Raw genomic sequence first — 57,671 nt, 5'->3', positions numbered from 1 at the left:
TCAAGTTCTTCTAATGTGGAAGATTTATCAGAATCTAGCGTCACGGAGTCTAGTTCAGTAATGGCAGAGTCAACTTCAGTTGATCAAGCCTCATCTCAAGTTTTGGCTGATGCAGGAACAGTGGCAGTAGAAGAAACAGTTCCAGCTGAATATGTAGATTATTCAACGGCTTATTATACTGGAGAACAAGTGGCCTATGAGGCGACTGCACCAGCTTATAATAATACTAACAGTAGTTATGCTGCTTTAGCTAATGGTAATACGGCAGGTGCTGTCGGTAGTGAAGCTGCCGCTCAAATGGCTGCGGCGACAGGTGTTTCTCAAGCAACTTGGGAATATATCATCGCGCGTGAGTCAAATGGTGACCCTAATGCCTATAATCCGTCAGGAGCGTCAGGTCTTTTCCAAACAATTCCAGGTTGGGGTTCGACAGCAACTGTCCAAGATCAGATTAACGCAGCAATCAATGCCTATAATGCTCAAGGCTTAGCAGCTTGGGGTATGCAATAAAATAAGAACCTAGCAATTAAGCTAGGTTTTTTGTTGATTTTTAATTGGATAGCTGATTTCCTCCCCTGTAAAAAGGATGTAAAGGATAAGGTTTGACGCAAGCTTGTCTTCAAACTTGATTTTTAAGATAAAGGGCATAAGATTTTTAATGTCTTGAAAATGCAGATAATCAAATCTAGGATGATAATGTTTTATAACTGTCGAAATTGCTGTTCCATGTGAGCCGATAACAATTGTTTTAGCATTGGAATGATGTAAAGTTTCTGTCAAGCCAGCTAGAATACGTTTTTGTACTTGTGCGAGTGATTCGCCGTCAGAATAACGATAGGAAAAATCTTGCCATTGTTTTTGAGAAAAGTCATCAAAATCTTCAATCCAATGATCTGTAATTTTACGTTCACGAAAACGTTCATTACAAATAATCTCTAGACGTTTTTGTTTAGCAAGGCTAAGAATGGTATCGTAAGCACGTTTATAAGGACTGGATAGGATGAGATCAATTTTATGGTGGTAGAAAAACTTATCAATTAGTTGACAATCTTGTAAACCTTTTTGACTTAAAGAGCGACTGTCATCTTTATTGGTAAAATCAGGTTGTGCATGTCTAACTAGATAGATTGTTTGGTTCATTAGATAACCTCCTTGATTTATTTTAGCACATTTAAGTCAAAATAAGTCCAGTATGCTATAATAAAAACTATGTTTACACAAGAGAAATTGCAAAAATATCTACCTCTTGCTCTGATTGGTTTAGTCAGTTTGGGATTGATTTTACCCCAGTGGCTTGGGCAAGATGTGATTTTAGGTTCAGATTCTATTTTTCATTATAATCGTTTTTATGATGCGGCAATGCAGATTAAAAATGGTAATATTAGTTATTTTATTTCCATTTATGGCTTTCAGCAATCAGGACGGATTGTCAATGCCCTTTACGGCCCTTTCTTTGCTTATTTTCAAGGTCTATTGGTTCTAATCAGTAAAAATTGGTTTGGCTATCAGCTACTATCTCGTTTTGTGCTTCATCTTTTTGCTGGCTTATCCATGTTTTCCCTATTACGAGCAGCAAAAATTCGCTTGCCAATCTCCCTAAGTTTAGCTATTTTTTACCTAACAACCTTTTCTGTTCAATACTGGTCTATTCGTCAAGGATTTTCAAGTTGGGGAGCGGCATTGATGCCCTATTGTTTAATTCCTATCATCCAGTTGATTTTTGAACAGAAAGTCAATAGTGTGCGTATGGCTCTTGCCGTAGCCCTGATGCTACAAGTTCATGTTCTCAGTGCCTTGTTTTTAGTTTTAATCTATATTCCCTTTTACCTTTACTCCTTTGTCAAGTCGTCAGACAAACTAGGTTTGATTTGGCAGACGTTTTTGGCAGTTGTTTTAGCTATTTTTTTAACGCTCAATATCTGGGCAGCCTTGATTTTTTTAAGACAAGATAATAAACTGTTGGACCCGTTTATCAATCCTTTAATGCAACAAAATACGATTGATGGAACAGCGACTTACTGGCTAAATCGTCCTATTTTTTTACTAGTTTTATTCATCATTCATATTTTCTTAACCCTCCTTTATTGGCGAAAAACTACTGGTTGGGAAAAGGTGGCTTTTGTAACCTATCTTGGTTTCTTATTACTGTCAACTAGCTTTTTCCCTTGGCAATATTTACTTGACAGGGGTGTCAAGTTTGCTGAATTGATTCAATTTCCATTCCGCTTTTTTATCCCAGCAACAGTGTTATTATTACTTTTGATTGGTCGATTGTTAAACAACTTGACAAAGTCAACGAAGTTGTTGACACTGGCTTTGTCAATAGGACTTGTTTTTTCGATGCTTCAAGTGAGCCAGTTTGCCTTAAAGAAAGTTGCCAGTGCTGATAAAGGGCAGTATATTCTCAAAAATAGCAAACATGTTTACCTGTTTGAAGATTACCAAGCTACACGTTCTAGCTTGTTTGATTCTGATAAATCAAAACTATTGCAAGCTGTTCAAAAGGCGACGCCTGACTATTTACCAATTTATGATGATTTGACAGGAAAAAACACCTATGTTTTATACGCTCATCAACTGATTTTGCCAAATGTTAGTATTGAGAAAACCTTGGTGAATAATCAGTTGACATTAACTTGGTCATCTCGTCAAGATCAGTTAGAAGCTTTACCAGTGGTTAAATATGAAAGAACTAAGTTATTTCTCAATGGTAAAGAGTTGAGTAAAGGAGATTATCAACTATCTGAATTGGGGGCAGTGACGGTACAGGCGAAAAAAGGTCTAAATCAACTGATGGTTACTTATCAAGAACCAAAGCTATTTACTATTAGTTTATGGCTGACGATTGGGATTTGGCTAATGACTTTAGTTTTCCTTTATTTTCCGTTCATAAAATTGACTTCTAAGGGGTAACTGATATAATAAGAAATGGAGTAAACCAGCTCGTTATCATGAACGACAGTGTTTGCTCCTCTTACTATATGAAAGACGACCTTCAAATCGTTTTTTCAACGAAAAGATGGGAGAAAAAGATGAGTGATAACTCAAAAATTCGTGTTGTTGTTGGCATGAGTGGTGGGGTTGATTCCTCGGTCACAGCCTTGCTTTTAAAAGAACAAGGCTATGATGTCATTGGTGTCTTTATGAAAAATTGGGATGACACAGATGAGTTTGGAGTCTGTACTGCCACAGAGGACTACAAGGATGTCGCTGCTGTTGCCGACCAGATTGGCATTCCCTATTATTCTGTCAATTTTGAAAAGGAATACTGGGATCGTGTTTTTGAATACTTTTTAGCAGAATATCGAGCTGGCCGCACGCCAAATCCTGATGTCATGTGTAATAAGGAAATCAAATTCAAAGCCTTTTTAGACTATGCTCTTTCTTTAGGAGCTGATTATGTAGCGACTGGGCATTATGCTCAAGTTGTTCGAGATGAAGACGGTCTTGTTCGTATGCTACGAGGGGCTGATAATGGTAAGGATCAAACCTACTTTTTAAGTCAATTATCACAAGAACAGCTACAAAAGACCATGTTTCCACTAGGGCATTTACAAAAGTCAGAAGTGCGTGCCTTGGCTGAAAAAGCAGAATTAGCAACAGCCAAGAAAAAAGATTCGACAGGCATTTGCTTTATCGGTGAGAAAAATTTCAAGGAGTTTTTAAGTAACTACCTACCTGCTCAAAAAGGTCGTATGATGACAGTTGATGGTCGTGATATGGGCGAACATGCTGGTCTGATGTATTATACTATCGGTCAACGTGGTGGTCTTGGTATCGGTGGTCAACATGGTGGCGACAATCAACCTTGGTTTGTTGTTGGTAAAGATTTATCACAAAATATTCTCTATGTTGGACAAGGTTTCTATCATGAATCACTCATGTCAACTATCTTGACAGCTAGTCAAATTCACTTTACACGAGATATGCCTGAAGAATTCACGCTTGAATGCACAGCCAAATTCCGCTATCGTCAACCAGATAGTCAAGTGACTGTCAAGGTTACAGGAGATAAGGCAGAAGTGATTTTTGCGGAACCACAACGTGCAATTACACCAGGTCAGGCTGTTGTGTTCTATGACGGTCAGGAATGTCTAGGTGGTGGCATTATTGATCTGGCTTTCAAAGATGGCAAGGTGTGTCAATATATTTAGTTGACAAGCTTGTCAATTTTGATTTCATAGAAAATGTGATTAGCTAGTCTTGACCATTGTCTAATAGGATAAAATCTGCTAAACTAAATTTAACAATAACGATGATGGTCAAAGCTCATGGGAATTGGACGTTTTTGATGTACAGTTTTCAAGGGATTTGGCCATTTTTTGCAATAAAAGGAGAGTAGATGGATTTTCGTACAGTAGTGGACAAGCAGTCATTTGGTGTGCGTGCGACAGGGTTGTTAGTCAAAGATGAAAAGCTCTTACTTGTCAAGTCACCTGAGGGCAAGTATTGTACCTTAGGAGGTGCTATTCAAGTTGGTGAAACAACAGAGGCTGCTATTCGACGAGAAATTCGAGAAGAAATTGGAATTGAAGTAGAAGTTGGTCCATTGGCTTTTGTTGTAGAAAATCAATTTGAGCTAGGCAGTCAAGCTTATCATCAAATTGAATTTCATTATTTGCTTACCCCCTTGTCTGAACCAAGTCTTTATATGAAAGAAGGGCAATCCATTCGCCAGTGTGAATGGGTAGATTTCTCAGACTTGGAGAAACTTGATCTTAGTCCTAAATTTTTGAAAAAAGAATTAGTAAATTGGCAAGGACAAGTTAAACAGATTATTGATAATGAGTCTCAATAAAGCTGTTTATTAAGGAAGATGTTATCATTTTTTCAAGCTGTTTTAGACATTGCAGCGCGCAGTAATTGTAGTAGTTACAAGAAATTTTAGAAAAGAGAAGACATGACTCAATTTATTGAAAACTATGATGTGATTGTGATTGGTGCAGGTCATGCTGGGGTAGAAGCCAGCTTGGCAGCGGCTCGTATGGGCTGTCAAACCTTACTTGCGACCATTAACCTAGATATGTTGGCTTTTATGCCGTGTAATCCGTCTATCGGTGGATCAGCCAAGGGAATTGTGGTACGTGAGATTGATGCTCTTGGTGGAGAAATGGGTAAGAATATTGACAAGACTTATATTCAAATGAAGATGCTAAATACAGGTAAAGGTCCTGCCGTTCGTGCACTTCGTGCTCAAGCAGATAAAGTACTTTATGCCAATGAGATGAAAAAAACGGTTGAAAATCAAGAAAACCTAACCCTACGTCAGACCATGATTGATGATATTTTAGTAGAAGATGGTCAGGTTGTGGGTGTGGTTACGGCAACTGGTCAATCTTATGGTGCTAAGACGGTTGTTGTGACAACTGGTACGGCTTTGCGTGGCGAGATTATCATTGGAGATTTGAAATATTCGTCAGGGCCAAATAATAGTCTAGCTTCTGTGACCTTGGCAGATAATTTGAAAAATTTAGGTTTGGAAATTGGACGTTTTAAGACAGGAACTCCTCCACGTGTTAAGGCGTCGTCAATCAATTATGAGGTGACTGAGATTCAACCTGGAGATGAAAAACCTAATCACTTCTCATTTTTGTCTAAAGACCAAGACTATTTACAAGATCAAATCCCTTGTTGGTTGACCTATACCAATGCTGATAGCCATGCCATTATCAATGCTAACCTGCATCGTGCTCCGATGTTTTCAGGGATTGTTCAAGGTGTTGGGCCACGTTATTGTCCGTCAATTGAAGATAAGATTGTCCGTTTTGCAGATAAAGAGCGTCATCAACTCTTTTTGGAGCCAGAAGGTCGTAATACAGAAGAAGTTTATGTTCAAGGCTTGTCAACCAGTTTGCCAGAAGATGTTCAACGTGACTTGCTCCATTCTATTAAAGGATTAGAGAATGCCGAGATGATGCGAACTGGTTATGCGATTGAGTATGATATTGTCTTGCCTCATCAATTGCGAGCGACCTTAGAAACCAAACTGATTTCAGGTTTATTTACAGCTGGTCAGACTAATGGGACATCAGGTTATGAAGAAGCAGCAGGTCAAGGCTTGATTGCCGGTATCAATGCAGCTCTGAAAGTCCAAGGTAAGCCAGAGTTGATTTTGAAACGTAGTGATGCTTACATCGGGGTGATGATTGATGATTTGGTGACCAAGGGAACCTTGGAACCCTATCGTTTGTTGACCAGTCGAGCAGAGTATCGTTTGATTTTACGTCATGATAATGCCGACATGCGTCTAACTGAAATTGGACGTCAAGTTGGTTTGGTCGATGACGAACGTTACCAAGTCTTTGAGATTAAAAAAGCGCAATTTGAGAATGAACTTAAACGCTTGGATAGTATCAAATTAAAGCCTGTTAAAGAAACCAATGAACGAGTGACTGCTCTAGGATTTAAACCTTTAACCGATGCGATGACAGCAAAAGAATTTATGCGCCGACCAGAAATTAGCTATGAAACAGTGGTTGATTTTGTTGGTCCTGCAGCAGAAGATTTGGATAGTAAAGTGATTGAGCTTTTAGAAACTGAAATCAAGTATGAAGGCTATATCAACAAAGCATTGGATCAAGTGGCGAAGATGAAGCGAATGGAAGAAAAACGCATTCCAGCGACGATTGATTGGGATGATATTGATTCGATTGCGACAGAAGCTAGACAGAAGTTTAAGAAAATCAATCCTGAAACGATTGGTCAAGCTAGTCGGATTTCAGGGGTTAATCCAGCAGACATTTCAATTCTTATGGTCTATTTGGAAGGAAATAAAAAAGCCAGTTGTAAGGGCTAGATTTTCAAGGCTTTTTTTCTCCTATCTTTTATGGTATAATAACCATTTAAGAGGTTTATAAATGAGAATATTTCGTTTAACAAAATTTCAACTTCTGATGATTGGTTGTATCCTATTTGGCTTATTGGCCATTTGTGTTCGCCTAACCCAATCAGAAATTGTTTTACTGACAGCTATCTTTTTAGCTATTGGTTTCTTGATTGGTCTGTTATTTTATCAAAAACAATCCTATCGTCTAACTGATTTGGAACAAATCTCCCTTTTGAATGAGCAAACAGAAGAAAGTCTTAAACGACTTTTGGACCAGATGCCAGTAGGGGTGATTCGTTTTGATGAAATAAGTAAGGAAATTTCATGGTTTAATCCTTATACGGAATTGGTCTTCACCGCTGATTCTGGTCAGGTAGATACTTTGGCTATGGAAACCTTTGTCATCAATAGCTTGAATCATCCTAGCAATTCAACCTTTAGTCTGTCAGGGAAAGATTATACGGTTTACTGGGACAAAGAAATTCTCTATTTTTTCAATGTCACCGTATCAGAACAAGCTCGTCAGCGCTTGGATTTTCAATCAGTTATTGGGTTGATTTCTGTGGATAATTATGATGAAGTAACGGATGATTTGTCAGATGCTCAGGTTTCTCAAATCAATAGTTTTGTGGCTGATTTTATTGCCAAATTTGTTCAAGAACGGCAGATGTTTTATCGTCGTTTGGCGAGTGATCGTTTTCTCTTTTTTACCGATTATCAAATGTTACAAGAGTTGATAGCGAATAAGTTTGATATTTTGGAAGAGTTTCGTAAGGCCGCTAAAGAAAAAGAGCTATCTCTGACATTGAGTATTGGTGCTTCCTACGGTAGAGGGGACTATGATCAAATTGGTAGTCTAGCTAATCAGAACTTAAATATGGCTCTGATGCGTGGGGGCGACCAGGCAGTTGTTAAAGAAAATGCTGAACATCAAAAAGTCATGTATTTTGGTGGTGGAACAGCGTCAACGATTAAGCGTTCACGAACACGTACCAGAGCAATGATGACGGCGATTTCTGATAAGATTCGCATGGCAGATCAGGTCTTTGTGGTTGGTCATAAGAAACTAGATTTAGATGCTTTGGGTGCTTCAGTTGGGATGCAGCATTTTGCTGCTAGTCTGTTAGATAAAGCCTATGTCGTTTATGATCCTAATTACCTTAGTGAGGACATTAAACGTTCGCTCTCTCAATTAGAAAATGAAGACTATCAAGCCATGTTGACGATTGAAGAAGCCATGGATCTAGTTACAGATCAGTCCTTGTTAATCATGGTTGATCATTCAAAACTTTCTTTGACTTTGTCAAGGGAGCTTTACGATCAGTTTACAGAAGTGATTGTGATTGACCATCATCGTCGTGATCAGGATTTCCCCAAAAATGCGATTTTGACTTTTGTTGAGAGTGGTGCAAGCAGTGCTTGTGAATTAGTCACTGAATTGATTCAATTTCAAGGGGCTAAAAAACGTTTGAGTAAGGTAAAAGCTAGTTTGATAATGGCAGGTATCATGCTTGATACTAAGAATTTCTCTAATCGTGTGACCAGTCGAACCTTTGATGTCGCTAGTTATTTGAGAAATATCGGAAGTGATAATAGTGTCATTCAAGCGATTTCGGCTACTGATTTTGATGAGTATCGTCTGGTCAATAAGTTGATTCTAAGAGGCGAGCGGCTCTACGATAATATCATTGTGGCAAATGGTACAGACTATACCACTTATACCAATGTCATTGCTAGTAAGGCAGCAGATACGCTGTTGACCATGTCAGGGATTGATGCCAGCTTTACAGTTGTGAAAACAGTTGACAACCAAGTGGCAATTTCTGCTCGTAGTCGCAATCAAGTCAATGTTCAACGTATTATGGAAGATATGGGTGGCGGTGGCCATTTCAATCTGGCAGCCTGTCAGTTACAAGATATGACTGTCACGCAAGCCTATAATTTATTGATTACTACTATTAGAAAACATTGTTATACAAAGGAGAATTAAGATGAAAGTTTTATTTTTACAAGATGTTAAGGGTAAAGGAAAAAAAGGTGAAGTTAAAGAAGTACCTACAGGGTACGCTCAAAACTTCTTGATTAAGAAAAATTTGGCTAAAGAAGCAACAAGCCAAGCCCTGGGTGAATTACGTGGTAAGCAAAAATCTGAGGCAAAAGCTCAGGCAGAACAGTTGGCTGAAGCTAAAGCTATTAAGGAGCAATTAGCTCAGGAAAATCTTGTTGTGAAATTTGTCGAAAAAGTTGGTCCAGATGGTCGCACATTTGGCTCAATTACAGCGAAGAAAATTGCTGAAGAATTAGACAAGCAACATGGCATTAAGGTTGACAAGCGTCACATCCAATTGGAGCAACCATTGCGTGCCTTGGGCTTAATTGAAGTCCCAGTTAAGCTACATAAAGAAGTGGACGGTTTAATTCAACTAAGTGTCAAGCAAGCGTAAATAAGTTGACAACCTTGTCAAGATAGGAGGTAAAGATGTCTGATGTACAAGAATTACGGCTTCAACCACAAGATTTAGTTGCAGAACAGTCTGTCTTAGGAGCGATTTTTATCTCACCAGACAAGCTGGTAACTGTCCGTGAATATCTTGACCCAGATGATTTTTACAAGTATGCCAATCGAGTTGTGTTTCAAGCCATGGTTACTCTCAATGACCGTAATGAGGCAATTGATGCAACAACGATTCGAAATATCTTGGATCGACAAGGAGATTTGGCTAATGTGGGTGGTGTTTCTTATCTAGCCGAGTTGGTCAATAGTGTACCAACCAGTGCTAATGCGGAATATTATGCACGTTTAGTTGCTGAAAAAGCACAGCTTCGTCAGTTGATTAGTAGATTGACAGAAACGGTCAATTTGGCCTATGAGGGAACTCAAGATTCAGATGAGTTAATCGCTAAGGCAGAAAAGCAGTTACTGGAAATCAATGAGCGTTCGCATGCCAATGGCTTTCAAAAGATTTCTGATGTGCTTAAACTCAACTATGAAAACTTAGAAATCCGTTCACGTCAAACGTCAGATGTGACAGGTTTGCCGACAGGATTTCGTGACTTGGATCGCATGACAACAGGTTTACATCCTGATCAGTTGGTTATTTTGGCAGCTCGACCAGCAGTCGGAAAGACAGCATTTGTGCTTAATATTGCTCAAAATGTTGGGACAAAACAAGGGCGTGCAGTGGCGATCTTCTCTCTGGAAATGGGAGCAGAAAGTCTAGTGGATCGGATGTTGGCAGCTGAGGGTCTGGTAGATTCTCACCATTTACGGACAGGTAAACTAACCGATCAAGAGTGGCAGAGTTTGACGATTGCTCAGGGTACTTTGGCAGAGGCACCGATTTTTATCGATGACACACCAGGGATTAAAATTACAGAGATTAGAGCTAGAAGTCGTAAGCTAGATAAAGAAGTTGAAGGTGGTTTGGGCCTTATCGTCATTGATTATTTGCAGTTAATCACAGGAACAAGACCAGAAAATCGTCAACAAGAGGTGTCAGAGATTTCTCGCCAACTCAAAATCTTGGCCAAAGAGTTGCGAGTGCCAGTTATTGCGCTCAGTCAGCTTTCTCGTGGGGTTGAACAACGTCAAGACAAGCGTCCAATTCTATCTGATATTCGTGAATCAGGGTCTATCGAGCAAGATGCAGATATCGTTGCCTTTCTTTACCGTGAAGATTACTATGATCGTGGCGATAAAGAAGATGAACAGGCCTTGACTGACAATACCATTGAAGTTATTTTAGAAAAAAATCGTAGTGGGGCACGTGGAACGGTCAAATTGATGTTCCAAAAAGAGTACAATAAATTCTCAACCATTGCCCATTTTGAAGAAAGTTAGGAGAAATAGATGAGTAGTGATGCTTTTGCTGATGTGGCAAAGATGAAAAAAATCAAAGAAGATATTAAAAACCATGAAGGGCAATTAGTTGAAATGACCTTAGAGCATGGTCGTAAACGTGAAAAAACAAAAGTTGGACGTTTGACAGAAGTCTATCAATCTCTCTTTATTGTTGAATACACAGACGCAGCTTCGATGCCAGGAACTCCAGCAAATACTTATGTTGAATCTTACACTTACTCGGATATTTTGACTGAGAAAACTTTGATTCGTTATTTAGATAAAGAGTAACTAGGGCTTTACAAGTCCTAGTTTTTTTGTTATACTGAATCTTATGTGAAATAGCAGCAATAAGAATATGGAGCTCGTCAACAGTTAGTTGTTAAATTAGTAACCTTTGCTGTTTGGGCGAAGATTAACTGCACGAATCAGGATTCTTTTAAGACTATTTCCATAATAAATTTTTTATGGAGGACATTTCAATGTCACGTTATACAGGACCATCATGGAAACAAGCTCGTCGCTTGGGTCTTTCACTTACAGGTACAGGTAAAGAATTGGCACGTCGTAACTATGTGCCAGGTCAACATGGACCAAACAACCGTTCTAAACTTTCTGAGTACGGTTTGCAATTAGCTGAGAAACAAAAACTTCGTTTCTCTTACGGAATGAACGAAAAACAATTCCGTAACTTGTTCGTTCAAGCTTCAAAAGTTAAAGGTGGAACACTTGGTTTCAACTTCATGCTTCTTCTTGAGCGTCGTCTTGACAACGTTGTTTACCGTCTAGGTCTTGCAACAACTCGTCGTCAAGCACGTCAATTCGTTAACCATGGTCATATTTTGGTTGATGGTAAACGTGTAGATATCCCATCATATCGTGTTGAAGTTGGTCAAGTGATTTCAGTTCGTGAAAAATCAATTAAAGTACCAGCGATTCTTGAAGCGGTTGAAGCAACACTTGGTCGTCCAGCTTTCGTATCATTTGATGCTGAAAAATTAGAAGGTTCATTGACTCGCTTGCCAGAGCGTGATGAGATCAACCCAGAAATCAACGAAGCTCTTGTCGTTGAATTCTACAACAAAATGCTTTAATTTTAAGTATTATATTCAAAAAGTCCATGTCTTATGGACTTTTTATTTTGTTGAAAACCATACTTTCTTCTGGTTCAATTGACTGGTAAGATGGAGTAAATTGATAGTGCTGATAGTATTTTTGAACAGTTTAGGCTTTCTTTTATTTTTTCTTTATGTAAAAGTCGTCTATTTTGTGAAAAAATATACTTGAAAATAAATGAGCGTACCCATTGACAAAACTCTTACTTTCTTGATATATTATTATATGAAAACGCTATCAAAATAAGGAGGTTGTTATGACAACTAAAGATATCAGCCCTAAAAAGGGTATTCTCATGTTTTATACCTTGCTGATTGCTTATATCACATTTGCAGCCAGCTGGGTCGGCGGATCTAGTTTAGGTCCCCAAGTAGTCGCAACGTTTTTTGGAGATAAAGGGGTTGACCCAACTATCTCTGAGATGGTTAATTACACGATTACTATTGCTCGTGTTATTGCCAATTTCTTAGCAGCGGCTGTTTTGGTTAAATTAGGTATTAAAAAAGCGGCACAAGTAGCCATTGCTCTTCTCTGTTTTGCCATGGTGGCAGCTTGGATGCCTAATTATTGGTTCTATATTGTGGCTCGTATGATTATGGCACTTGGTGGTTCAATGATCATGGTTTATATGAACCCAGTCGTTGTTCGCTTTGTTTCTCAAGATAAAAAACTGTTCTATTCATCTTTTATCACTGCTAGTTACAATATTGGAGCTTTCTTAATCGCAGTAGCTTTTGCTCTATGGGCAGATGCTTTGCGTATGGATTGGCGTATTACCCTTAGTGGTGTTGCATTAGTTGCGATTGTAACTTTTGTTGTTTGGTTGGTTTGTGCTGAAGATTTTGAAACAGGAGGTCAAAGTACCGATCAAGTGGCAACTTACTCATACGGTATGGCTCTTAAAGATTCGTTTGTATGGCGTTTTGCTGTCGGATTTGCAGCCTTTCTTATCCTTTATGTAATGTCACTAAACACTGTTCCAAATCAATTGGCAAAAGAATTCCCAGAAATTTTCCAAGCTAGTTACATGGTTCTTGCCGTATCTGGTGGTGGTATCATGGGAACCTTGGTTCGTTTGAAGAGCCCTGTAAACCGCGAACGTAAACCATACTTGGTAATGCTAGGTATTCTTGCAATTGCGTCAATGGCACTCGGTATTATTTCAGTAGCTGTCCTTAAATTATCGCTATTAGCTTATCTATTGTTCTTTGTGAGTGGTTTCTTGATTTTCTACCAATATGCAGTTTATCTCAATATTCCACATGAGTTGCCAAATATGAACCCACAAAAAGCAACCTTGATGTTTGGTATTATCTGGGGTGTAACTTATGGTCTTTACACTATCTTGAATTTTATTTGGAGCTGGATTTATGCTAACATGGGTTACTGGGCATCTAACATCTTCTACTTCCTAGTACCAGTTGTCTATCTTTTGATGATCATGACACTCCCAGAAACTTATAAGAAAAAATAACAGATAAAAAACAGTCTAAGTGACTGTTTTTTTGTTGTTTCAAAAAATATATAAAAAATTTATATATTAGGCTTGACAGGACAATTAATTTGCTATATACTCTATATATAAAATATTTATATATATAAATTATATACAATAAAAAAGGAGGGAAAAGATGTACTTTCCAACGTCATCTGTTTTGATTGAATTTTTAATCTTGGCGATTGTTGATCGTGACGATTCCTATGGTTATGAAATTAGTCAAACAGTTAAGTTTTTAGCAAGTATCAAGGAGTCAACCCTTTATCCAATCTTGAAAAAATTACAAAAGGCAGGTTATTTGGAAACCTATAGTAAGGAATATCAGAGGCGACAGCGAAAGTATTATACGATTACAGAACAAGGGCGTCAGCAGTTAGAATTTTTGAAGCTGGCTTGGCAGGCTTATCGTATGACGGTGGATAACATTATTGAAGGGAGATTGAACGATGACTAAGACCGAGTATTTGGGAAAGTTAAGTAAGTATTTGAAGAAGTTGCCTTAAGAAGATTATCAAGAGGCTATGGATTATTTTGAAGAATATTTTGCTGAGGCAGGGCCTGATAAAGAAGCTGAAATTATGGTAGAGTTAGGTAGTCCTAGGCAGGCAGCTCAAGATATTATTGAAAATATTTTAGATAAACATTTGCTAGATGAGAATAAACAATCATCCAATAAAAAACTTATCTTAATTCTGATTTCAGCAATTCTAATTAGTCCCTTTGCGATTCCAATCTTTCTTCTGCTAATTGGTGTTGTGGTGGCTATAACTGTGTTTGGATTCGCTGTTATGATGACACTTGTTTTTGGCTTTGGAGTTAGTTTGTGGGAAGCGTATATGTTGTTTCAAACATCTTTAGCAGCAGCGAGTATGTCAGTAGGATTAGCCTTGGTATGTTTAGCAATTTTTCTGTTTGGTGTTTGGTTTATCTTGATATTAGGAAAAATGCTGCTTTGGGTAGTTCTTGTGATGATGAAATGGATTAGAAAAGAGGGAAAAAAGCATGAAAAAATGGCAAAAAGACTGTTTCTAACAGGCAGTATTAGTGCAATGTTGGGTCTAGGATTTTTAGGACTTGGCTATCTTAATGGAGGTCTTGATGATATTAAAACGTATTCAGGAGATTTTGTTTAGCAAACAGAGACTTACGATCAAGTGACTGATGTGGATTTGACCTTGTTTACACGTCGTATGAAAATTGAAGAATCAAGTGATGACAAGGTTCACCTGTCTTACTATGATAATAAGAATTATCTAGGTCAGCTAAACGTTAGAAATAATCAGGGTAAATTAACTCTTAGTGAAGAAAGTAATCAATCGAGAGTTACAGGTTTCTTGACTGCTGTTGGATATTTTTTGAATGATAAACAATCAGAGAAGCAGACGGTAGTGCTATCTATTCCAAAGGGGAAACGTTTAACTAGTTTGGTTGGTGATGTTGTCCTAAGCGAAATTCAAATCAATAATCAAGTCATTGATCAAGTTGATTTAGTAGGCAATGTTAATGTTCAATCAAGCCAAATTTCTGGTGGTCGTATCACAAGTGGAGATGGTGAAAGTATGCAGCTGTCTTTCCAAAACAGTCAATTGGATAATTTAAGACTAGATGTAGTAGAAAGTACCGTTCTATTTACTAATACCAATCTTGCTCAATCTAACATCATCTTGAGTGGAGGGGATTTGACTGCTAATAATCTAACCTTGGATAAGGTTACTCTTACTGGTTCTTCTACGGAGGTTGACATTAGTGGCCTTTCTCTAAAAGAAGATGTTAAATTGACTAATGAGGACAATAGTATCAATCTTCAGTTAGCCTCAGATAGTAGAAACAAATTAGGACTTGATGTGTCAGTGATGGGTGGCACCTTAAAAGTTGCTCCCGATCTTATGAATGGTGCCAACACTCAACAAGGAGAAGATGATTTCCAACAAGTCACCAAGACCTTGGATGACCAAACAGCAATGCTTACGCTTAATGTCACAGAAGGCGATTTAACACTCGAATAAAATAACTCCACCTATATAAATAGGTGGAGTTTTAATCATATAAAAATTGACCAAATTTTGACCAAAAAAAATAAAAAAGCCTATCAAATCAGGCTTTTTTAGAGGTTCTTCATGCCCCCTGCAGGGATCGAACCTGCGACCCACGGATTAAGAGTCCGCTGCTCTGCCAGCTGAGCTAAGGAGGCGACATGCTGTATTGGTGCCGTTATCCACGATTTGTATTGAACCCGTACAAAGTAAACAGGTGGGCGACTCGCTTTGACTTAGTTGTTTCCGTGTGCAACGGCCTACATACTGCCAAAAGACTTTTGTCTCCCGAAAATACAAAAAATAGTCGGTCAACACTTAGTGTGGATTCGTACACCACAGCAATTTTTATATCTTTATCATATCACATTTATTAAAAAATTCAAGTCCTAGCAGTCATTTTTTGAGAGGGCTTTCATGATTTTTTAAGAGTTGGTCGATTCGTTCTTTGGTCATGGCTAAGGTTCGTTCATACTTTCCTGTTTGATTGGGTTGAAAATAATTTGCCCTAGTCAATTGCTTAGGTAGGTAATCTTGTTTAACCCATTTGTCAGGATAGTTGTGGGGATAAAGATAGTTTTGGGCATTGCCTAATTCTTGGATACCAGCATAATGCCCATCTCTTAAGTGTCTAGGAATAGGAAGATTGCCATACGTTTTCAAATCAGCTAGAGCTTGATCCATAGCCAGATAGGCTGAGTTGGATTTTGGAGATAGGGCTAAATCAATCACCACATTTGCAATCAATATCCTTGCTTCAGGAAAACCGATCTTTTGAGCGGCCTCAAGGGCAGTTACGGTATGAATTTGGGCTTCTGGGTTAGCGAGTCCAATATCTTCATAAGCAATCACAGTTAATCGTCTAGCCAAACTAGGTAAATCTCCTGCTGCAATCAAGCGAGCAGCGTAGTGAAGGCTGGCATTGACATCTGAACCACGAATTGATTTTTGTAGGGCTGATAAGGTATCGTAATGCCCATCACCATTTTTATCCATGGTGATGTAAGACCTTTGCAGGCTATTTTGGATAATATCTAGTGTGATATGACGACTACTGTCTTTTTCTTCTGGGGTAGATAAAACGGCTAAATCAAGTGAATTGTAGGCTGAACGCAAATCACCATTGGTGGAAATGGCGATGAAGTCCAAGGCGTCCTCATTAAGTCTTACTGGGAAAGGAAAACCTCTTTCCTTATCAGTTAATGCTAGCTGGATAGCCTGTTTGACTTGTTCAGTGGTCAAGGGTTCTAGCTCAAAAATCTGTACTCGGCTACGAATGGCAGGGGTGACAGAGAAGAAAGGATTTTCTGTTGTTGCTCCAATCATAATCATTATTCCTTGCTCTAGGAGCGGTAGCAGAAAATCTTGCTTGGTTTTATCTAAACGGTGGATTTCATCAAGTAGAAGCACTAAACCACCTGAAAATTTGGCTTCTTCGGCAATTTCCTGTAGTCGTTTTTTGCTATCAATCGTAGCATTAAAAGTACGAAAGGCATACTTGGTTGTGCCAGCGATAGCACTGGCAATCGACGTCTTACCAATGCCAGGTGGCCCATACAAAATCATAGAGGTTAAACGGTTGGCTTCCACCATTCGACGGATAATTTTACCTGTGCCAACCAAATGCTCTTGGCCGATAATCTGATCAATGGTTTGGGGTCGCATGCGAAGAGCGAGATTGTCTATCATAAGTATCCTTTCCAATGCTTTATGGTATAATTATTATACTATATTTAGATAGTGGGGAAAAGAAGATGACTCAAGTGACGGTTGCGATTTTAGAAGATTATTTGCGTCATCGCTATGGAGTAGGAATGCCTGAGCAAGCTCTTTTTATGAAATTGGTGGAAGAAATTGGCGAAGTGGCAGAACTACTCAATCAGCGTGCAGGTCGCAAAGATATAGTAGCTGAAACAGACTTATCTGAACGTTTGGCAGAAGAGTTGGCAGATATTTTACATTATACCTTGGCTTTGGCTGCGGTTAATCAATTAGACCTGACCAAGACAATCTTAGAAAAAGACAGGCAAGCATCGGTCAAATACGGTCATCAAACTAATCTAGAAACATTTATGGAACAAAGGAGATAACAATGGCAAAGTATGGTTTTTTATCAGTATTGGAAGAAGAAATGGATAAGCATTTTCACTATGATTATGCGATTGATTGGCAGAAGCAAAATCATGCAGTGGAGTTGAGTTTTATTTTGGAAGTAGGGTTGGCAGATGTGGAAGAACCGGTAGCCTTAGAAGAATTTGTTCTTTTTTACAATCCAGAAAAGACCAAATTTGACGCAGAAGACTACCTAGTGGCTCTGCCATTTGAGGCGAAAAAAGGCTTCTCACGAGAGTTTCTAGCCTATTTTGCTCAATACCTTAACCAAGTGGCAGATGAGGGCTTAGATGGTATCATGGACTTTCTCATGGACGATGAGCAGGAAGATTTTGTCATGACTTGGGACAAGGAAACTTTTGAAAAAGGTAAGGCAGAACTGACTGAAACAGCCTATTATGCTTATCCGAGGTATTGAGAAAACTAGAAGAAATGGAGCAACGATATGGACAAATGGCAGGAAATTGAACTCACGGTGAAGCGTGAGCAGGAAGAATTGGTTAGTAATCTCTTAATTGAAACAGGTAGTCAGGGGGTTGCCATTAGTGATTCGGCTGATTATCTTGGACAGGAAGATCGTTTTGGTGAGCTTTATCCTGATGTAGAGCAGTCAGATATGATTAAGGTGACGGGATACTATCCAGATACGATGGAGTTGATACAAGTGCGTCAGCAAATCGAGCAGGGCTTGGCCATCTTACAGATGAATGATGTGAACATTCGTGTGCAAGATTTGGCTGAGGAAGATTGGGCTGATAATTGGAAGAAGTACTATGAACCGGCTCGGATTACCCATGATTTGACCATTGTGCCGTCTTGGACAGAGTATCAGGTAAGTGCTAATGAAAAAGTTATCCGCCTAGATCCAGGCATGGCATTTGGGACGGGAACACACCCGACCACTAAGATGAGTTTATATGCTTTGTCGCAGGTTTTGCGTGGTGGTGAAACCGTGCTTGATGTTGGGACAGGAAGCGGTGTTTTGTCTATTGCCAGTTCTTTACTGGGTGCTAAGGAGATATATGCCTATGATTTGGACGATGTGGCCGTGCGCGTGGCACAAGAAAACATTGCCCTTAATCAGACCGTGGCTAATATCAAGGTGGCAACAGGCGATTTGTTGCGTGGTGTGGAGCAAGAAGCTGATGTCATTGTTGCCAATATCCTAGCCGATATTTTGGTAAATTTGACAGACGACGCTTATCGCTTGCTCAAGCCAGAAGGTTACTTGATTATGTCAGGGATTATTTCAGACAAGTGGGACTTGGTTAAGACCAAGGCTGAAGAAGCGGGTTTCTTCTTAGAAACCCATATGATTCAGGGTGAGTGGAATGCCTGCATTTTCAAAAAAACAGAGAACGTTTCAGGAGTGATTGGTGGCTAATGCAAGAATATTTTGTAAAGGGAGTACCGACTGGGAAAAACGTGATAATAACAGATAAGGATACCATCAAACACATGTTCACGGTCATGCGTTTGCAAACGGATGATCAAGTCATTTTGGTATTTGAAGATGGGATCAAACGCTTGGCAAAGGTAGTGGATCCAGCTAGTCAGACTTTTTTGATTGTAGAAGAATTGTCTGATCATGTTGAGCTACCAGTTGAGGTCACGATTGCCGTAGGATTTCCCAAGGGAGATAAGTTAGACTTTATCACGCAAAAGGCGACAGAATTAGGGGCTAGTCAGATTTGGGCCTTTCCGGCAGACTGGTCGGTTGTGCGTTGGGACAAGAAAAAATTAAACAAAAAAGTTGAGAAATTAACTAAGATTGCTCAAGGAGCAGCCCAGCAAAGCAAGCGAAATCGCATACCTCATGTTGAACTTTTTGCAGACAAGCAGGAATTTTTAGCTCAATTATCCCAGTTTGATCAAATTTTCTTGGCTTATGAAGAGAGTGCCAAGGCGGGTGAAAAATCGAATTTGGTCAAGGGGCTAGAACAAGTCGCATCTGGCCAGAAATTGCTCTTTATTTTTGGGCCAGAAGGGGGCATATCGCCAGCAGAGGTTGAGCTACTTACAGATTCTGGCGCTCAAGTAGTGGGCTTTGGTCCTAGAATTATGCGTGCAGAAACAGCTCCCCTATATGCCCTTAGTGCCCTTAGCTATGCCTTAGAGCTAAACACTTAACAGGCAGTAGAAAATAACATGCCTTTTCTAACAGATATGATGAAAAATGCAGCTTTACCATGAGTGGTTTTAGTGGCTTGATTTGATAAGGTTTTGGGAATTTTAATCACTTATGGTATAATAAAAGGTAAGTTAGATAGGTGGAATAGCGTTTTGAGAAAAAGTTATCGGGTAAAAACAGAAAAAGACTTTAGTTTGATTTTTGATCAGGGAAAAAGTGTGGCCAATCGTAAGTTTGTTGTCTATTTTTTGGTCAAAGATCAAGCTCATTTTCGAGTTGGTTTATCAGTTAGCAAGAAGCTAGGTAATGCTGTTGTTCGTAATGGCATTAAACGACAATTTCGCCACTTATTACAAGAGTTTTCTCCTCATCTGTTAGCCTATGATTTTGTCGTCATTGCTCGAAAAGGAGCGGAGGAACTTAATCATCAAGACTTCAAACAAAACCTGCGTCATGTGTTAAAATTAGCAGGACTTTACCAGGAAGGGAATAATCATGAAGAAAAAACTAATGTTTAGCATATGGATTTTAGGAGCACTTTTATTCCTATCAGCATGTGGTCAAGAACCTGTAACCAGTCAGTCAAAGGGCTTGTGGGATAGTTTGGTTTATCTCTTTGCCCAAGCCATCAAAGGACTGGGTTTTGGGGGCCAAGTTTGGTTGGGGATTGTGCTATTTACCTTGCTGATTAGAACGCTTCTTCTGCCCTTGTTCAATATGCAGATGCGTTCGAGTCAGAAAATGCAAGAACTTCAACCGCAACTGCGTGCGTTACAGGTAAAATATTCTGGTCGTGACACAGACAGTCGTCTACATTTGGCAGAAGCCAGTCAAGCTCTATATAAGGAGTACGGCGTCAATCCGTACGCTAGTCTATTACCACTACTGGTTCAGATGCCAGTGTTGTTGGCCCTTTATCAAGCGCTGACTCGTGTGGATTTTCTCAAATCAGGAACATTTTTCTGGGCAGAGATTGCCCAACCAGATCCCTATTTTATCCTACCTGCTCTAGCAGCCATCTTTACTTTTTTATCGTCTTGGCTGATGAGTAAGGCTGCAGTAGAAAAGAACGGTGTCATGACAGCAATGACTTACATGATGCCAATCATGATTCTATTGATTAGTTTTAGCTTGGCAAGTGGAGTTGTCTTGTACTGGGTGGTGTCAAATGCCTATCAAGTTTTCCAAATTTTACTCTTGAACAATCCTTTCAAGGTGATTGCTGAGCGTGAACGTTTGGCCCAAGAAGAAAAAGAAAAAGCGTCCAAAATTCGCCGTGCACAAAAGAAAGCACAAAAGCGTAAAAAATAAGGAGACAAGTATGGTTTTATTCACAGGAAAAACTGTTGAAGAAGCAATTGAAAAGGGCTTGAAAGAATTAAACTTGTCACGTCTGAAGGCTCGTATTCAAGTGGTTTCTCGAGAAAAAAAGGGGTTCTTGGGTTTTGGTAAAAAACCTGCTCAGGTGGAAATAGAGTCCATTAGTCCAAGTCAGTCTGCCAATGTGTCAAAAAATCAAGAACGTGACCTTTCCCAAACGTTTGGTGATACAAGAGAGCTTCGCAAAGTAACCAGCATTATCAAACGTTTGGAAGAACGTGGCGAATTGCCGGTAGAGTCAGCTCCAATAGAGGATTTGTCGGAATCTAAGATTTTCTCAAAGGCTCTTTTGAAGGAAACTTTGGGTTTAGATTTTGAACAAGACAAGCAATTGGTAGAATCAGAAATAACCGATGAGCAAGTTATTCATGAAGATAGTGAACAAGTAGGCGTCACAGAAGTAACAGAATCAGTGGTCGAAGTTCACGATCCTCAAAAAGACGCGGTAGAGTTAACTGAATCGACTAATGAGCAATTAAATCAAGCGATAGAGCAAGTTGTCAATTATGTGCAAACAATTGTTGATGAAATGGATGTCGAGGCTGACATTGCAGTTAGTCATCAAGGGCGACGTATCAAATTGCAGATTGATACCTCAGAAGCTGGTCGTGTGATTGGTTATCATGGTAAGGTTTTGAAGTCCCTACAATTACTGGCTCAAAACTTTTTACATGACCGCTATGACCGTCAATTTGTGGTATCAATCAATGTGCATGATTATGTCGAGCATCGCATGGAAACCTTGGTTGATTTTACTCAGAAGATTGCAAATCGTGTCTTAGAGTCAGGTGAGGCCTATACGATGGATCCGATGAGCAATCAAGAGCGTAAGGTGGTTCATAAGACCATTTCCAAACAAGAAGGAGTAACCAGCTACTCAGAAGGTAGCGATCCGAATCGTTATGTGGTTGTAACCCCAATTAACTAGGAAAAGAGAGGAGCTCCCTCTCTTTTTATCTGCACAATTTGACCGTTGACGATTTAATATTAGCCACTTAGCCCAAGTTTACCCACAAGGTGTCTTTTATTTGCTATGATAAAGACAAGAAATGAGAAAGGAGAACACCATGAAATGGCAGTTTAAGGAAGACGTCACACAAAATGAATTAAGTGTCACGATTAGTAAGCAAGCCTACGATCAAGAAGTCGCTGCCTTGGTTTCTTATCTGGATGATTTTAGTCATGGAACAGCCACGATGATTCCCATAAAAACAGCCGATAGGATAGTCATGCTTGCAGTAGCTGATGTAGTTTTGGTTGAAGTATCTGGCGATGATTTGCTTATCAAAACTGAGCATCAAACCTTGGTTTTTCGAGAACGGTTGTACCGCTTCAAGGAAAAACTACCTACGACAGATTTTGTACAAGTTTCTCGTCAGACCATTATCAATATCAATCATCTCAAAAGTTTAGAGGCGAGTTTTTCAGGTAATCTGTTAGCCCATTTGACGGGTGGTTTGAAAACTAGCGTTAGTCGCCGTTATGTAAAAGATTTAGAAAGGATTTTAGGGATATGAAAACATTATTAAAATCATTTATCATTGGAGTAGGAATTGGAGCAACCGTCTTTTTATGGCAAGTTGTTACCATTGGCTTTGTGCCGACAGTTTATCAAGTGCTTAGCGTGTTAGGCTTTAGTGGCTTGATGGGAGTGGCAGCCTTGATTTTCGATTTGAAGAATATTAACTTTGTCAATCGCTTATTCTTGCATTTTTGTAGTATGTTCCTGCTTGTTGCGGGGATGCTTTTGTCAAATCAATGGTTAGATATGACAGAAATCTTATCTTTTGTGCCTGGTTTTGTGATGATTTATGGCATTGTATGGTTGGTTTTGTTTATTTACAATCTAGTTGTTTCAAAAAAGATTAACCAGCATTTGAAGAAAAACCTTGACAAGTAAGGTTATCTAATATAGAATGATAGAGTATGTTTAGTATCTGATCAAAAATAGCCGGCTAAACTAATACGAAAATCTATGAGGAGGTTCCTATCGTGAAACGTACTTATCAACCAAGTAAAATTCGTCGTCAACGTAAACACGGTTTCCGTCACCGCATGTCAACTAAAAACGGTCGTCGCGTACTAGCAAGCCGTCGTCGTAAAGGACGTAAAGTATTATCTGCATAAGATAAAAAGAACCAGCAGTAACTCGAGTCTGCTGGTTCTTCTTTGTTTATTGTTCTTTGGGGACTTCTTTCATCAGATAGGTTAGGAATTTTTCGCCCATTTTCGAAAGATTGGCCTTTTGATGTTTCAGGTAAACGATTTCGATTTCGTCGTCAATATCTAAGGGGATGGATGCGATGTTATGGTCATTAAGTTGGCTATTGATGATACCCGTCGCCAAGGTATAGCCCTTTAGACCGACCATGAGATTAAAGAGAGTGGCACGGTCACTGACCACGATGGACTTTTTATGTGACATTTGAGAGAGAATTTCCTCTGAAAAATAAAAGGAATTGTGAAAGCCCTGATCATAACTTAGGTAGGGAAAGTCAGCTAGTTCATCAAGGCTGACTCGCTCACGTTGTGATAAAGGGTTGTCCTTGCTGACAAAGATATGGGGATGGGCTTTGAAAAGACTAGCATAGGTCAGTTGATTGTCTTCAAACATCTTAGTTAGCACATCACGGTTATAGTTGTTAAGAAAGAGTACACCGATTTCTGAGCGAAAATTTTTCACGTCATCAATAATTTCCCAAGTCCGTGTTTCACGCAAAAACAGTTCGTATTGGCTCATGTCGATTCCTTTTAACAAAGCCACAAAGGCATTGACTACAAAGGAGTAGTGCTGAGAAGAAACGCTAAACAGTTCACGATTGGGCGTTTGATTTTTATAACGTTCTTCCAAAAGAGATGTCTGCTCAACGACCTGTCTAGCATAGGACAGAAATTCAACGCCATCTCTGGTTAGGGTAATCCCTTTTGAATGGCGAATAAAAATCTCAATCCCCATTTCTTGTTCGAGTTCACGAACGGCATGAGAAAGACTGGGCTGGGTAATAAAGAGCTGCTTGGCAGCTTCATTGATACTGCCGGTTTCAACAATTTTGATAATATAATGAAGTTGTTGGATACGCATAGTCCTATTTTAGCACAAAATAGCAGATAAAAATTGAAAAAAAATATATTCTGTGATAAAATGAAGTGATAATTTAAGAAATAATTAAGGCAAAGGAATGCTATGGCAAAAAGAAGTCGAAAGAACCGCAAAAAGCAAACAAGTTTAGGTGTTGTTAATTTAGCCTTGTTGCTATTATATACCCTTGTTTCAGTCCTTGTGGTTTTTACCATGTATTCATATCAATTTTTGAATTTTAGTCAAGTTAATAACATTTATACAGGTGCCTTAGCCCTTATTTTTATTGTTAGCTTACTATTTGTATTATTAAGAAAAGCACCACGCCTAACTGCTATTTTACTATCTGTATCTACCTTCCTTGGTGTCGTCACGCTATTCTTTTTCAAGTCGGCTATTGATGTTACAGGAAAACTTAATGAAACAGCCTCGTTTTCAGAAGTTGAAATGAGCGTGGTTGTTCCAAAAGATAGTAATATTTCAGATATCTCTCAGGTGGCAGATGTCCAAGCTCCATTAGGTCGTGATAGAACAAACATTGAAAAGGTCATCAATCAGGTACAAGCAGAAAAAAATCACACCTTGCAAGTACAAGATGTCGAGTCTTACTCGGTTGCTTATGATAACTTGTTGGCTGGTTCAAGTCAAGCAATGGTTCTAAATAGTGCCTATGCAAGCCTACTAGAAGCAGATTACGATAGTAAACTCAAAACAATTTACACTTACAATATTAAAAAAGAAGTCACAACTGCTGCTCAAACCAAAGAAATTACCGATGCAGATGTCTTTAATGTCTATATCAGTGGTATTGACACTTATGGTCCGATTTCATCGGTTTCACGTTCAGATGTCAATATCATCATGACGGTCAATCAAAAGACCAAGAAAGTTTTGTTGACAACGACCCCTCGTGATTCTTATGTGCAAATCCCTGACGGTGGAAATAATCAATATGATAAATTGACTCACGCGGGGCTATACGGGGTTGAAGCGTCCATGAAGACACTGGAGAATCTGTATGGGATTAATTTGGATTATTATGCAAGAATCAACTTTACGTCCTTCTTGACCTTGATTGATCAGGTTGGTGGTATTGAAGTTTATAACGACCAAGAATTTACCAGTTGGACAAATAGCAAATATACTTTCCCAGTGGGAAATGTGACCCTAAACTCTGAGCAAGCCTTGGCATTTGTCAGAGAGCGTTATTCATTGGCTAATGGTGATAACGACCGTGGTAAGAACCAAGAAAAAGTTATTGCTGCAGTCATCGGCAAGTTAGCATCTATCAATTCTATTTCAAACTTCTCTGCCATTATTAATGGCTTGAGTGGTTCGATTCAGACTGATATGCCTTTGTCAACAATGATGACACTTGCTAACGGCCAACTAGAGTCAGGAGCAAACTACGAAGTTATCTCACAAGCTTTAACAGGAACAGGTTCAACAGGTCAACTGCCATCATATGCTATGCCAAATGCTAGCTTATATATGATGTCGATTGACGAGAATAGTCTGGCTACTGTTAAGCAAGCAATTACAGATGTTATGGAAGGTCGCTAAATGATTGATATTCATTCTCATATTATTTTTGATGTTGATGATGGCCCAAAAACATTGGAAGAAAGCATTGCCTTGGTTACAGAAAGTTACCAGCAAGGTGTTCGAACGATTGTGGCAACATCTCATCGTCGTAAGGGTATGTTTGAAACGCCAGAAGATAAAATTTTGGCTAACTTCCAACAATTACAAGCTGAAATGTCAGAACGCTTGCCTGATTTAACCCTGCTATATGGTGGTGAGCTATACTACTCTGGGGATGTCCAAAAAGGATTAGAGAACCAGACCATTCCCACTATGGCAGGCACACGTTTTGTCTTGATCGAATTTAGTATGGCAACCCCTTGGAAAGAAATCCATAAGGCAGTTACAAAAATTTTGCTCTTAGGGATTACACCGATTATTGCCCATATCGAACGTTATAATGCCCTAGAATTTGACAAAAAACGTGTCAAAGAGTTGATTAACATGGGCTGCTATACACAGGTCAACTCAAGCCATGTCTTGAAACCAAAGCTATTTGGCGATAAAGCCAAGTTGTTCAAAAAACGAGCAAGATTCTTTTTAGAAGCAAATTTAGTTCATTGCATTGCCAGTGACATGCATAATCTAGCTGAGCGTAAGCCCTACATGAAACAGGCTAGAGAGATAATTGCTAAAGATTTTGGCTCAAAGCGTGCCAAAGATTTATTCGAAAATAACCAACAAACATTATTAGAAAATGAGTTTATATAGGAGAAAAAATGGATACACAAAGCTCTAAGCATTTAGAAATTGATATTTTTTATTTATTGAAAAAATTGTGGGGCAATAAGTTTTTAATTACTTTAATTGCAGTTATTGGTGCAACATTAGGATTGTTGATTAGTCTTTTTCTGATTACTCCAGAATACACCTCAACTACACGTATTTATGTGGTCAATCAAAGCTCTAATACTAATAATATTACCACTCAAGATTTGCAAGCTGGTGACTATCTTGTTAATGACTATAAAGAAATCATAACCTCAAATGATGTTTTGTCAGCAGTGATTCAAGAAAACAGCTTAGATTTGGAATTTTCTGAATTATCTAAAAAACTATCTGTGTCAATACCAACAGATACGCGTGTGATCTCTATTTCAGTAGAGGATAAAGATCCTCAAGAAGCAAGTAAATTAGCAAACTCAATTCGTGAGGTTGCTGCTGAGAAGATAAAAGATGTTACTCGAGTGGAGGATGTTACCACGCTTGAAGTAGCTAAACCAAATGATGAGCCGTCCTCTCCTAAAATTAAGCGAAATCTTATTCTAGGTGCTTTAATTGGAGGAGTTATTGCTATCGCAGGGCTTCTATTGTTGGAAATTTTAGATGATCGTGTAAAACGTCCAGAAGATATTGACGAAGTTTTAGGAATGACGTTATTAGGTGTTGTTCCAGATACTGATAAATTATAAGAGGAGAAGTTATGTCACAATTAGAATTAGTTAGAGAAAAAGCTCTACTAGCTAAAAAGGCTGAGGAATATTACAATTCGATTCGTACAAACATTCAGTTTAGTGCTGCCAACTTAAAAGTCATTGTTCTGAGTTCAGTACAACCTAATGAAGGGAAGTCAACTACCTCAACTAACCTAGCAATTTCTTTTGCACGAGCAGGTTTTAAAACGTTGTTGATTGATGCAGACACGCGTAATTCTGTTATGACAGGAACATTCAAAGCTACTAGTCGTGTTACAGGTTTATCTAGTTATTTGTCTGGTAATAGCCAACTATCAGAAGCTATTTGTGAGACGAATGTGGAAAATTTGATGGTTATTCCGTCTGGTCAAGTACCACCTAACCCAACTAATTTGTTGCAAAATTCTAATTTTAAGATGATGTTGGATACGGTTCGTAGTCTCTTTGATTATGTTATTATTGACTCACCTCCAATTGGTTTGGTCATTGATGCTGCTATTATTGCTAAACAAAGTGATGCTACGATTATCGTAACAGAATCAGGTAGTATCAAACGTAAATTTGTTCAAAAAGCTAAGGAACAATTAGAACAAAGTGGTGCCTTGTTCCTAGGTGTTATTTTGAACAAAGTAGATCCAACGTTAGATAGCTACGGTTCATATGGTGGTTATGGCCGTTATGGCGAGTACGGGAAATCATCTAAACCAACTAAGAAAAAGCGTAAGAGAAAAGAAAAAAACTAAAAGTAAGGTTAGGAAAGAGGAAACTATGACTCGTTCACAGACGATTTATATCAAGATTATTAAACGATTTTTTGATATTATCATTGGTTTAATAGGGACGGTATGTCTTCTTTTTCCTAGTTTTATTGCCATTTTTGCAATTTATAAATACAAAAAGTATGACGGTAGTATCTTTTTCACGCAAGATCGCTTTGGTAAGGATGGTCGTCCGTTTAAGATTATTAAGTTTCGCTCTATGGTGGCAAATGCAGAAGAATTACTAAAGGCTGATGAGGCACTATATCAGAAATATATTGCTAATAGTTATAAATTACCACCAGAGGAAGATCCACGTTTGACTTCTATTGGAGCCTTCATTCGCCGAACAAGTATTGATGAGTTTCCGCAATTTATTAATATCTTAAAAGGAGATATGAGTTTTATTGGCCCTCGTCCGATATTAGCTGATGAGTTAAGTGAGTATTCACTTGATCAACAGAAATTATTATTATCTGTGAAACCAGGAGCGACTGGCTGGTGGCAAGTGTCAGGACGAAGCGAGGTCTATTATCCAGAAAGATGCGAATTAGAGCTTTATTATGCAGAAAACATTTCATTAAAATTAGATTTAACCATTATGCTATTAACAGTTAAAAAAGTGTTGATAGGGCATGGGGCACATTGATTATAAGGTTAATTAGCGATGACAAAAAGGTATCAATCAGTTAAAGTCAATTTCATTATGAATTTTATTTTAACTATTTCCAATTTTATTTTTCCTTTAATCACATTTCCTTATGCTTCACGAGTATTGGGAGCGAGTGGTGTTGGAACAGTAACTTTTGCTAGTTCAATCATATCTTATTTTTCTATGATTGGTATGTTAGGTGTTCCGACTTATGCGATACGAGCTTGTGCAAAAATCCGTGATAATCAAAGAAAACTAGAAAAAACTGTTCAAGAGATCATGCTCTTAAACATAATTGTCATGTTAGTTGCTGTAGTTGCTTTGGCAATCACAGTGATTTCAATTGAACGATTGAACCAAGAAAGAACGCTATATCTAATATTATCGTCAACACTTATATTTAATGTTTTGGGTGTGGATTGGTTATATCGTGCCTTAGAACGATATTCCTATATTACTATTCGTTCTATTATCTTTAAATTTCTCGCTCTACTTTTATTATTGTTTTTGGTAAAAAGTTCAGGTGATTATGTTTTATATGGAGCTATTGGAGTAGTAGCTTCGGTTGGTTCTAATTTCTTAAATTTTATTAACTTAAGAAAAATTGTTAGTTTAAAACCAACAGAAAAATTAGACATACGACCTCATATTAAACCAAGTTTAACCTTTTTCTTATTATCTGTATCAACGACAATTTATCTTAGTGTAGATACAACTTTGTTAGGTTTTATGGCAAATGATGAAGCTGTAGGTTATTATTCAGCGGCAGTTAAACTGAAGCAAATTTTAGTTGGGGTTGTCACATCTCTGGGAGCTGTTTTATTACCTCGCTTATCACATTATCATGAACAAGGCAAACACGAAGAATTTAACGGGTTAGTGCAAAAAGCGATTAATTTTATTTTTGTCATAGCAATCCCATTGATGGTGTACTGTATTTTGATGGCTAAAGATAGTATATTATTTTTATCAGGTCAATCATTTTTACCAGCCGTGCTACCAATGCAATTTATTATGCCAACTGTTCTTTTTATTGGTTTATCGAATTTAATGGGGATTCAGGTATTAGTTCCGACAAATCGTGAGATTTTAGTTGTCTATTCGACAATTGTTGGAGCTGTTGTCGATATTGTTTTAAATGTTTTATTGATTCCACAAATGGGAGCAAGCGGGACAGCACTTGCCGGTAGTATTGCGGAGTTTTCAGTCGTAATTGTTCAAATCTATTTCTTAAAAGATCTTATTATTACTTTATTAAGAAAGAGTTCAATTACCAAAGTAGTACTTGTGACTATTTTGGCAGGTAGTTTGACAGGATTATTTAGACAAATAGTATCAATAAACCCTTTTGTAAACTTGATGTTAACAAGTGTATTGTTTTTTGGTAGCTATGGTCTATTGTTGTTATTGAGTGGCGAATCATTTATACAAGAAGTTTGCCAATCATTACTCAGAAAAATAAAATATAGAAATTAAAGGAAAAAAGAATGTCACAATATGATTATTTAGTTGTTGGAGCAGGTCTTTTTGGAGCAGTTTTTGCTCACGAGGCTGCTTTGAAAGGTAAAAAAGTTAAAGTTATTGAGAAACGTGATCACATCGCAGGAAATATCTACACACGCGAGGAAGAAGGTATTCAAGTTCACCAATATGGTGCACATATCTTCCACACGTCAGACAAGGAGTTGTGGGATTATGTTAATCAATTTGCTGAATTTAATCGTTATACCAATACCCCAATCGCTAACTACAAGGGAGAAATTTACAATCTTCCTTTCAACATGAATACCTTTAATAAATTATGGGGTGTGGTAACACCAGAAGAAGCGCAAGCTAAGATTGATGAGCAACGTTCAGTTCTTGGTGGTAAAACACCAGAAAACTTGGAAGAACAAGCAATTTCTTTGGTTGGAACAGACATCTATCAAAAGTTGATTAAAGACTATACTGAAAAACAATGGGGCAAGGCTTGTACTGAATTGCCAGCCTTTATCATCCGTCGTTTGCCAGTTCGTTTGACTTATGATAATAACTATTTCAACGATACTTACCAAGGTATCCCAATCGGAGGTTACACACAAATTGTTGAAAAAATGTTGGCACATGAAAATATTGATGTCGAAGTTAATGTTGATTTCTTCGCCAATAAAGAGCAATACTTAGCAGATTATCCAAAGATTGTCTTTACAGGGATGATTGATGAGTTCTTTGACTACGAGTTGGGTGAGTTGGAATACCGTAGTTTGCATTTTGAAACAGAAACACTTGATATGGAAAACTATCAAGGAAATGCTGTGGTAAACTATACTGATAGTGAAACACCTTATACACGCATCATTGAGCATAAGCATTTTGAATTTGGTACACAACCAAAAACGATTATTACTAAAGAGCATTCAAAAACATGGGCAAAAGGTGACGAGCCATATTACCCTGTTAATAATGATCGCAACAACCACCTTTACAAAGCCTACAAAGATTTGGCAGCAAAACAAGAAAATGTCATCTTTGGTGGACGCTTAGGTCATTATCGTTATTACGATATGCACCAAGTTATTGCGGCAGCTCTTCAATGTGTGCGTTCTGAATTAAAGGATTAGAGAGTTGAAAAACATAAAGATTATTGTCGCTACTCACAAACGTTTTCAAATGCCTGCTGATCAAAATCTCTACGTTCCAGTACATGTTGGTCATCAAGGTAAGGAAGATTTGGGTTATACAGGTGATGACACAGGGCAGCACATTTCACACCTAAATCCCTATTATTGTGAGTTGACAGGACTTTATTGGGCATGGAAAAATATGGATTGTGACTATCTAGGTTTGGCTCATTATCGTCGTTATTTGACAAAAAAAAGCCAAGCCTACCAAGAATCAATTCAAATTGATGATGTCATTTTGTCACAAGCAGATATTGAAAATCTATTACGTCAAGCAGATGTCATTTTACCAAAGAAACGACACTATTATATTGAAACCTTATACTCACACTATGCACACACGCACGGAGCCGAGCACTTGGATGTAACAAGAGAGATTTTGAAGGAGTTGTTCCCTGCAGATCTTGCTACTTTTGACCGTGTCATGAAACAACGTAGTGGCTATATGTTTAACATGTTTATCATGTCAAAAGAGTTGGTCAATCGCTATTGCGAGTGGTTGTTCCCAATCATTGACGAGTTGTATGCACGTTTGGATATTACAGGTTATTCTGCCTTTGATGCACGTTTGTTTGGTCGTGTGAGTGAACGTCTGTTTAACGTCTGGTTGGCAAAAGAAGCCTTGGTTATCAAGGAAGTACCGTTTATGTATATGGAAAAAGTTAATCTTGTTCATAAAGGGAAGTCGTTTTTGCAAGCCAAATTTCTAGGTAAAAAATATGGACAAAGTTTCTAAGAGGAGACTATGGATAACAAGTTAAAAATACAATTACATGAATTTATTTATTTTATGGCATTGATTCCTTATCTAATCGTTTCAATGTTAAGAACAACAATGTTTAGTATTCCTGCCATTACTTCAGATATTGTAATGGTTAGTCTCTTTTTTGCTGTTGTTAGTATTTTTGTTAAAGGTCAATTGAGCTTGCCTTATTTATCAACGATAGGATTTTTTACAATTTTAGGAGTGGTTATTTGGCGACAAACAGGACAATTTACGGTTGTAGAATCAGCTATTTTGTTAGCAGGTGCTTATAAAGTAGATGTTAGCAAAATCATGAAAATTTATTTAGTGATTGTTGGTGGTCTAACAATTATTGCCTTTTTAGCCTCTCAAGTAGGTATTATTGAAAATTTAAGATATATTCGTCCACGTTCTGGAATTGTACGAAATTCGTTTGGGATTATTTATCCGACAGATTTTGCGGCTCACATATTCTTTCTTTATACGACGATAATTTATCTATATGGTAGATATAAACATGTCTATTGGTTGACAAGTTTAGGTGTTTTTCTGGCATGGTTTGTTTATCGTTTCTCAGATGCTCGTTTGGATGCTGCTACGATAATGGTTTTATCTATATTGTACTTCTTGGTATGGCATCAAAAAGTATGGATTAATCAATGGTTAGGTTTGACATCTTGGATATTAATGATTGCATATCCGTTGATTTCTTATTGGTTAACAATTAATTATCGTTATGGTTATTCATTTTATCATGCAATTAATCGTTTGCTTTCTGGCCGTTTAGCTTTAGGACAAACAGCTTTACGTACTTATGGTGTCAAGTTGTTTGGTCAAAATATTTTATTTATTGGTAATGGTGGGACTTTGAGAGCTTCTAGAAGTTACAACTTTGTTGACAGCTCTTATTTGAAGATTTTATTACTTTATGGTTTGGTATTTTTAGCGTGCTATGTTTTGTTGATGGTCTTTTTTATCTTAAATCGTTCAAGAAAAAAAGATTATCTCTTTCTAGCAGTCTTTGCGATGATTGGTATTAATAGTATGGTTGCTCACCATTGGCAAGAACCTGTTTATAATATCTTTTCGATTTTAGTTTTTGCTAATTTTGATAAGTTAAAAACTAAATGGATGATAAAGAAAGGTTTAAGTGATTATGATAGAGAAGTTATTGCGATATCGCCAACAGCTAATCCAATCTCGCGTCAAAGTTGATTTGTTTTGGGAGAAAAAAGACGAGATCAATCAAATTCATTATCGAATGTTAAGAGAGTTTGATAAATTTTGTAGGGATCATGATATAGACTATTGGCTGGAAGGTGGCTCTTTGATTGGTGCTTATTTTCATCAAGGTATTATTCCTTGGGATGATGACTTAGATTTAGCTATGACTAGATCAAGCTGGGAAAAACTAGAGCAGTTAGTACCAACTTGGGATGATATGGTCTTGCAAACGTATGGTCAAGATAAGTATTTTAATAGTGTAAAATTTCATAAATTAAGAGATAAGACAAGTTATTTAAATGATGGTCGTTTTTGGTCATCTGCTTCTAATGAGTATCAAGGTTTGTTTATTGATATTTTTGTTTATGATGATACATCTTATTCTTCATATGAAGAGGCACCTGCAAGTCACAAAAAAGACGTTAATCTTCAACTAAGATGCCGTCAATTTTATGAGTTGTTTCATATTTTTCCATTTGAAGCATGGAATAGAAAGCGCTTGGAGCAATTAACTCGTGTTAGTGAAACAGATAAATACATGCGTTTGGATTATCGATGTACAACAAAAGACAACAAACACTATTTTTTGAAAAAATCTCAAATTTTTCCACTACAGCGGGTGAAGTTTGGCGATAATTATTATCTAGCACCAAGAGATATTGAAGGTTACCTTGCGAAGCAGTATGGCAATCTAGTCAAGTATCCTCCAAAAGAGAAACAAGTTCCAGCTCACATCATTGAATATTATAAAATTAAATAAAGGAATATTGAATTGAAGAATAAGGTATTAGCCCTAGTGGTAACTTACAATCGTAAGGATTTGTTATTAGAATGTGTAGATGCTTTATTGAAACAGGAATTAGCCTGTGATATTTTAGTAATTGATAATGCAAGCACAGATGGAACGCAAGAAGTTCTCAGTCCTTTTGTTATGTCAGGGCAGATTGGTTATATTAATACCGGTGAAAATTTAGGTGGTGCCGGAGGATTCAACTTTGCCTTAAAAGAGGGAGCAAGTCGTGATTATGATTATTTTTGGTTGATGGATGATGATACGATTGCTCATCCAGATACATTACAAGAATTTATGAATGCTGCAAATGCCCTAGATAATCATTTTGGCTATTTGAGTAGTTTTGCTAGATTTACGGATGGAAAACCGTGTCAGATGAACTTACAAGATGTAACAAAAGACTGGTATGAGGGAATTGAAGTTTATAATGGTTTGGTAAAAATTGAGAGAGCAACTTTTGTTTCTTTCTTTATTAAAAAAGAAACAGTAATGGCTTATGGTTTACCAATTAAAGAATTTTTCATCTGGGTGGACGATACGGAGTATTCTTTACGGATTGCAAAGCATTTACCTTGTTATCTTGTCCAGTCAAGTCAAATTACACATAAAATGCAAGTCAATGCTAGCACAGGTTGGCGGATTTTTATGAATGAGAATTCAGATCGTGTGGATCGTTATTTTTATAATGTTCGAAATAAATTTTATGTAAATAAGCAGAACGGTTTTCTTAGCTCTGTTAGTTACCTAGCTAAACAAGTTGTATTGTCTTTGTTACTGTTATTTGGCTCTAAACATTATCGTTTCAAAAAGTTTGCTATTGTTTGGAAAGGTGTTTTTGCCGGCTTGACTTTCAACCCACCGATTGAATATCTTGAAGAAAAGAAATAAAGTAAGATGATTAGTGTTGTTATCCCTTGTTATAATTGTGAAGAAACGGTGAGTTCTTGTTTAGATAGCTTGCTTAATCAAACTTATCAAGATTTTGAAATAATCTGTGTTAATGATGGTTCTAAAGATGACACGTTAGATGTATTAAAAACTTATCAAAAACAACATCCGCAGCTAAAACTGACTATTGTTAGTCATCATAATCAAGGTGTTTCTTTTACACGAAATAGAGGCATGGAATTAGCTCAAGGTACGTATGTTTCGTTTGTTGATCCTGATGATCTAGTTGATACAAGATTTTTAGAACTTCTTTATCAACCATATTTGATAGAAGACTGTCAGTTATCGGTTGTTGGTGTGCAAAAAACTAATGAAGAATCCATAAATCTGGATGGTGGCTTGGAATTTTTATCTAAAGAACAATACTTTCATAAGATTTTTAGAGACCCTATGGTTAAAGGCTATTCTTGTAACAAGCTCTATCGGTTGGATTTGATTAAGCAACAGCAGATTTTTTTCAAATCAGATTTGACAGTAATGGAAGATTTAGAATTTAATGTTCACTACTGTTCTTTTGTAAAAAAAGTTGCCTATACAAAGGAACAATTATATCATTATGTCATTCATCCAAAAAGTGTGATGAATAAGGGTTGGCAAGATGATAAGATGAGTGTTTTAAAAACGTTTTCTTATATGCGTCAATATCCTATGTCAAAAGAACAACAAGAACTAATAGCTTTGGACTATACTAGAAGTTTATTATGGTTGATAGGGCAACTTTATCGCACAGGTTCAAACCAAGATATTGTTCAATGGGAACCAAAACTATTAGAAGAATTGAGTAGAGAACAAGGATTATTTCTTCGCCGGGGTTATCAGGTTGGTTTGAAATATTATTTGTCTTATTTGTTTTTTAGCCTTAATAAAAGACTATTAAGGCTAGTCATTCGTTAGACGATTGATTTGAATTTTAATGTGATATTTTTTATTAAAAACTGGAGTCATAAGAGCTGTTATGGATTATGTTATTGAAACAAGAAATAAGGGACAACAGCATGCTGGAGCGAAAGCACCAGATGATGTTGTTACGATTTGTAAACAAAGAGGCATGGAAACATTAACTTTGCCGATTTTGACCTCTAAAAAAGGAAAATTCAGTATTCAGTTATGGCTACTCACAGTTTGTGTTTCTTTTTGGATTAGAACATTATTCAAGGTTAAAAAGGGTGATCGCATCGTTTGGCAACATCCGATTTATGGGGTTCGGTATGCTTATTTTTTCATTAGATTAATTAAAAAGTGGAAAAAGGTAACTTTTATTGCTCTCATTCATGATTTGGAAAGTTTACGTAGTACAGGAGGAGACTTCCATTTAATGAAATCTAGTACCTCTGTAATCGCTGATCAAGGTATTTTGTCTAATTGTGACTTTGTGATTAGTCACAATCAATTTATGACAAATTATTTGTTAGAAATAGGTATTGTAAAAGATAAAATTGTAAATCTGGAAATTTTTGATTATCTTTGTCCAGAAATTCCTGATCGTCGTGTTGCTCAATCACAGTCTTCTTATTCTGTATTAGTAGCAGGTAATTTGGAGTCAGCTAAAAGTGCTTACGTCTATCAACTGTTGGATATGGATTTAGACTTATCTTTATATGGCGTTCATTTTGAAGGAGATCTATCGGATAAACGTTACAAAGGAGCATTTCTACCAGATGAATTAATTAATCATCTTGATGCGAATTTTGGTATTGTTTGGGATGGTACTTCACTTGAAGAATGTACAGGAAATACAGGACAATATTTACGTTTTAATAATCCACATAAAACCTCTCTTTATTTGGCTGCTAAGTTACCAATTATTGTTTGGGATCAAGCAGCAGTTGCTAGATTTGTTTTAGATAATAATGTTGGTATTGTCATTAGTAGTTTAAAGGATTTACCAAAAGTTTTAGAGAATATTTCTATACAAGAGTATGAAATCATGTTAAAAAATGTAAATGATTTATCAGATAAAGTACGCAGCGGTTATTACACGAATAAAGCCTTGGATGCTTGTCAATAAGAGAAAACTCGTTAATGAACGAGTTTTTATTATTGCTCGGTCTATGATATAATGGAACAAGATAGAGAGATAGAAAGTAAGTAAATGAATATTTTTGATACGCATACTCACTTGAATGTGGAGGCATTTTTTGGTAAAGAGGCAGAAGAAATCCTACTAGCTAAGGAGTTTAGTGTCACCAAGATGAATGTGGTTGGTTTTGACCGTCCTACCATTGAGCGAAGTTTGATGTTGGCCAAAAAGTATGATGAGATTTATGCCACCATTGGTTGGCACCCGACAGAAGCTGCTTCTTATGATTTAGCTGTGGAAGATTTTATCAGTCAGCACTTAACTCATAAAAAAGTGGTAGCTCTGGGTGAGATTGGCTTGGATTATTACTGGATGACTGCCTCAAAGGAAAAGCAAGTAGATGTTTTCCAGCGTCAGATAGAGTTAGCAAAGCAATACCAGTTGCCTTTTGTTGTTCATACACGTGATGCTATGGCAGACACTTATTCAGCCATAGCAGAAGTTGGTGTTGGGGCAGCAGGCGGCATTATGCATTCTTATTCGGGTTCTTTAGAAATGGCAGAGCAGTTCCTTGAGCTTGGTATGATGATTTCATTTTCAGGAGTGGTGACCTTCAAAAAGGCAACAGACGTTCAGGAAGCAGCGACATATTTACCCTTAGACAAGATATTAGTTGAAACGGATGCTCCTTACCTTGCCCCTGTGCCTAAACGTGGTCGTGAAAATAAAACGGCCTATACACGTTATGTTGTTGAAAAAATAGCAGAGCTTCGTGGTTTGAGTGTTGAAGAAGTAGCAACTGCAACTTATGAAAATGCTATGAGGGTGTTTAAACTTGACAAATAAGATAAAAATTCAAGAAGTTATTGTGGTTGAAGGCAGAGATGACACGGTCAATTTGAAACGATTTTATAATGTTGATACCTATGAAACACGAGGCTCAGCCATCAATGTTGAGGATATTGAACGGATTAAAAAATTGCATGAGCATCGTGGCGTGATTGTCTTGACTGATCCAGATTATCAAGGGGAACGGATTCGACGGATGATTACTCAAGCGATTCCAACGGTCAAACATGCTTTTGTCAACCCAGATGAAGCTGTGCCAGAATCTAAAAGTAAGGGGCGGTCTTTGGGTGTTGAACATGCTAGTTTTATAGATTTAGAAAAAGCCCTTAATGGCTTGCGTGGCCAAGGTCAAAAAACACGCTCATTTGATATTAGTCAGGCAGATTTGATTCGTCTAGGTTTGTTGCTGAGTGCAGATAGTCGTCAACGTCGAGAATATCTGGGTAAAAATCTTCGGATTGGCTACTGCAATGGGAAACAACTATTGAAACGCTTGGAGCTTTTTGATATGAATTTGCAAGAGATTGAAAAGTGTATGAAAGATTATGAAAGGGAAAAGAAATGAGAATAGCAGATTATTCAGTGACCAAGGCGGTTTTAGAACGTCATGGGTTTACATTTAAGAAGTCCTTTGGTCAAAATTTCTTGACTGATACTAATATTTTACAGAAGATTGTCGCAACAGCAGAGATTGATAAGACCGTCAATGTCATTGAAATTGGCCCTGGTATTGGGGCTTTGACCGAGTTTTTGGCAGAACAGGCAGCCGAAGTCATGGCCTTTGAAATTGATGACCGTTTAATTCCGATTTTAGCTGAAACACTGGCTGATTTTGATAATGTTCAGGTTATCAATGAGGATATTTTGCAGGCTGATTTGCATAAGCGAATCCAGGGTTTCAAAAATCCTGATTTGCCTATAAAAATAGTTGCTAATTTACCCTATTATATCACCACTCCTATTCTCATGCATTTGATTGAGAGCAAAATTCCATTTAGTGAGTTTGTGGTGATGATGCAAAAGGAAGTGGCAGACCGCATCTCTGCTCAACCTAAAACTAAGGCTTACGGTAGCTTGTCTATTGCTGTTCAGTATTACATGACTGCCAAGGTCGCCTTTATTGTGCCGCGTACAGTCTTTGTGCCTGCTCCAAATGTTGATTCTGCCATTTTGAAAATGGTTCGTCGCAAAGAGCCCTTAGTCGCAGTTAAGGACGAAGATTTCTTCTTCCGTGTGGCTAAAGCTTCATTTGTTCATAGACGTAAGACCCTCTGGAATAATTTGACAAATCATTTTGGAAAATCAGACGATGTCAAAGTAAAATTGGAGAAAGCTCTTGAACAAGTCCAACTAGCCCCAAATTTACGAGGTGAAGCCTTGGCGATTGAGAACTTTGCCCAGTTATCCGATTGTTTATGGGAACAATTTCATGATTGATGAAGCATACCTTGTCCAAAAGGATGAGGTATTTTATTTATCTTTTGTTGAAATTGTTTTCAAAATCAAAGAAAAGTTTTTCTAATTATTGCTTACGCTTTCATTTTATGAAAAAACATGTTAAACTTAGGTTGTTAGGATATAAATATGCATAAGAGGGAAACGATGGACAAAAAGGAAGTCATTGGCAATAAAATTCGTGCAGAGCGTAAGAAAAGAGGGCTAACTCGTGAGCAGTTTTGTGGGACAGAAACAGAATTGACCGTCAGACAGCTTATGCGGATTGAACAAGGTAAGTCCTTGCCGACCTTGCTGAAATTGGAATATATTGCTGAAACATTAGGGATGTATGTAACCGATATTTTGGGTGACAATAGCATTCATATACCAGAATCATACTTTGAGAAAAAATATCTCTTGTTTAAGAGTAGCTCCTATGGTAATACCGAGCGAATTGCAGAAAAACACCGAATCATCGAGGAAATCTATCAAGAGTATTTTGATTTATTACCCGATGAAGAGCTGTTGACCCTAGATTTGATTGAACGCTTGTTAGATTGGCGACTTCATTCTGAGGGTGAGCGTGCAGATTCTCTATTTGCTGACTATTTTGAACAGGTTCTAATTAAAGATGTCTATGTATTGAATGATTTACTGTTGCTACAATATTATGCAGTGCAATGCCAAGATGTCACTTATGAATCAGAAAAGTTTGGAATTTGTTTTGAAAAAGTGAGAAAACAGGCAATACAAGGAAATGAATTTTATAATGTAGCCTTATTAGGAGTTTTAAGTGCATTTGCTGGTTCTTATCTTGTGAGTCAAGATTATGAAAAGATGTTGCAGACGGTTGAGCGAATGGATGAGATTATTCAGCAAACCTTGCAGCAGGTTTATCGACCAGTTACCTTGTGTTTTAGGGCTAAGTATGCCGTTTATCAATCTCGAGATAAACAGAAAGCTCAACAAGCTTATGATATGGCAATTTTATTGGCAAAAGACATAGGAGATGACATTCTTTGGACTAATTTAACCAAAGAAAAAGACATAGATTTAGCACATTTGGGAAATGTAAAGTGACATGCATGTCCTGTTTTTACTTTTACTTTTCTATTATAATAACATTATCATAAAATGAGAAAGGATGACGGATATGAAAAAACTACTAGTACTCCAACTTGTTTTCAATATTTGGCTTCTTATTACTGGTTAGTAGAAAATTTATAAGAGAACAGTTGTTCTCTTTTTTGTTTAAGAAAGTAGTTGTATAGCGGGATTTTGTACGCTTTTTAAAAGATTTTTGAGTTGCTTAATCTACTATTTTAAGGGTTTTTATTTGATTTTTAAGAAAAATCTTGTTAGAATGAAATCGTTAACAAATAAATCTATTGACGTCATAGAGTATTTAAAAGGTACCCCCAGTTATTTTTAAAGTAATTTAATTCGTTTAAAGAGCAGAGATAATAAATTGTTTTATCTCATTGTTCTAACGTAAATTTATAAATTTTATTAGAGGTAAATCGTGTGTCAAAATATTTAAAGTTTCTCGCTAGCATATTTGCGATTAGCCTTCTACCCCTTTTGTTATTCGTGATTGCTAGTAGCAAGGGCTATGTGTCGCTTGGATCGTCTTGGTCATGGTTACAAGTATTAGCACTAGATAGTCTTCCTAAGTGGCTTTTTGTTGGCTTATTTTGGCTATCAGTTAGTTTGTTATTATTAGTGTTTTTGTTTTTATTAATTGTGTTATGTTATCCGAAAACGTATACTCAGTTAACTTTACTTGATGATAAGGGTAAACTTTTGTTGGAAAAGTCTGCCTTGGTTGGCTTTATCAAATCAATTGTAGAAGAAAGTGGAGTTTTAGAACAATCACAGGTAAAGGTTAAAGTATCTAAGAGACGTTTAAAAGTTACGATCTTGGGACTTGTAGCAGAACAAAATGATGTAGTCAACAAGTTGGCTGAGGTAAAAGAGACAGTTGAAAAAGGCTTGGTTGAGTTCTTTGGTCTGTCACAAAAATTATCTTTTCAAGTTAAAGTTAAGAATATTTTACCTAAGCAAACAACAGTACGTCAATCTGGACGCGTAGAGTAGAAGAGAGATTAAGATGAAAGATTTAGAAAAAATGAAGCTTCCCATTATTGGGGCTCTAAGTGGTCTATTTCTTGCCTTCTTGCTAATTAAAATAGGATTTTTTAATACTTTGTTCCTTCTATTATTAGCAGGACTTGGCTTTTATATAGGCTATCGTGTAGATCAATTAGGAATATTTAAGAAATAAAAGGAGGATCAGTAATGACAAATAATAATGTAAACAAACCAGCGGCTATCCAAGGTGAACTAACCTATGAAGACAAAGTTATTGAAAAAATTGTTGGTTTAGCAATTAGTTCAGTTGATGGACTTTTGGCTGTTAGTGGTGGTTTTTTCGCTAATTTAAAAGATAAAGTAATCAATAGTGATAATGTGACAACAGGTGTCAATGTTGAAGTTGGTAAAAAACAAGTGGCTATTGATTTAGATATTGTAGCTGAATACCAAAAACATATTCCAACAATATTTAGTGAAATTAAATCTGTAGTTGAACAAGAAGTTAAGAAAATGACAGATCTAGATGTCGTTGAAGTTAATGTTAAAGTTATTGACATTAAGACAAAAGCTCAACATGAGGCGGATTCTGTTAGTCTTCAAGATCGAGTGTCAAATGTAGCTGAAAGCACAGGTGATTTTGCTTCTGAACAAGCAAATAAATTGAAAGCAGCTGTTGGCAATAGTACAGAAAAAGTCAAGGATTCAATTGCAGAACCTCGTGTAAAATAAAAATATTATAGAGATAGGAGAATAAGATGTCAGAAAAAATGGACTCAAAATTGGAACAAGTAGCGGGCGGTGTTAAGGAAGCCTTTGGTAAAGTAACTGGCGATAAGAAGACTGAGACTGAAGGTCAAGTAGAAAAATTATCTGGTAAAGTTAAAGAATCTATTGAAGATGTAAAAGACACGGTTAAAGGTGCTCTTTCGGGTTTAACTAAAGACTAGAAATTAATTTTTAGTGAAAGGAATGACAAATGACACAAGAAATTAAGACTAGTATTGCTTACAATGATAAAGTGATTGCAAAGATTGTTGGTCAGGCATTAGAAAATATTGATGGTCTATTGGCTATTAGTGGTGGTTTTTTATCTGACTTTAAGGACAAGTTAATCAATTCAGATGATGTTACAGACGGTGTTAATGTTGAAGTTGGCAGTGAAGAGGTTGCGGTTGATCTGAAGATAGTTGTTGAGTATGGTAAGGATATTCCTCAATTGGTTGATCAGATTAAAGCATTAGTGGCCGAAAATATTGCGGTGATGACTCGTTTGAACTTGGTTGAATTGAATGTTAAAGTTGTAGATGTTAAGTCTAAAGAGGAGCATGAGCAAGATTCAGTAACTTTACAAGATAAGGTGACTGATGCAGCTAAAAAAACAGGTGATTTTGCTAGTCAACAAGCTGAAAAAATTAAAGACTTGACAGTTGATGGTATTGATAAAGCTAAAGAAGTCACAGCCGAGGGTTTGAATCAAGTTAAGGGAAAATCTGAAAACAACTAATATCTAGTTAATTAGCAGATTTAGTAAAAAAGATTAAGGTAATTGCCTTAATCTTTTTATTGTATCAACTTTTTGATATAATAAGACGAAGGTTAAAAAGAGTTCACTCGCAAGGAAGGATTGTGAAGTTTTTGTTTATTTTTAGAAAAATGAGGCTTCTTTTAGGTGGAAAAAAGTAACAAAAATATGATAACTAATATGCATGGTGTAAATTTTGAAAAAATAGGAAATGAGTTAGATGAAGTATTCTTTAATTTTACCAGTTTATAATGTTGCTGAGTATCTTGAGAGATGCTTGACTTCAATTTTAAAGACCTCTTTTGAAGATTATGAAATTATTTTAGTTAATGACGGTTCTTTGGATAACAGTTCGACGATTTGTGATACTTATGCAAGGACATATCATCAAGTAACGTGTTATCATATTCCTAATCAAGGAGTAGCTCACGCAAGGTTATTTGGACTTGAACGGGCTCAAGGTGAGTATATTTGGTTTATTGATCCAGATGATTATATTTTAGGAGATCCTTTGACGCAATTGGTGCCATCTTTAGATTTACTTCCAGATGTACTCATGTTTGACTATCAAGATTATCATTTTCAGAAAAAGATAGTTGAGAAAGTAACTTCTCCCTATTATGGTTATCTTAATCAAGAAACGTTTAGAAAGCAATTTGTATCTCTTTTTGGTTCTAATATGCTCTATACGGTGTGGAATAAATTATATCGTCGAGATTTTTTGTTAACTCATCAACTTTCTTTTCCTAAATTGACCTTTGGTGAAGATACTCGATTTAATTTTGAAGTTTATCGTCAATTAAATAGTATGGTTATTGTAGATGGTAATTATTATACGTATGTGATTGGTCGTCCTAGTTCGGCTGCTAATGTGTATCGACCAGAACGTTTACAGGCTAAATTAGAAGAACATACTCAGTTATTAACTTTGTTAGATGAATTTGGTCAGGAATCTGCGACTTTATCTCGTTATCTACGTAGTAAAATCGTGATGAATGTTGCTAACAATATTTCTCAAAGTAATTTAAGTTATAAATCGAAAAAACAGGAATTAGCTAAATTACTAGCGTTACCAGAGTTTAAGGGAATTTTTACTAACAATTCAACATTGACAAAACCGGTTAAGTTAACGTTAGGTCTAGGATTCTTGGATGCTTACTTACTGTTGAAAAAAATTAAAGTCTAGAAGGAGTTTGACATGATGTCAAAAATTTTAACCATAACAGTGCCATCTTATCATACAGAACAATATATGGATGCCTGTTTGCCAACACTATTAAATGAAAAAATAAATGACAGGTTAGAAATTCTTATTGTTAATGATGGATCGACAGACGGTACTTTAGAAAAAGCAAGAACTTATGAGCGTCAATTTCCTGATACAATTCGTGTTATTGATAAAAAAAATGGAGGACATGGGTCAACAATCAATAAAGGGATTGAACTGGCAACGGGTAAATACTTTAAGGTTGTTGATGGTGACGACTGGGTTAATACGGATCAATTGGTCAGATTGGTTGAGGATTTACAAGACTTAGATGTTGATATTGTGATAACTCCTTATGAGGATCATAATATGGATACGAAAGAGATTAAAGTACAAGATTTTCCTCATCAAAAAGCGGGTGTTCTTGTAAGCTATGATCAATTATTGAAAGAAGCTGATCGATTGCCAATGATGCATGCAACGACTTTTAAGACAGCTATTTTAAAAGAAAATGCAATCCATATTGATGAAAAAATGTTTTATGTTGATATGGAGTATATCACCTTTCCAATGCCATTTTTACAGACAGCTTGTTATTTGCCTCATCGAGTTTATTGTTATCGTATGGGGACGGCGGAACAAAGTGTTAATCCTGCTAATTTTGTTAAGAATCGGGAAATGCATCGTCAAGTGACATATCAATTGGTTAATCTTTATAATCAAATTGAGAAAGAGTATCCATCAGCGACTAGAACACAAATTTTAAAGAAACAGTTACTAGATCATGAATTTATTTTAGATACTCATATTTGTCTTTATGTAGACGATGCGAAGCAAGGTCGACAAGAGTTTTTGGATTATCAAAAGAGAATAAAGGAGTTAAATCCACAGCTTTGGAAAGAATTATCTAGTAAAAAAGTTAAGTTGTTGTCTGTTGCCAATGGGTTATTTTTCCCTCTTTTAAAAGTTTACATGCGTGGAAAAGCGATTCGTTAATTTACTATTCCCCTATACGTTTCAAGAAAAACGCTGAAAAAATAAGCAAAACCCCTTGACAAAAATGGGGGGGGGGGGGTAGTATAATGGTAAGTGAATAATATAATTATAGGAGAGATGTATGAAAAAGAAAATGTATAAAGCAAAGAAACGTTGGGTAGTTGCTGGTGTTGCGGTAGCAAGTGTTTTAGCTGGAACAGCAAGTCAAGTATCTGCTGATACAGAAACTGTTACTGAAGATACCACTACACAAGTTATGGCAACTAACGAAACTGTTTCAGAACAAACAACAGATCTTGAAAATGCCCAACAAAATGTTGTAGTTACTCAAGAAAATCTAACGACAGCACAAAACACAGAATCCGCTGTTTTGGAAGAAGTAAAAGCAGCTCAAGTGGCTGTTGACACTCAAGCACAAACTACTAATCAAGCACAGACAGATGCTTCAACGGCGACATCAGAAAAAGAAATTGCAGAAAAGGATCTTGTATCAGCAAATCAAGCTGTAGTTCAAGCTGGACAACAAGTATCTACTCAGCAAGAAGCTGTTTCAAAATCAGAAGAAGCAGTTGCATTGGCACAAGAAGCTGTTAATCAAGCACAGTCTAGCTCTTCAGAAGAAGAAAAGACTAAATTACAAGATGCAGTAACATCGGCAAAAACAGATTTGGAAACAGCTGAAAAAGAGAAAAATGAGTTACTAAACACAGGAGATGACAAGTATTATCCTGTAGATAATGTATCATTTAAGTTGAGTGATAGCTATATTAATGCATTGAAAAAACAAGTAGCTAACATTAATAAAACAGTTGATAATTCGGCCATTCAAGCGGTGACAAACGCAGCTAATCAATTAAAAAGTGCATTATCTTATGATGGTAGCCAAGAAACAGCTACAGTTGACTTGGCTAATCTGACTGAAGATCAACGAAAAGAAATCAATCTATTTTCAGTTAATATTATCAATCAAATTCGCCAACAATTTGGAACTCAATCAGTTGTTTCGACTGTGAGTATGTATGATTTTGCTCAAGATGTTGCTAAGGGGATTGTTCTCAATCCAACTAAAGATGGATCAGATAATCCAGACGGTCATGCACGTAAAGGTGAGTATAGCGAAGCCTATACTTATGACTTAATTAATGAAATGGCTTCTAAGAATGGTTTGGCGACGACTGTAGACCGTGAAAAATCTTACGCATCGGCAGCTAAGCGTGCTGAAATTGATGCGGATAAGCAACGTTATTTAGAAACACGTCAAGTTCAAGAGACAGTAGCGTTATTATCTAAAGATAGCATTTCTTCAAGCCAAACAGTCACTATGGGGCAACTAAAAGAGTTAGTCTATGATGGTTTTAAAAAGTTAATGCTTGAGGACGTTTTCAGCCAACATGAAGATGCTAGTAAACGCAATTTAAAACGTGCTTTTGAACGTGCTAATGATATTGCAGGAATTGAAGGGACAAAAGCTAAAACTGATTTAGCAGCAACAAGTGTTAGTGTTCAATTCAACCCTAAAAATGCTACTAATGATAAAAAAGATAGATACACTGTCTTACTTCATACTTTCTTAGAGGAAAATAATGCTAACGGTGTTCCTGGTAATTATGATTTTTCTGATTCTAGCAATAGCCCATATGATAATGATAAAGATAAGTATATTGTTCGTCCATGGGAAGCACAAAACAATCCACTGTCAGCAGATAAGCAGAAATTTGATACAACTCCACTAGTTAATGGCACAGCACCAGATACTGCTAAGTTAGCAGAAGCTCAGAAAAAAATTGATGAAGCTAAGTCTAAATTAGAAACAGCTCAACAAGCTTTGTCTGCATTAGACACAACTGAAGCTCAAAATACTTTGTTAGCTGCTCAAGCAGAATTATTAAAAAATCAAGAAGCTTTGACAAAAGCAGAAAACGAATTACAAACAGCTAAAGAGAATGTCGTTAAAGAAGAAGAAAGTCTTGCTCAGGCTCAAGATAATGAAAAAACAGCTCTAAATAACCTATCAGAGCAACAAGAAAAATTATCTCAACTGATTGTAATTTTAGATGAAGCCAAAGTAAAATATGCAACTGCTAAGGATGACTTAGTTGTGAAACAAGAAGCCTATGATGTTGCTTTATTAGCTTTGAAGACATTGGAAGCACCAACTCTTCCAGTTGATAAAGTCGAAGAGATTGTTGACAAGCAGACACCAATGCAAGAGGTAACAGAAATTCCAACGCTTCCAGTTGATAAGGTAGAAGAGGTTGTTGACAAGCAGACATTAACGAATGAAACAACAGAAGTACCAACTCTGCCAATGGATAAAGTTGAAGAAAACGTTGATAAGCAAATGCCAACAAAAGAGATTATTGAAGCAAAAGTTAATGAATTAACGAATTCAGCATCTCAAATGGTAGAAAAACAAGTAGCAACCGTATCTAAAGCTACTCCTGAAAGTTATCAATCTCTAGTAGCAAAAGTTGAACAAACAATGTCTAAAGATAAAAGTGATCATTCATCACAAGGTCAAATCTTACCTAATACAGGAGATGATTCACGTTTAGCAAGTGTTGTGGGAATGAGTTTGTTAGCTATGGCTGGTGGTATGGCTTACAAACGTAAAGAAGATTAAACAATGAAAAGTGTTTAAGATCAAGTTAAATATTAGAAAAAGATTGAGAGTTATTCTCAATCTTTTTTATATAATGAACATCTTTTTGTTCATGTTCAATAGATATTAGGAGTTGAGCTATTTTTTTGATATAATAAGATAAAGACAAAAGGGTAAAGGAGATCATTTGCAAGGAAGAATTGTTAAGGCTTTGGCTGGTTTTTATTATGTTGAGTCAGAGGGTGTGCTATATCAGACACGAGCGCGTGGTAATTTTCGTAAAAAGGGTCAGACTCCTTATGTTGGCGACTGGGTTGATTTTTCAGCTGATGAAAATTCGGAAGGCTATATTTTAGCGATTCATGAGCGACAAAATGCTTTAGTTCGTCCTCCTATTGTCAATATCGATCAAGCTGTCGTTATCATGAGTGCCAAGGAACCAGATTTTAATGCCAATCTTTTAGATCGTTTTTTAGTACTTTTGGAACACAAAGGCATCAAGCCCTTGATTTATATTTCAAAAACAGATTTACTAGAAGATACTCAAAATCTTTCAGAAATAGCCAGTCATTACCAAGCTATTGGTTATGAGTTTATAACTGAGATGGCTGACTTATTGCCTTATTTATCTGACTGTGTAACAGTTTTTATGGGGCAAACTGGTGTTGGAAAATCAACGCTGTTAAATAAGTTGGCACCAGAGTTAGCTTTGGCAACGGGTGAAATTTCTGATAGTTTGGGTCGAGGTCGTCATACGACCAGAGCAGTCAGTCTTTTTCATGTTTATGGTGGTCTCATTGCAGATACCCCTGGTTTTAGTGCCTTGGATTATGAAGTCACTACCAGTGAAGATCTCAATCAAGCTTTTCCAGAGATTAAACATCATTCAGTTAAATGTAAGTTTAGGACTTGTACACATACGCATGAACCAGCATGTGAGGTCAAATCGGCTGTTGAGACGGGTCAAATTTGGCAGATACGTTATGACAATTACTTGCAACTGCTCAGTGAGATTGAAAATCGACGTGAAACTTATAAAAAGACAATCAAGCGTCAGTAAAGAAAGCTGACGTTTTCATTAGAAAGAGGAAAAAATGAAACGAGTTAACCATATTGCACCATCTATTTTAGCGGCAGATTATGCTAATTTAGCAACTGAACTTAAACGCATTGAAGAAACTGGTGTTGATTATGTGCATATTGATTTGATGGATGGTCAATTTGTTCCTAACATTAGTTTTGGAACGGACTTGGTTGCAAGTATGCGTAAACACAGCCAATTATTTTTTGATTGTCATCTGATGGTGGTGCAGCCAGAACGTTATATTGATGCTTTGGCTCAAGCTGGTGCGGATATGATGACGATTCATACAGAAAGTACCGTTCATATTCATGGAGCCTTGCAAAAAATTAAGGCAAGTGGCATGAAGGCAGGAGTTGTCATTAACCCAGGAACTCCTGTTAGTGTATTAGAACCTGTTTTGGAGTTGGTGGATCAAGTCTTGATCATGACGGTCAACCCAGGATTTGGAGGTCAAGCCTTTATTCCTGAAATGATGAAAAAAGTTGAAGCGGTGGCAGCTATGCGTGAGGCTAGTGGCTTAGACTTTGACATCGAAGTTGATGGTGGTATTGATGATACTACGATTGGTTTAGCAAAGTCTGCAGGGGCTAATGTCTTTGTGGCGGGGTCTTATCTTTTTAAGGGCGATTTGTTGGCACAGGTCAATACGTTGCGTGAGGCTCTGAATGACTAAGGTTGCCTTGTTTGCAGGTGGTGACTTGTCCTATTTTACTCGTCAATTTGATGTGTTTGTTGGGGTTGATCGTGGTAGTCTGTTTCTTTTGGAACAAGGTTTGGCTTTAGATTGGGCGATTGGCGATTTTGACTCAGTGAGTTCAGAAGAATTTGCGAGAATTGAGGCGTCGGCAGGTCATCTCATAACAGCACCTCGTCATAAGGATGACACGGATACTGAATTGGCTTTGATTAAGATTTTTCAAGCCTTTCCAAAAGCAGAAGTGACGATTTTTGGTGCCTTGGGAGGTCGTTTGGATCACGCCTTGACCAATATTTTTCTACCAAGCCATCCAGAACTGAGTTCTTATGCTCATCAGATTTGTCTAGTGGATGACTTAAACCAAGTGACTTATCGACTGGCTGGTAAACATGAGTTGTATCCAGAAGCAAATTTTGATTATGTTTCTTTTTTGGTAGAAGAACAAGGAAAATTGAAGCTAGAGAATGCTAAATATCCTTTGACGGAAGCGAATTTTTTTGAAAGAAAAATCTATACCAGTAATGAGTTTTTGACAGGTCCGATTAAACTTAGCCTAACGGATGGTTATGTTATCATAATTCAAACAAAAGATAGGAGCTGATAATGGAAATCCTTTTCTTAATCATACTGATTTGCTTGGGTCTTGCTTTGATAGTCTTGTATCGCCGTTTGGTCGAATTGCAGAGCAGTTTACAAGAAAATTTGGATAATCAGTCTGATCGATTATCAGATCAACTCACCTATCAACTGGATTTGGCTAATAAGGAGCAACTGCTCAGCTTGTCCAATCAGTCTAATCAGCAGCAAGCCGAGTTGTATCAACAGTTGACTGATGTTCGTGACGTTTTGAATCGCAATTTGACTCAGCAACGTGATTGGTCAGACAAGAGAATGGAAAGTATCACGCAGCAATTAAATCAAGCCGTTCATACTATGCAAACCTCCAATGAAGAACGTTTGGAGCAAATCAGACAAACCGTTGACGAAAAACTAGAACAGACCCTTCATCGTCGCCTGCAAGCCTCCTTTGAAACGGTTTCTCTTCAGTTGGAAAATGTTAACAAAGGTTTGGGCGAAATGCAGAACTTGGCGCGTGATGTGGGAAGTTTGAGTAAGGTATTGTCTGGCAGTAAAACCCGTGGGATTTTAGGGGAATTGCAGCTGGGTCAAATCATCGAAGACATGCTCAGTCCTCAGCAATACGAACGAGAGTTTGCTACCGTTAGTGGCAGTCAGAATCGAGTAGAGTATGCCATCAAGCTACCTGGTCAAGCTCAAGGTCAATTTGTGTATTTGCCAGTTGATGCCAAGTTTCCTTTGGATGACTACTACCGTTTGGAAGAAGCCTATGATTTAGGAGATAAGCAAGTGATTGCTAAGGAGAGAAAACAGCTTCTAACCAGTATCAAAGGATTTGCCAAGGATATTGCTAATAAATATCTCAATCCACCAGAAACGACTCAATTTGCCATTTTATTTTTACCGACCGAAGGGCTTTATGCTGAAGTCGTGCGACAGGCTGATTTCTTTGATGCTCTTAGACGTGAGCAACACATTTTAGTGGCTGGTCCAAGCACCTTGGCGGCGCTTCTTAATTCTTTATCAGTCGGTTTTAAGACCTTGAATATTCAAAAAAATGCCCATGACATTAGTAAGATTCTAGGCAATGTTAAGACAGAATTTGGAAAATTTGGTGGGTTATTGGAAAAAACTCAAAAACAACTTCGTACAGCGAGCAATAGTTTAGATAGTTTGATGACCACTAGAACCAATGCGATTGTTCGAGCTTTAGATAAGGTTGATAGTTATCAAGATCAAGATACAGCCTTTTTACTGGGAATTTCTCAACTAGGAGGAGAGAATAATGAAAATTAGTCAGATGAAAAAAGACCAGAACTTTGAAGGATTTTACCTTATTAAAACAGCTGAAGTTCGTAAAACACGTGCAGGTAAGGATTATATCGCTCTAACTTTTCAAGATGATAGTGGTGAGATTCAGGGTAATCTTTGGGATGCTCAACCTCACAACGTCAAAGAGTTTATTGCCGGTCGAGTGATTTATATGACAGGACGACGCGAGGTTTATAATGGTACACCTCAGGTAAATCAACTAAGTTTACGTTTGCCCATGGAAGGGGAGCCGTCAGATCCTAGTTTGTTTAAGGAAAAACCACCTGTCAATGTCAACGAAGTCAGAAATTACTTGGAGCAGATGATGTTTAAAATTGAGCAGGCAACTTGGCAACGGATTGTTCGTGCTCTTTATCGGAAATATGATCATGCCTTCTACCATTTTCCAGCAGCGAAAACCAATCACCATGCTTTTGAAACAGGTTTAGCCTATCATACGGCAACCATGGTTCGTTTGGCCGAAAGTATTTGTCAAATCTATCCTAATCTTAACGCTAGTCTACTGATTTCAGGAATTATGCTACACGATTTGGCCAAGGTCTTAGAGCTATCAGGCCCAGACCAGACTGAATATACTTTACGAGGCAATCTACTTGGGCATATTGTTCTCATCAATGAAGAAGTGACAAAGGTTGCTTTAGAATTGGGATTGGATGATGAGCGAGAAGATGTCGTGATGTTACGACACATGTTACTCAGCCATCATGGTCAGTTGGAATATGGCAGCCCAGTTCGTCCGCATTTAATGGAGGCTGAAATCTTGCATATGATTGATAATATTGATGCCAAAATGATGATGATGACAACTGCCCTCAATCGAGTGGATGATGGTGAATGGACAGCCAAACTTTTTGCTATGGAAAATCGTTCTTTTTACAAACCCAAATTGGACCAATAAAACCTTAGAACATTGTTGAAAACAATGTTCGTTTTTTGTATAATATTATCATATAATGACAGAAAGATATGAAAGAGAAGAAGCCTATGAAAATAAGACGAAGTGAGCGTATGGTGGTTATTTCCAATTATTTGCTCAATCATCCTTATAAATTAACAAGTCTGAGTTATTTTGCCGAACAATATAACTCAGCTAAATCATCTATTTCTGAAGATATTGCCATTATCAAACGGGCTTTTGAAAAAACTTCTGTTGGTGAAATAGAAACCTTAGCTGGAGCCAGTGATGGTGTGATATTTCGTCCAACTATGGATCAAGCTGAAGCCCGTCAGGTTTTGGAAGAGCTAAAAGAACTCTTGGCTCAGAGTGATCGCATTTTACCAGGAGGCTACATCTACCTGTCAGATCTTTTGAGTACGCCTCGTATTTTGAAAAATGTTGGTCGGATTATCGCAAATCATTTTCGTCATGAACAAATTGATGTAGTGATGACGGTTGCAACCAAAGGAGTACCGCTCGCAAATGCAGTGGCTAATGTCCTTGATGTTCCGTTTGTCATTGTGCGTAGAGATTTGAAAATCACAGAAGGCTCAACCGTATCAATCAATTATGTCAGTGCTTCTAGTGACCGTGTAGAAAAAATGTTTCTTTCTAAACGCAGCTTAAAGCCAGGTAGTCGTGTTTTGATTGTTGATGATTTTCTTAAAGGTGGGGGAACCATTACAGGCATGACGAGTCTGTTAGCAGAATTTGACTGCCATTTGGCAGGAGTTGCTGTCTTTGCAGAAAATAATCAGGAAAATCGTAATGATTTAATCTATAAATCTCTTTTGAAAGTATCGCAGATTGATACCAAGAGCAACCATCTTGTCGTTGATGTTGGTAATATCTTTGACTGATTATCTTGTCAGTCCATTAAAAATTTGATATAGTTAGAGGTGCATTAAAGGAGGATTAAAATGCCATTATCAACCCTATTGATTTTTGTAGCCATGTTTGGACTCATGTTTTGGATGCAAAATCAACAAAAAAAACAAGCCAAAAAAGCAGAAGAAGAACGCCAAAATTTAAGCAAAGGTGATCAAATCGTAACTATCGGTGGCATGTACGCTGTCGTTGACGAAGTTGACTTGGCTAATAATAAGATTGTTTTAGATGTGGATGGTGTTTATTTGCCATTTGAATTGACAGCCATTAAACGTGTCGTAGCCAAAGGAACAACTCAGGCTACTAGCCCTGTCGTTGAAGAAGCAAGTGAAACAGCTATTGTAGAAGAGTAGGATTAGCCTACTCTTTTTGTGTAAAATGAACAAGTGACTAGCAAAAGCACCTTAAAATATGATAAAATAGTAGTAGTTCTAACAAGTAATAAGGAAATTTATGTTTACATTTAAGAAAAAAAAAGTTGTTGAGGAAGGTCTAGAAAAAATCCCTCAGCATATTGGCATTATCATGGACGGTAATGGTCGTTGGGCTAAAAAAAGATTGCAACCGCGTGTCTTTGGTCACAAAGCTGGTATGGATGCTTTGCAGGCTGTCACAATAAAAGCAGCTGACCTGGGTGTCAAGGTACTGACTGTCTATGCTTTTTCAACTGAAAATTGGTCTCGTCCAGAAGATGAAGTCAAGTTCATTATGAATCTTCCTGTTGAGTTTTTTGATCGCTATGTCCCAGAGTTACATCAAAATGGTGTACGTGTTGAGGTAATAGGTGAAACAGATCGTTTACCCAAAGAAACCTTAGTTGCCTTAAATCAAGCACGCGAGTTAACTAAGGATAATCAAGGTTTGATTTTGAATTTTGCCTTGAACTATGGTGGTCGTAGAGAGTTGACCTTGGCAGTACAAGAATTGGCTCAACAGGTGGCTGATGGAAAACTGACAGCGATGCAGATAACAGAAGAAATGATTGCCGAGAATCTGCAGACGAAGCACTTACCAAAAGCTTATCAAGATCCAGACTTGGTGATTCGAACGAGTGGCGAGTTGCGTTTGAGTAATTTTTTACCTTGGCAGGCAGCCTATAGCGAGTTTTATTTTACAGATGTGTTGTGGCCTGATTTTGATGACGAACAATTATTGTTGGCTTTGGCTGACTATAACCGTCGTCACCGTCGTTTTGGAGGGCTTTAGAAGGGAAAATCATGAATCGTGAACGTTTAATTTATGGTGGTATTGTTGGAGCAGTTTTTTTGTTCTTTCTATTGATAGGAGGCGTGTTTTTTCAACTATTTGTAGGTGGTTTGGCTATACTTACTGTCGTTGAACTATTACAGATGAAAAAGTTAGAGGTCTTTTCGCTAGAAGGTATATTGACCATGCTAGCAACCTTTGTCTTAACAATCCCGTTACAAAATTATTTTCCGTCTTTGCCGATGGATGCTAGCCTAACAGCTTATGCTATTGTGGTATTTATGCTACTATCTGGAACGGTGTTAAATGCTAATCAGTATAATTTTGATGAAGTTTGTTTTCCGATTGCCATTAGCTTTTATGTTGGCATTGGTTTTCAAAATTTAATCGCTGGTCAGATGGCAGGTCTGAACAAGATACTTTTAGCTATTTTGATTGTTTGGGCGACAGACATTGGTGCTTATACTATTGGTCGTCGTTTCGGTCGTCGTCAGTTACTACCAAAAGTATCGCCCAATAAGACCATTGAGGGTGGCTTAGGTGGCATCGTGTCAGCCATGTTTATAGCTATTATTTTCATGTTGATTGATAAATCAGTCTATGCCCCTCGTCACTTTTTGACCATGTTAATTTTAGTCATCATTTTTAGTGTTTTTGCTCAATTTGGTGACTTGGTTGAAAGTGCCATCAAGCGTCATTTTGGTGTTAAGGATTCAGGTAATACAATTCCTGGTCATGGTGGAATTTTAGATCGTTTTGATAGTATGATTTTTGTACTACCAATCATGGACTTTTTCGGCTTGTTTTAAGAGCTAGAAAGGAAAAAAGTAATGCTTGGAATATTAACATTTATTTTTATTTTTGGTGTGATTGTCACCATTCATGAGTATGGTCACTTTTACTTTGCTAAAAAAGCGGGCATCTTGGTGCGTGAGTTTGCTATTGGTATGGGGCCTAAGATTTTTGCTCATAGAGGGCAAGATGGCACGCTTTATACCATTCGTTTACTACCTTTGGGAGGTTATGTGCGAATGGCAGGCTGGGGAGATGATAAGACCGAAATTAAAACCGGTAGTCCTGCCAGTTTGACGCTCAATCAAGCTGGAAAGGTTACTCGTATCAATTTATCTCAGAAACAATTAGATGTAAATAGCCTTCCCATGTCTGTTTTATCTTACGATTTAGAAGATAAGCTTCAAATCACAGGTCTGGTTTTAGATGAAACAAAGACGTTTACCGTTGATCATGACGCCACTATCGTTGAGGTTGATGGTACAGAATTGCGAATTGCTCCCAAGGATGTTCAATATCAAAATGCCACAGTGGCAGGTAAGTTGATGACCAACTTTGCTGGCCCAATGAATAATTTTATCTTGGGAACTGTGCTTTTTATGGTTTTAGTTTTTTTACAAGGTGGTGTTGCTGACTATTCTACCAATAAAATGGAAATCAATTCTCAAGGTGCCTTGGCAGCAGCAGGGGTTAAGACAGGCGATCAAATTTTAGCTGTCGGAGATTATCAAGTTACCAACTGGGAAGATTTAATAAAAGCTATGGATCAGACGACTGCTAACTTGACAGAAGGACAAGCCATTCCCGTTCGTGTCAAATCTGGTCAGACAGAAAAAACACTAGATGTCGTTCCCCAAAAAGTCAGTGATACTTATGTGATTGGGGTTTCTCCTGGTCTAAAACGAGGCCTTTGGGACAAGATTTTCGGCGGCTTAAAAAGTTCAGTACTAGCAGCAGTGAGAATAGTTGACGCACTTAGAAATCTGATTTTACGTCCCAATCTGGATAGTTTGGGCGGTCCAGTTGCTATGTATCAAATCAGTAATCAAGTTGCCAATCAAGGCTTGAATCGTGTGATTGAATTGATGGCATTTTTATCAATCAATATAGGTATCTTTAATTTAGTGCCAATTCCAGTTCTTGATGGTGGAAAAATTGTTATCAACTTATTAGAAGGCATTCGTCGTAAACCACTGAAACAAGAAACAGAGAGCTATCTGACTCTGGCTGGTGTGGTCTTTATGATTTTACTCATGCTGGCTGTAACATGGAATGATATCATGCGAACATTTTTTAATCAATAGAAGAAGGAAAAAGTTATGAAACAAAGTAAAATGCTTATCCCAACGTTAAGGGAGATGCCAAGTGATGCTCAAGTAATCAGTCATGCCTTGATGGTGCGTGCCGGCTATGTCCGTCAAGTATCAGCAGGGATTTACGCTTACCTGCCCCTAGCTAGTCGTACCTTGGAGAAGTTCAAGACGATTATGCGAGAAGAGTTTGATAAAATTGGTGCGGTTGAGATGGAAGCTCCAGCTCTTTTGACGGCAGATTTGTGGCGTGAAAGTGGTCGTTATGACACCTATGGTGCCGACCTTTATCGTTTGAAAAACCGTGACCAGTCTGATTTTATCCTTGGACCAACCCATGAAGAAACCTTGACCATGTTGGTTCGTGATTCGGTTAAATCTTATAAACAGTTACCACTTAACCTTTATCAAATTCAATCTAAATACCGTGATGAAAAACGTCCTCGTAACGGTCTATTGCGTACGCGTGAATTTATCATGAAAGATGGTTATAGCTTCCACCAAGATTATGACAGTCTTGATGTGACTTATGAAGATTACCGCAAGGCTTATGAAGCAATTTATACGCGTGCAGGTCTGGATTTCAAGGCGATTATCGGAGATGGCGGAGCAATGGGTGGTAAAGATAGCCAAGAATTTATGGCGATTACACCAGACCGTACAGACCTAGATCACTGGTTGGTTTTGGACAAATCAATTGCTTCGCTTGATGAAATCCCAGCTGATGTGCTTGATGAAATTAAGAAAGAATTAACCTCTTGGGTGGTATCAGGTGAAGATACGATTGCCTACTCAAGTGAGTCAGACTATGCAGCTAATCTTGAAATGGCGACAGATGCCTTTACGCCGTCAACTAAGGTGGTAGCTCAAGACGAGATGGCTAAGGTGGAAACACCAGATTGCAAGACCATTGATGACGTGGCTGCCTTTTTACAAGTTGCCGAAGAACAAACCATCAAAACCCTTCTCTTTATGGCTGACGGTCAACCTGTCGTGGCGCTCTTGGTAGGTAATGACCAAGTCAATGATGTGAAATTAAAAAATCATTTGGCAGCAGATTTTCTTGAACCAGCTAGTGTAGAACAAGCTCAAGAGGTCTTTGGTGCAGGTTTTGGTTCACTTGGTCCAGTTGGTTTGGCTGAGGGTATTCGTATCGTTGCTGATCGTAAGGTTCAATATTGCTATAATGCCGTGGTTGGTGCTAATCAAGACGGTTATCATTTGACAGGTGTTAATCCAGAACGTGATTTCAAGGCAGAATATGTGGATATTCGTGAAGTTCGTGAGGGTGAATTGTCACCAGATGGAAAAGGCACACTCAAGT

General features: G+C 37.5%; 63 protein-coding genes, 1 tRNA gene and 1 other RNA gene (2 of these 65 cut by a window edge). 60 read left to right on the top strand and 5 right to left on the bottom strand.

Features of this window, described 5'->3' with window-relative positions; genetic code table 11:
* Window positions 1-510, top strand: the 3' portion of a protein-coding gene (locus FRX54_RS04210) for a transglycosylase SLT domain-containing protein (protein ID WP_398586794.1). The gene continues 255 nt to the left of window position 1, outside the view; 510 of the gene's 765 nt are visible here — the last part of the coding sequence; its start codon lies off the left edge, out of view; the stop codon is at window positions 508-510.
* 21 nt (window positions 511-531) lie between these two features.
* Here the strand turns inward: FRX54_RS04210 and FRX54_RS04205 are convergent, their stop codons facing one another.
* Window positions 532-1,140, bottom strand: coding sequence for a histidine phosphatase family protein (locus FRX54_RS04205; protein WP_146461382.1), 609 nt, complete (start codon window positions 1,138-1,140; stop codon window positions 532-534).
* A 69-nt stretch (window positions 1,141-1,209) separates the two neighbouring features.
* On the opposite strand from FRX54_RS04205, the gene FRX54_RS04200 reads away from it, so the two are divergent.
* The 13 genes from FRX54_RS04200 (at window position 1,210) to FRX54_RS04140 (ending at window position 15,287) form a co-directional block, all read left to right on the top strand.
* The gene (locus tag FRX54_RS04200) at window positions 1,210-2,913 is read left to right on the top strand and encodes a hypothetical protein (protein ID WP_261379629.1); all 1,704 of its coding nucleotides are present in this window, start codon (window positions 1,210-1,212) and stop codon (window positions 2,911-2,913) included.
* A 119-nt stretch (window positions 2,914-3,032) separates the two neighbouring features.
* Window positions 3,033-4,154 carry a tRNA 2-thiouridine(34) synthase MnmA gene (gene mnmA / locus FRX54_RS04195; RefSeq protein WP_146461378.1) on the top strand — a complete coding sequence of 374 codons (1,122 nt, stop codon included), beginning with the start codon at window positions 3,033-3,035 and terminating at the stop codon, window positions 4,152-4,154.
* A gap of 188 nt (window positions 4,155-4,342) precedes the next feature.
* Window positions 4,343-4,798: an NUDIX hydrolase gene (locus FRX54_RS04190; protein ID WP_146461377.1), complete on the top strand. Its 456-nt coding sequence runs from the start codon at window positions 4,343-4,345 to the stop codon at window positions 4,796-4,798.
* 102 nt (window positions 4,799-4,900) lie between these two features.
* Entirely contained in the window at window positions 4,901-6,796 is a 1,896-nt protein-coding gene (gene mnmG / locus FRX54_RS04185; RefSeq protein ID WP_146461375.1) for a tRNA uridine-5-carboxymethylaminomethyl(34) synthesis enzyme MnmG, read from the top strand.
* Between the two features lie 61 nt (window positions 6,797-6,857).
* On the top strand, window positions 6,858-8,816 hold the full coding sequence (locus tag FRX54_RS04180; RefSeq protein ID WP_146461373.1) for a DHH family phosphoesterase: 1,959 nt from the start codon (window positions 6,858-6,860) through the stop codon (window positions 8,814-8,816).
* 1 nt (window position 8,817) lies between these two features.
* A complete protein-coding gene (gene rplI / locus FRX54_RS04175; RefSeq protein WP_146461371.1) occupies window positions 8,818-9,270 on the top strand; it encodes a 50S ribosomal protein L9 in 453 nt (150 codons plus the stop codon).
* Window positions 9,271-9,305: 35 nt separating this feature from the next.
* The gene (gene dnaB, locus FRX54_RS04170; RefSeq protein WP_146461369.1) at window positions 9,306-10,667 is read left to right on the top strand and encodes a replicative DNA helicase; all 1,362 of its coding nucleotides are present in this window, start codon (window positions 9,306-9,308) and stop codon (window positions 10,665-10,667) included.
* A 9-nt stretch (window positions 10,668-10,676) separates the two neighbouring features.
* Complete coding sequence (locus FRX54_RS04165) at window positions 10,677-10,958, top strand: Veg family protein (protein ID WP_146461367.1); 282 nt, start codon at window positions 10,677-10,679, stop codon at window positions 10,956-10,958.
* Window positions 10,959-11,149: 191 nt separating this feature from the next.
* Window positions 11,150-11,761, top strand: a complete 612-nt coding sequence (rpsD, locus tag FRX54_RS04160) for a 30S ribosomal protein S4 (RefSeq protein WP_146461366.1) — start codon at window positions 11,150-11,152, stop codon at window positions 11,759-11,761.
* 278 nt (window positions 11,762-12,039) lie between these two features.
* Entirely contained in the window at window positions 12,040-13,257 is a 1,218-nt protein-coding gene (locus FRX54_RS04155) for an MFS transporter (protein ID WP_146461364.1), read from the top strand.
* Between the two features lie 157 nt (window positions 13,258-13,414).
* A complete protein-coding gene (locus FRX54_RS04150) occupies window positions 13,415-13,735 on the top strand; it encodes a PadR family transcriptional regulator (RefSeq protein ID WP_146461362.1) in 321 nt (106 codons plus the stop codon).
* A 67-nt stretch (window positions 13,736-13,802) separates the two neighbouring features.
* On the top strand, window positions 13,803-14,414 hold the full coding sequence (locus tag FRX54_RS04145) for a DUF1700 domain-containing protein (protein ID WP_146461360.1): 612 nt from the start codon (window positions 13,803-13,805) through the stop codon (window positions 14,412-14,414).
* Window positions 14,415-14,435: 21 nt separating this feature from the next.
* Window positions 14,436-15,287 carry a DUF4097 family beta strand repeat-containing protein gene (locus FRX54_RS04140; protein ID WP_146461359.1) on the top strand — a complete coding sequence of 284 codons (852 nt, stop codon included), beginning with the start codon at window positions 14,436-14,438 and terminating at the stop codon, window positions 15,285-15,287.
* Between the two features lie 112 nt (window positions 15,288-15,399).
* Here the strand turns inward: FRX54_RS04140 and FRX54_RS04135 are convergent.
* The 3 genes from FRX54_RS04135 to FRX54_RS04125 all read right to left on the bottom strand — a co-directional run bounded on the left by FRX54_RS04135 (window position 15,400) and on the right by FRX54_RS04125 (window position 17,003).
* Window positions 15,400-15,472: transfer RNA gene (locus FRX54_RS04135), tRNA-Lys, on the bottom strand.
* A non-coding RNA gene (gene ssrS, locus FRX54_RS04130) (6S RNA) lies at window positions 15,472-15,662 on the bottom strand. Before ssrS ends, FRX54_RS04135 begins: the two co-directional genes overlap by 1 nt.
* A gap of 48 nt (window positions 15,663-15,710) precedes the next feature.
* A complete protein-coding gene (locus FRX54_RS04125; protein WP_146461357.1) occupies window positions 15,711-17,003 on the bottom strand; it encodes a replication-associated recombination protein A in 1,293 nt (430 codons plus the stop codon).
* A gap of 65 nt (window positions 17,004-17,068) precedes the next feature.
* On the opposite strand from FRX54_RS04125, the gene FRX54_RS04120 reads away from it, so the two are divergent.
* The 10 genes from FRX54_RS04120 to rpmH all read left to right on the top strand — a co-directional run bounded on the left by FRX54_RS04120 (window position 17,069) and on the right by rpmH (window position 23,064).
* The gene (locus FRX54_RS04120; RefSeq protein ID WP_146461355.1) at window positions 17,069-17,404 is read left to right on the top strand and encodes a MazG nucleotide pyrophosphohydrolase domain-containing protein; all 336 of its coding nucleotides are present in this window, start codon (window positions 17,069-17,071) and stop codon (window positions 17,402-17,404) included.
* Between the two features lie 2 nt (window positions 17,405-17,406).
* Entirely contained in the window at window positions 17,407-17,844 is a 438-nt protein-coding gene (locus FRX54_RS04115) for a DUF3013 family protein (RefSeq protein WP_146461353.1), read from the top strand.
* A 27-nt stretch (window positions 17,845-17,871) separates the two neighbouring features.
* Complete coding sequence (prmA, locus tag FRX54_RS04110) at window positions 17,872-18,810, top strand: 50S ribosomal protein L11 methyltransferase (protein ID WP_146461351.1); 939 nt, start codon at window positions 17,872-17,874, stop codon at window positions 18,808-18,810.
* Window positions 18,810-19,556, top strand: coding sequence for a 16S rRNA (uracil(1498)-N(3))-methyltransferase (locus FRX54_RS04105; protein ID WP_146461348.1), 747 nt, complete (start codon window positions 18,810-18,812; stop codon window positions 19,554-19,556). Before prmA ends, FRX54_RS04105 begins: the two co-directional genes overlap by 1 nt.
* A gap of 153 nt (window positions 19,557-19,709) precedes the next feature.
* Window positions 19,710-20,075, top strand: a complete 366-nt coding sequence (gene rnpA / locus FRX54_RS04100; protein WP_146461345.1) for a ribonuclease P protein component — start codon at window positions 19,710-19,712, stop codon at window positions 20,073-20,075.
* Window positions 20,053-20,868 carry a YidC/Oxa1 family membrane protein insertase gene (locus tag FRX54_RS04095; protein WP_146461342.1) on the top strand — a complete coding sequence of 272 codons (816 nt, stop codon included), beginning with the start codon at window positions 20,053-20,055 and terminating at the stop codon, window positions 20,866-20,868. The genes rnpA and FRX54_RS04095 overlap by 23 nt, the downstream gene beginning before the upstream one ends.
* A 10-nt stretch (window positions 20,869-20,878) precedes the next feature.
* Window positions 20,879-21,865 carry an RNA-binding cell elongation regulator Jag/EloR gene (jag, locus tag FRX54_RS04090; RefSeq protein WP_146461339.1) on the top strand — a complete coding sequence of 329 codons (987 nt, stop codon included), beginning with the start codon at window positions 20,879-20,881 and terminating at the stop codon, window positions 21,863-21,865.
* Window positions 21,866-22,004: 139 nt separating this feature from the next.
* Entirely contained in the window at window positions 22,005-22,454 is a 450-nt protein-coding gene (locus tag FRX54_RS04085) for a LytTR family DNA-binding domain-containing protein (RefSeq protein ID WP_146461337.1), read from the top strand.
* The gene (locus tag FRX54_RS04080) at window positions 22,451-22,837 is read left to right on the top strand and encodes a DUF3021 domain-containing protein (protein WP_146461335.1); all 387 of its coding nucleotides are present in this window, start codon (window positions 22,451-22,453) and stop codon (window positions 22,835-22,837) included. Before FRX54_RS04085 ends, FRX54_RS04080 begins: the two co-directional genes overlap by 4 nt.
* A 92-nt stretch (window positions 22,838-22,929) precedes the next feature.
* Entirely contained in the window at window positions 22,930-23,064 is a 135-nt protein-coding gene (gene rpmH / locus FRX54_RS04075) for a 50S ribosomal protein L34 (RefSeq protein WP_000831903.1), read from the top strand.
* A gap of 46 nt (window positions 23,065-23,110) precedes the next feature.
* Here the strand turns inward: rpmH and FRX54_RS04070 are convergent, their stop codons facing one another.
* Entirely contained in the window at window positions 23,111-24,019 is a 909-nt protein-coding gene (locus tag FRX54_RS04070; protein WP_146461333.1) for a LysR family transcriptional regulator, read from the bottom strand.
* A 102-nt stretch (window positions 24,020-24,121) separates the two neighbouring features.
* Between FRX54_RS04070 and FRX54_RS04065 the strand changes: the two genes are divergently transcribed.
* The 36 genes from FRX54_RS04065 to FRX54_RS03885 form a co-directional block, all read left to right on the top strand.
* A complete protein-coding gene (locus FRX54_RS04065) occupies window positions 24,122-25,579 on the top strand; it encodes an LCP family protein (RefSeq protein ID WP_146461331.1) in 1,458 nt (485 codons plus the stop codon).
* Window positions 25,580-26,311 (top strand): capsular polysaccharide biosynthesis protein Cps4B, encoded by a 732-nt coding sequence (gene cps4B, locus FRX54_RS04060; protein WP_146461328.1) that lies wholly within the window; start codon window positions 25,580-25,582, stop codon window positions 26,309-26,311. It begins immediately after the preceding gene.
* A gap of 8 nt (window positions 26,312-26,319) precedes the next feature.
* A complete protein-coding gene (locus tag FRX54_RS04055) occupies window positions 26,320-27,012 on the top strand; it encodes a Wzz/FepE/Etk N-terminal domain-containing protein (protein WP_146461325.1) in 693 nt (230 codons plus the stop codon).
* 11 nt (window positions 27,013-27,023) lie between these two features.
* Window positions 27,024-27,758, top strand: coding sequence for a tyrosine-protein kinase (locus FRX54_RS04050; protein WP_146461323.1), 735 nt, complete (start codon window positions 27,024-27,026; stop codon window positions 27,756-27,758).
* Between the two features lie 25 nt (window positions 27,759-27,783).
* Window positions 27,784-28,422, top strand: a complete 639-nt coding sequence (locus tag FRX54_RS04045) for a sugar transferase (protein ID WP_146461321.1) — start codon at window positions 27,784-27,786, stop codon at window positions 28,420-28,422.
* Window positions 28,423-28,440: 18 nt separating this feature from the next.
* Complete coding sequence (locus FRX54_RS04040) at window positions 28,441-29,901, top strand: flippase (protein WP_146461319.1); 1,461 nt, start codon at window positions 28,441-28,443, stop codon at window positions 29,899-29,901.
* 11 nt (window positions 29,902-29,912) lie between these two features.
* On the top strand, window positions 29,913-31,025 hold the full coding sequence (gene glf, locus FRX54_RS04035; protein ID WP_146461317.1) for a UDP-galactopyranose mutase: 1,113 nt from the start codon (window positions 29,913-29,915) through the stop codon (window positions 31,023-31,025).
* Window positions 31,026-31,029: 4 nt separating this feature from the next.
* Window positions 31,030-31,821, top strand: a complete 792-nt coding sequence (locus FRX54_RS04030; RefSeq protein ID WP_146461315.1) for a DUF4422 domain-containing protein — start codon at window positions 31,030-31,032, stop codon at window positions 31,819-31,821.
* Window positions 31,822-31,830: 9 nt separating this feature from the next.
* Window positions 31,831-33,045, top strand: coding sequence for a hypothetical protein (locus FRX54_RS04025; protein WP_146461313.1), 1,215 nt, complete (start codon window positions 31,831-31,833; stop codon window positions 33,043-33,045).
* The gene (locus FRX54_RS04020; protein WP_186652488.1) at window positions 33,002-33,814 is read left to right on the top strand and encodes a phosphorylcholine transferase LicD; all 813 of its coding nucleotides are present in this window, start codon (window positions 33,002-33,004) and stop codon (window positions 33,812-33,814) included. The genes FRX54_RS04025 and FRX54_RS04020 overlap by 44 nt, the downstream gene beginning before the upstream one ends.
* Window positions 33,815-33,826: 12 nt before the next feature.
* Complete coding sequence (locus FRX54_RS04015) at window positions 33,827-34,735, top strand: glycosyltransferase family 2 protein (protein WP_261379628.1); 909 nt, start codon at window positions 33,827-33,829, stop codon at window positions 34,733-34,735.
* Window positions 34,736-34,741: 6 nt separating this feature from the next.
* A complete protein-coding gene (locus FRX54_RS04010; protein WP_146461307.1) occupies window positions 34,742-35,689 on the top strand; it encodes a glycosyltransferase in 948 nt (315 codons plus the stop codon).
* Between the two features lie 61 nt (window positions 35,690-35,750).
* Window positions 35,751-36,803 (top strand): galactofuranosyltransferase, encoded by a 1,053-nt coding sequence (locus FRX54_RS04005; protein WP_146461305.1) that lies wholly within the window; start codon window positions 35,751-35,753, stop codon window positions 36,801-36,803.
* Window positions 36,804-36,887: 84 nt separating this feature from the next.
* Window positions 36,888-37,661, top strand: coding sequence for a TatD family hydrolase (locus FRX54_RS04000; RefSeq protein WP_146461303.1), 774 nt, complete (start codon window positions 36,888-36,890; stop codon window positions 37,659-37,661).
* Window positions 37,651-38,229 (top strand): ribonuclease M5, encoded by a 579-nt coding sequence (gene rnmV, locus FRX54_RS03995; RefSeq protein ID WP_146461301.1) that lies wholly within the window; start codon window positions 37,651-37,653, stop codon window positions 38,227-38,229. Before FRX54_RS04000 ends, rnmV begins: the two co-directional genes overlap by 11 nt.
* Window positions 38,226-39,101 carry a 16S rRNA (adenine(1518)-N(6)/adenine(1519)-N(6))-dimethyltransferase RsmA gene (rsmA, locus tag FRX54_RS03990; protein WP_146461299.1) on the top strand — a complete coding sequence of 292 codons (876 nt, stop codon included), beginning with the start codon at window positions 38,226-38,228 and terminating at the stop codon, window positions 39,099-39,101. Before rnmV ends, rsmA begins: the two co-directional genes overlap by 4 nt.
* A gap of 165 nt (window positions 39,102-39,266) precedes the next feature.
* Window positions 39,267-40,181, top strand: a complete 915-nt coding sequence (locus FRX54_RS03985) for an XRE family transcriptional regulator (protein WP_146461297.1) — start codon at window positions 39,267-39,269, stop codon at window positions 40,179-40,181.
* A 444-nt stretch (window positions 40,182-40,625) separates the two neighbouring features.
* Window positions 40,626-41,198, top strand: a complete 573-nt coding sequence (amaP, locus tag FRX54_RS03980) for an alkaline shock response membrane anchor protein AmaP (protein ID WP_186652479.1) — start codon at window positions 40,626-40,628, stop codon at window positions 41,196-41,198.
* A 13-nt stretch (window positions 41,199-41,211) separates the two neighbouring features.
* Window positions 41,212-41,385 (top strand): DUF2273 domain-containing protein, encoded by a 174-nt coding sequence (locus tag FRX54_RS03975; RefSeq protein WP_146461293.1) that lies wholly within the window; start codon window positions 41,212-41,214, stop codon window positions 41,383-41,385.
* A gap of 14 nt (window positions 41,386-41,399) precedes the next feature.
* Window positions 41,400-41,924, top strand: coding sequence for an Asp23/Gls24 family envelope stress response protein (locus FRX54_RS03970; RefSeq protein ID WP_146461291.1), 525 nt, complete (start codon window positions 41,400-41,402; stop codon window positions 41,922-41,924).
* Window positions 41,925-41,950: 26 nt separating this feature from the next.
* On the top strand, window positions 41,951-42,142 hold the full coding sequence (locus FRX54_RS03965) for a CsbD family protein (protein WP_146461289.1): 192 nt from the start codon (window positions 41,951-41,953) through the stop codon (window positions 42,140-42,142).
* A 29-nt stretch (window positions 42,143-42,171) separates the two neighbouring features.
* Window positions 42,172-42,699 carry an Asp23/Gls24 family envelope stress response protein gene (locus FRX54_RS03960; protein WP_146461287.1) on the top strand — a complete coding sequence of 176 codons (528 nt, stop codon included), beginning with the start codon at window positions 42,172-42,174 and terminating at the stop codon, window positions 42,697-42,699.
* A gap of 238 nt (window positions 42,700-42,937) precedes the next feature.
* Complete coding sequence (locus FRX54_RS03955; protein ID WP_146461285.1) at window positions 42,938-43,903, top strand: glycosyltransferase family 2 protein; 966 nt, start codon at window positions 42,938-42,940, stop codon at window positions 43,901-43,903.
* A gap of 12 nt (window positions 43,904-43,915) precedes the next feature.
* Window positions 43,916-44,920, top strand: a complete 1,005-nt coding sequence (locus FRX54_RS03950) for a glycosyltransferase family 2 protein (RefSeq protein ID WP_146461284.1) — start codon at window positions 43,916-43,918, stop codon at window positions 44,918-44,920.
* Between the two features lie 121 nt (window positions 44,921-45,041).
* The gene (locus FRX54_RS06340) at window positions 45,042-47,543 is read left to right on the top strand and encodes an SEC10/PgrA surface exclusion domain-containing protein (protein WP_186652469.1); all 2,502 of its coding nucleotides are present in this window, start codon (window positions 45,042-45,044) and stop codon (window positions 47,541-47,543) included.
* 166 nt (window positions 47,544-47,709) lie between these two features.
* The gene (gene rsgA, locus FRX54_RS03935) at window positions 47,710-48,582 is read left to right on the top strand and encodes a ribosome small subunit-dependent GTPase A (protein ID WP_146461282.1); all 873 of its coding nucleotides are present in this window, start codon (window positions 47,710-47,712) and stop codon (window positions 48,580-48,582) included.
* Window positions 48,583-48,616: 34 nt separating this feature from the next.
* On the top strand, window positions 48,617-49,279 hold the full coding sequence (gene rpe, locus FRX54_RS03930; RefSeq protein ID WP_146461280.1) for a ribulose-phosphate 3-epimerase: 663 nt from the start codon (window positions 48,617-48,619) through the stop codon (window positions 49,277-49,279).
* Window positions 49,272-49,904: a thiamine diphosphokinase gene (locus FRX54_RS03925; RefSeq protein ID WP_146461278.1), complete on the top strand. Its 633-nt coding sequence runs from the start codon at window positions 49,272-49,274 to the stop codon at window positions 49,902-49,904. The genes rpe and FRX54_RS03925 overlap by 8 nt, the downstream gene beginning before the upstream one ends.
* Window positions 49,905-49,906: 2 nt before the next feature.
* Complete coding sequence (rmuC, locus tag FRX54_RS03920) at window positions 49,907-51,178, top strand: DNA recombination protein RmuC (RefSeq protein WP_146461277.1); 1,272 nt, start codon at window positions 49,907-49,909, stop codon at window positions 51,176-51,178.
* A complete protein-coding gene (locus FRX54_RS03915; protein WP_146461275.1) occupies window positions 51,168-52,112 on the top strand; it encodes a 3'-5' exoribonuclease YhaM family protein in 945 nt (314 codons plus the stop codon). The genes rmuC and FRX54_RS03915 overlap by 11 nt, the downstream gene beginning before the upstream one ends.
* 86 nt (window positions 52,113-52,198) lie before the next feature.
* Window positions 52,199-53,011: a pur operon repressor gene (purR, locus tag FRX54_RS03910; RefSeq protein ID WP_146461274.1), complete on the top strand. Its 813-nt coding sequence runs from the start codon at window positions 52,199-52,201 to the stop codon at window positions 53,009-53,011.
* A gap of 60 nt (window positions 53,012-53,071) precedes the next feature.
* Entirely contained in the window at window positions 53,072-53,392 is a 321-nt protein-coding gene (yajC, locus tag FRX54_RS03905; protein WP_146461272.1) for a preprotein translocase subunit YajC, read from the top strand.
* Window positions 53,393-53,492: 100 nt separating this feature from the next.
* On the top strand, window positions 53,493-54,245 hold the full coding sequence (locus FRX54_RS03900; protein ID WP_146461270.1) for an isoprenyl transferase: 753 nt from the start codon (window positions 53,493-53,495) through the stop codon (window positions 54,243-54,245).
* An 11-nt stretch (window positions 54,246-54,256) separates the two neighbouring features.
* Window positions 54,257-55,054, top strand: coding sequence for a phosphatidate cytidylyltransferase (locus tag FRX54_RS03895; protein ID WP_146461269.1), 798 nt, complete (start codon window positions 54,257-54,259; stop codon window positions 55,052-55,054).
* A gap of 21 nt (window positions 55,055-55,075) precedes the next feature.
* On the top strand, window positions 55,076-56,341 hold the full coding sequence (gene rseP, locus FRX54_RS03890; protein WP_146461267.1) for an RIP metalloprotease RseP: 1,266 nt from the start codon (window positions 55,076-55,078) through the stop codon (window positions 56,339-56,341).
* 15 nt (window positions 56,342-56,356) lie between these two features.
* Window positions 56,357-57,671, top strand: partial view of a proline--tRNA ligase gene (locus tag FRX54_RS03885; protein WP_146461265.1) — the 5' portion only. It continues 545 nt past the right edge of the window; 1,315 of the gene's 1,860 nt are visible here — the first part of the coding sequence; the start codon lies at window positions 56,357-56,359; its stop codon lies beyond the right edge, outside the window.

The sequence above is a fragment of the Streptococcus sp. sy004 genome (genome assembly GCF_007859205.1).
Classification (GTDB): Bacteria; Bacillota; Bacilli; order Lactobacillales; family Streptococcaceae; genus Streptococcus.
This window is presented reverse-complemented; position numbering and strand designations above follow the sequence as displayed.

Bases quoted from the DNA above. Each gene is read 5' to 3' on its own strand.
- FRX54_RS04205 (WP_146461382.1), bottom strand. From the start codon at position 1,140: ATGAACCAAACAATCTATCTAGTTAGACATGCACAACCTGATTTTACC.
- FRX54_RS04200 (WP_261379629.1), top strand. From the start codon at position 1,210: ATGTTTACACAAGAGAAATTGCAAAAATATCTACCTCTTGCTCTGATT.
- mnmA (WP_146461378.1), top strand. From the start codon at position 3,033: ATGAGTGATAACTCAAAAATTCGTGTTGTTGTTGGCATGAGTGGTGGG.
- FRX54_RS04190 (WP_146461377.1), top strand. From the start codon at position 4,343: ATGGATTTTCGTACAGTAGTGGACAAGCAGTCATTTGGTGTGCGTGCG.
- mnmG (WP_146461375.1), top strand. From the start codon at position 4,901: ATGACTCAATTTATTGAAAACTATGATGTGATTGTGATTGGTGCAGGT.
- FRX54_RS04180 (WP_146461373.1), top strand. From the start codon at position 6,858: ATGAGAATATTTCGTTTAACAAAATTTCAACTTCTGATGATTGGTTGT.
- rplI (WP_146461371.1), top strand. From the start codon at position 8,818: ATGAAAGTTTTATTTTTACAAGATGTTAAGGGTAAAGGAAAAAAAGGT.
- dnaB (WP_146461369.1), top strand. From the start codon at position 9,306: ATGTCTGATGTACAAGAATTACGGCTTCAACCACAAGATTTAGTTGCA.
- FRX54_RS04165 (WP_146461367.1), top strand. From the start codon at position 10,677: ATGAGTAGTGATGCTTTTGCTGATGTGGCAAAGATGAAAAAAATCAAA.
- rpsD (WP_146461366.1), top strand. From the start codon at position 11,150: ATGTCACGTTATACAGGACCATCATGGAAACAAGCTCGTCGCTTGGGT.
- FRX54_RS04155 (WP_146461364.1), top strand. From the start codon at position 12,040: ATGACAACTAAAGATATCAGCCCTAAAAAGGGTATTCTCATGTTTTAT.
- FRX54_RS04150 (WP_146461362.1), top strand. From the start codon at position 13,415: ATGTACTTTCCAACGTCATCTGTTTTGATTGAATTTTTAATCTTGGCG.
- FRX54_RS04145 (WP_146461360.1), top strand. From the start codon at position 13,803: ATGGATTATTTTGAAGAATATTTTGCTGAGGCAGGGCCTGATAAAGAA.
- FRX54_RS04125 (WP_146461357.1), bottom strand. From the start codon at position 17,003: ATGATAGACAATCTCGCTCTTCGCATGCGACCCCAAACCATTGATCAG.
- FRX54_RS04120 (WP_146461355.1), top strand. From the start codon at position 17,069: ATGACTCAAGTGACGGTTGCGATTTTAGAAGATTATTTGCGTCATCGC.
- FRX54_RS04115 (WP_146461353.1), top strand. From the start codon at position 17,407: ATGGCAAAGTATGGTTTTTTATCAGTATTGGAAGAAGAAATGGATAAG.
- prmA (WP_146461351.1), top strand. From the start codon at position 17,872: ATGGACAAATGGCAGGAAATTGAACTCACGGTGAAGCGTGAGCAGGAA.
- FRX54_RS04105 (WP_146461348.1), top strand. From the start codon at position 18,810: ATGCAAGAATATTTTGTAAAGGGAGTACCGACTGGGAAAAACGTGATA.
- FRX54_RS04095 (WP_146461342.1), top strand. From the start codon at position 20,053: ATGAAGAAAAAACTAATGTTTAGCATATGGATTTTAGGAGCACTTTTA.
- jag (WP_146461339.1), top strand. From the start codon at position 20,879: ATGGTTTTATTCACAGGAAAAACTGTTGAAGAAGCAATTGAAAAGGGC.
- FRX54_RS04085 (WP_146461337.1), top strand. From the start codon at position 22,005: ATGAAATGGCAGTTTAAGGAAGACGTCACACAAAATGAATTAAGTGTC.
- FRX54_RS04080 (WP_146461335.1), top strand. From the start codon at position 22,451: ATGAAAACATTATTAAAATCATTTATCATTGGAGTAGGAATTGGAGCA.
- FRX54_RS04070 (WP_146461333.1), bottom strand. From the start codon at position 24,019: ATGCGTATCCAACAACTTCATTATATTATCAAAATTGTTGAAACCGGC.
- FRX54_RS04065 (WP_146461331.1), top strand. From the start codon at position 24,122: ATGGCAAAAAGAAGTCGAAAGAACCGCAAAAAGCAAACAAGTTTAGGT.
- cps4B (WP_146461328.1), top strand. From the start codon at position 25,580: ATGATTGATATTCATTCTCATATTATTTTTGATGTTGATGATGGCCCA.
- FRX54_RS04055 (WP_146461325.1), top strand. From the start codon at position 26,320: ATGGATACACAAAGCTCTAAGCATTTAGAAATTGATATTTTTTATTTA.
- FRX54_RS04050 (WP_146461323.1), top strand. From the start codon at position 27,024: ATGTCACAATTAGAATTAGTTAGAGAAAAAGCTCTACTAGCTAAAAAG.
- FRX54_RS04045 (WP_146461321.1), top strand. From the start codon at position 27,784: ATGACTCGTTCACAGACGATTTATATCAAGATTATTAAACGATTTTTT.
- FRX54_RS04040 (WP_146461319.1), top strand. From the start codon at position 28,441: ATGACAAAAAGGTATCAATCAGTTAAAGTCAATTTCATTATGAATTTT.
- glf (WP_146461317.1), top strand. From the start codon at position 29,913: ATGTCACAATATGATTATTTAGTTGTTGGAGCAGGTCTTTTTGGAGCA.
- FRX54_RS04025 (WP_146461313.1), top strand. From the start codon at position 31,831: ATGGATAACAAGTTAAAAATACAATTACATGAATTTATTTATTTTATG.
- FRX54_RS04010 (WP_146461307.1), top strand. From the start codon at position 34,742: ATGATTAGTGTTGTTATCCCTTGTTATAATTGTGAAGAAACGGTGAGT.
- FRX54_RS04005 (WP_146461305.1), top strand. From the start codon at position 35,751: ATGGATTATGTTATTGAAACAAGAAATAAGGGACAACAGCATGCTGGA.
- FRX54_RS04000 (WP_146461303.1), top strand. From the start codon at position 36,888: ATGAATATTTTTGATACGCATACTCACTTGAATGTGGAGGCATTTTTT.
- rsmA (WP_146461299.1), top strand. From the start codon at position 38,226: ATGAGAATAGCAGATTATTCAGTGACCAAGGCGGTTTTAGAACGTCAT.
- FRX54_RS03985 (WP_146461297.1), top strand. From the start codon at position 39,267: ATGGACAAAAAGGAAGTCATTGGCAATAAAATTCGTGCAGAGCGTAAG.
- FRX54_RS03975 (WP_146461293.1), top strand. From the start codon at position 41,212: ATGAAAGATTTAGAAAAAATGAAGCTTCCCATTATTGGGGCTCTAAGT.
- FRX54_RS03970 (WP_146461291.1), top strand. From the start codon at position 41,400: ATGACAAATAATAATGTAAACAAACCAGCGGCTATCCAAGGTGAACTA.
- FRX54_RS03965 (WP_146461289.1), top strand. From the start codon at position 41,951: ATGTCAGAAAAAATGGACTCAAAATTGGAACAAGTAGCGGGCGGTGTT.
- FRX54_RS03960 (WP_146461287.1), top strand. From the start codon at position 42,172: ATGACACAAGAAATTAAGACTAGTATTGCTTACAATGATAAAGTGATT.
- FRX54_RS03955 (WP_146461285.1), top strand. From the start codon at position 42,938: ATGAAGTATTCTTTAATTTTACCAGTTTATAATGTTGCTGAGTATCTT.
- FRX54_RS03950 (WP_146461284.1), top strand. From the start codon at position 43,916: ATGATGTCAAAAATTTTAACCATAACAGTGCCATCTTATCATACAGAA.
- FRX54_RS06340 (WP_186652469.1), top strand. From the start codon at position 45,042: ATGAAAAAGAAAATGTATAAAGCAAAGAAACGTTGGGTAGTTGCTGGT.
- rpe (WP_146461280.1), top strand. From the start codon at position 48,617: ATGAAACGAGTTAACCATATTGCACCATCTATTTTAGCGGCAGATTAT.
- FRX54_RS03925 (WP_146461278.1), top strand. From the start codon at position 49,272: ATGACTAAGGTTGCCTTGTTTGCAGGTGGTGACTTGTCCTATTTTACT.
- rmuC (WP_146461277.1), top strand. From the start codon at position 49,907: ATGGAAATCCTTTTCTTAATCATACTGATTTGCTTGGGTCTTGCTTTG.
- FRX54_RS03915 (WP_146461275.1), top strand. From the start codon at position 51,168: ATGAAAATTAGTCAGATGAAAAAAGACCAGAACTTTGAAGGATTTTAC.
- purR (WP_146461274.1), top strand. From the start codon at position 52,199: ATGAAAATAAGACGAAGTGAGCGTATGGTGGTTATTTCCAATTATTTG.
- yajC (WP_146461272.1), top strand. From the start codon at position 53,072: ATGCCATTATCAACCCTATTGATTTTTGTAGCCATGTTTGGACTCATG.
- FRX54_RS03900 (WP_146461270.1), top strand. From the start codon at position 53,493: ATGTTTACATTTAAGAAAAAAAAAGTTGTTGAGGAAGGTCTAGAAAAA.
- FRX54_RS03895 (WP_146461269.1), top strand. From the start codon at position 54,257: ATGAATCGTGAACGTTTAATTTATGGTGGTATTGTTGGAGCAGTTTTT.
- rseP (WP_146461267.1), top strand. From the start codon at position 55,076: ATGCTTGGAATATTAACATTTATTTTTATTTTTGGTGTGATTGTCACC.